Below are 55,771 nucleotides of genomic sequence, written 5' to 3' on the forward strand. Positions count from 1 at the left end.
CTCATGGATGCCGATGCCTACGCAGCGCTGATCGGCTGATCACAGGCGCTTCCTCAGCATCTGCATTTTGAAACTTTCTTCCTGATACGGGGACAATCCGTGCCATCCTGGTCCAGCCTCCTGCCGCCTTCCGACGCTTTTGCCTCCCGCCATATCGGTCCACGCGAAGCCGAGATCGCGGCCATGCTGGGGGCCGTCGGCGCTTCCAGCGAAGAGGTGCTGCGCGAAGAAACGATGCCCGCCTCCATCCGTTCGAAAGAGCCCATGGGCATCGGACGTGGCTGGTCCGAGGTCGAGGTGCTGGCGCGGTTGCGTGAGATTGCCGGACGCAACAGGGTCATGACCTCACTGATCGGTCAGGGTTATTACGGCACGGTGCTGCCAGGAGTTATCCAGCGCAATATTCTGGAAAATCCTGCGTGGTACACAGCCTACACGCCGTATCAGCCGGAAATCAGCCAGGGTCGTCTCGAAGCGCTGCTGAACTTCCAGACGCTGGTGACGGAACTGACCGGCCTCGATATCGCCAACGCCTCTCTGCTGGATGAAGCGACGGCAGCAGCGGAAGCCATGGCGCTGGCCAGGCGCGTGGCGAAGAGCAGGTCGAACATATTCTTTGTCGATGCCGACACGCATCCTCAGACACTGGCCGTTCTGCGGACCCGTGCGGAGCCGTTCGGTTTCGAGATCCTCGTTGGCGACATCGGGCACGATCTGGATGCGTCCACCGTGTTCGGAGCGCTGTTTTCCTATCCCGGCACGTCCGGTGCGGTGCGCGATCCACGGGCGGCCATTGAATCCCTGCATGAAGCCGGTGCGATTGCCGTCATCGCAGCCGATCCGCTGGCGCTCACCCTTCTGAAATCTCCCGGTGAACTCGGGGCGGATATCGCCATCGGCTCCATGCAGCGTTTCGGCGTCCCGATGGGCTTTGGCGGTCCGCACGCGGCTTACATGGCGGTGCGCGACGCCTACAAGCGCAATATGCCGGGCCGTCTGGTCGGCGTGTCGGTGGATGCCGCAGGACAGCCTGCCTACCGTCTGGCGCTCCAGACCCGCGAACAGCATATCCGCCGCGAAAAGGCGACGTCAAACATCTGCACGGCGCAAGTTCTGCTCGCCAATATCGCCGCCATGTATGCCGTCTATCACGGTCCGGAAGGTCTGAAAGCCATCGCGGAACGCGTTGCTGGACTGACAGCGGCTCTGGCGTCCGGTTTGCGTGCGCTCGGTGTAGAGGTGCAGACAACAGCCGTGTTCGACACGCTGACAGTTCGCGTTACACCTGAAAAAGCTCAAGAAATTCACCAGAGCGCCATTGCCGCAGGCATGAATTTCCGTCGCGTCGGCGAGGGTGTGATTGGTCTCTCGCTTGACGAAACCACCACGCCGGAAGTGATTGAGGCTGTCTGGCGCTGCTTCGATCCGGATTGCCCAACGGAAGCGCTCGCTGCGGCGGCAGATCCGACGCCCGGCCTGTCTTCCGACATTCCCGATGGGCTGTTCCGCGAAAAATCCTTTCTACAGCAGGCCGTCTTTTCGTCCTATCATTCCGAGACGGACATGCTGCGCTATCTGCGTCGCCTCGCCGACAAGGATCTGGCGCTGGACCGCACGATGATTCCGCTCGGCTCCTGTACGATGAAACTGAACGCCACCGTCGAGATGACGCCGATCACATGGCCCGGCTTCTGTGATCTGCATCCATTTGCGCCCGCCGACCAGACGGAAGGCTACACCGAGCTGTTCAGCGATCTTGAGTCATGGCTCTGCGCGGTCAGCGGTTATGACGCCGTGTCGCTCCAGCCAAACTCCGGCGCACAGGGCGAATATGCGGGGCTGCTGGCCATTCGCGGCTATCATCGTGCGCGTGGTCAGGAGCAGCGTGATGTCTGTCTGATCCCGGCCTCCGCGCACGGCACCAACCCGGCGTCCGCGCAGATGGCGGCCATGAAAGTCGTTGTCGTGAAATGCGATGATGACGGCAATGTGGATATGGATGACCTGAAAGCCAAGATCGTCCGGCACGCCGACACGCTGGCGGCGATCATGATCACCTATCCCTCCACGCACGGTGTGTTTGAAGAGTCCGTCCGCGACATCTGTGCGCTGGTGCATGAGGCAGGCGGGCAGGTCTATCTCGACGGCGCGAACATGAACGCGCAGGTCGGCCTGTCCCAGCCGGGCAAGTATGGCGCGGATGTCAGCCATTTCAACCTGCACAAGACATTCTGCATCCCGCATGGCGGTGGCGGACCGGGCATGGGACCGATTGGGGTGCGTTCGCATCTCGCACCGTTTCTGCCGGGACGTCCGGAACTTGGCGAAGACCTTGCCGTGTCCGCCGCCCCGTTTGGTTCGGCCTCGATCCTGCCGATCTCGTGGGCCTATATCCGCCTGATGGGGGATGAAGGACTGGCGCGGGCGACCACCCTCGCCATTCTGAATTCGAACTATATCGTGGCCCGTCTTTCTGACGCCTATCCCATCCTCTATCGCGGCACGAAGGGCCGGGTTGCGCATGAATGCATCGTCGATCTGCGTCCTATCAGGGATGCGACAGGTGTGACCGTGGATGACATCGCCAAGCGTCTGGTGGATTTCGGTTTCCACGCGCCGACCGTCAGTTTTCCGGTGCCCGGCACATTCATGATCGAGCCGACTGAATCCGAGGGCAAGCGTGAACTTGACCGATTCTGCGATGCGATGCTGGCGATCCGCGAAGAAATCCGTCAGATCGAGACTGGCGTGATTGCAGTCGAGGCGTCTGCCCTGCGTCATGCGCCCCATACAGCACGGGATCTGGCGGTAACGGCCTGGGACCGCGCTTATGAGCGCGCGGAAGGATGCTTCCCGGCAGGTGTCGCACCCTCAACGAAATACTGGCCCCCGGTCGGACGCATTGACAATGCCTACGGTGACCGCAATCTGGTCTGCGCCTGTCCGGAACTATCTTCGTATTTGTGAGTTTTATCTGGGCGAGCGCGTAATTCTGACGCTTTTTCGGGATAACCAGATCAATGACAAAGGCGCCTTCCGCCCTCGGCGCACGTTTGGGCAGTCATGAAACTTTGGGACAACGGATCAGGGCATTGCGGCACTATGCCGGGATGACCCAGGTGGGGGTGGCTGCAGCTCTAGGGCTTTCACGCAGCGCCATCGCTCACTGGGAGACGGATCGGGATGGCCGGGTCAAGGAATACCTTCCCCGCCTTGCCGAACTGTTCGAGGTTCCTGTCGAAGTTTTTCTGACTGGCATGGCCACGCAGGAAGCAGTGGTCCAACTGACAATCGACGAGATTGACCTTTTACGGCTCTATCGCAGTCTGGACGTGGGTGAACGTCTTTCCGTGCAGCGCTCTATTGCCCGGATTCTGGATCGCAAGAAAAAATAGCGTCCGGACTGGTTACGATCGGAAAACGGCTCTGGATACGCCATGTCTTCCCAATTTGAGTCCCTGCTCAATGCCGTAAAATCCCGCCTCCTTCATCCCGCCAGATGGCACAGCATCTTCGGGACCCGTCCGTTTCGTAGAAAAATAAAGGGACTTTCCTCACGCTGTAAAAAAATGACTCAGTCCCATATTTCGTAACGCCCGCCGATAGGCGATTGAACTCCGATCAGCCATGACATGCGCTTCCAGAGCGGGGTCGAGCGGCAGGTTTTCGGGCTTCTGCGCCTCCACCAGCGCACGATCTTCTTCAAACACTCGGCGATTGAATTCGTAAACAGCTTCAACATCGCCATTTGTATCGAAATTACGGCATATTGGCGCGAACATCCGCGTCATGCGCGCCGACACTGGCGAGGCCGCATTCATGATGACCAGTCGCTCGTCATTTGGAAAATGGATTTCAAGAGTGGCCGTGAACGGCACATGCACACGGAAATGACGCAGCCATTCAAATCCTTCCGGGGCCGTATTCTCTATTTCATGCGGATAATTGGCGACGGAACTCCGGTATTCCGCCTCAAAGCCGTAGGATCTCATTTTGGGAACATAGCTGGGAACAACAGCGTTTTCAGGGTCCGCAAATGTCGCCGTATGCACAAAGGCGAAATGTGCGACATCAATAAATCCTTCGACCTGCCGTCCGGCAAAGCCTGCAATATCAATCCACGGGCAGGTAATCTGCTGATAGGCTGCATCATCCCAGTGCGGCATGTCTGCAATCGCCGGTTCATGTCCAGCAGGCCTTAGACATGTCCAGATCAGTCCATACCGCTCCACCGCCGGATAAGTGCGCAGGTTAAGTTTTTTCGGTATCGCACTGTCCGGATGAGCCGGTATATGCACACACTGCCCATGCGAGCCGAACTCGAACCCATGATAGGCGCAGGCCAGCGTGTCGACTTTGCATTTTCCCATGCTGAGCGGCACGCCGCGATGAGGGCAGAGATCATCCGCCACAACAATGGAGCCTGCGCTGCGATACAGCACGAGCGGTGCATCCAGAAGCGTCACCCCAAGCGGGGCGCTGCCCGTCAACTCGCGGGAAAGCGCCACAGGGTGCCAGCAGGCTGCCAGGATATTCCAGTCCGATGCATCGAAGGTACATTGCCGTGGCAGATCTGCAGACCGGGTGGCGGAGACTGTGTCCATGTACGTCGCTCCCGCAAAAAATAATGGAAACAGAATGACACGTGTGGAAGCGAGGCGGAATAGAGGTTCTGCGACCCGGTCGGAAAGGGTCGCGACGATTTCCGGAAAGCATTGAGCGAGGGCATTCGACCTGATGACTGCTCCCAAAACCAGCCCGTGGCGCAGGCTTTCAGTCATGCGGGCATTTTTGGTAAATCTTTTCAAATCGCTTCAGGGAAGCCCTTGTTTCAGCAGATGTTGAAACAAGTTTTATTTTTTATTATCAGTTTTCCAATCTGGTAAAGCCTTTATTGATACTCCATGCTTGATGCTTGGATTTCCTCTGTCCCGAGAGAATCAGACTCGTCTTCCATCAGGAGGACGACTGATGTGCCTGTGTGACAGAATTTTTTTCTATCACGTTCAATTCTGACTTTAACAAATTGATATATAAAGGTATTCATATTAATAATAATGGCACTTAGTGCCACCAATCACAGTTATGTTACCTCTCGCCACGTTGCCGCATCCCTCCCGTCAATATATCCAAAAATACAGTTATCAAGACCAGAGCAGTCCTGATTACATTTCTACCATTTCTCACTCAGGCAGCACACCAGACATACGGAGTCACCCATGTCGGTTACACAGGAACCTCCTTTCAAATCCCGTTACGGTAACTATATCGGCGGTGAGTGGAAAGCGCCCGTAAAGGGCGAATACATGAAGAACATCTCGCCGGTGGATGGCCGCACACTGTGCGAAGTGCCGCAGTCCACGGCTGAAGATGTCGAACTGGCTCTGGATGCCGCGCACAAGGCGTTCAAGGGTTGGGCTCACACCTCCATCGCCGATCGCTCCAACATCCTCCTCAAGGCCGCCGATCGCATGGAGGCCAATCTTGAGCTTCTGGCGCGCGCCGAGACCTGGGATAACGGCAAGCCGATCCGTGAAACGACGCATGCCGACATTCCTCTGGCGATCGACCATTTCCGTTACTTCGCCGGCTGTATCCGCGCTCAGGAAGGCGGCATCACCGATATCAATGAAGATACGGTCGCCTATCACTTCCACGAGCCGCTTGGTGTGGTCGGCCAGATCATCCCCTGGAACTTCCCGCTGCTGATGGGCGCATGGAAGCTGGCTCCGGCACTGGCCGCAGGCAACTGTGTCGTCATGAAGCCCGCCGAGACGACACCGGCCAGCATGCTGGTGCTGATGGAACTCATCGGCGACCTGTTTCCGCCGGGAACGCTGAACATCGTCAACGGTCTGGGCCGTGATGTCGGTGCGGCGCTATCCAACAGCACCCGTATCGCCAAGATCGCCTTCACGGGCTCCACCCCGACCGGCAAGATGATCGCACACGCTGCCGCTGAAAACCTGATCCCGGCCACGCTGGAACTGGGCGGCAAGTCACCAAACATCTTCTTCGCCGATGTCATGGACCATGACGACGACTATCTCGACAAGGCGCTGGAAGGCTTCACCCTGTTCGCGCTCAATCAGGGCCAGATCTGCTCCTGCCCCAGCCGGGCGCTGATTCAGGAATCCATCTACGAGAAATTCATCGAACGCGTCATCCCCCGCGTGAAGGCCATCAAGCAGGGCAATCCGCTTGATCCCGAGACGATGATGGGCGCCCAGAACTCGCTGATGCAGCAGAACAAGATTCTGGAATATATCGACATTGGCCGTGATGAGGACAAAGCCCAGCTTCTGGTCGGCGGCGCCAAGCCTGATCTCGGCAACGCCTTCAAGGACGGTTTCTATGTCGAGCCGACCGTGTTCCGTGGCGACAGAAACATGCGTATCTTCCGCGAGGAAATCTTTGGCCCGGTTCTGGCGGTCACGACCTTCAAGGATGAAGCCGAGGCACTCGCCATCGCCAACGACACCGAGTTCGGACTGGGGTCAGGCGTCTGGTCGCGTAACGGCAACATCTGTCACCGCACCGCCAAGGGTCTTGAAGCCGGTCGCGTCTGGGTGAACTGCTATCATGTGTATCCAGCCGGCGCTGCATTCGGCGGTTATAAAAAGTCCGGCATCGGACGTGAAACTCACAAGATGGTTCTTGAACATTATCAGCAGACCAAGAACATTCTCACCAGCTACTCCGAGAAGAAGCTTGGTTTCTTCTGATACAACAGGGAGGAAGCGTGTCAGGGCGCTTCCTCTCCCCTATATCCTTTATCCGACGTTCCACAGCGAGTACAGGAAAGAACCATGAGCCAAAAATCCGAAATCCTGATCGTTGGCGGTGGCGTCGCAGGACTTGCACTGGCAACCCGTCTGGGTAATTCGCTCGGCAAACAGGGACAGGCGCGGATCACCCTGATCGACAAGAGCTTTTCGCATGTCTGGAAGCCGATGCTGCATTGTTTCGCAGCGGGCACGGCCCAGAACGAGAATGACCGCATCAGTTTCATGGCGCAGGCCAGTGAGCACCACTTCGAATTCTGGCCAGGCGAGGTCATCGGCATAGACCGGGATAAACGACAGGCTGTCCTCGGTCCACTCCGCAGTTCGGATGGAACGGTGGTTCTGGAAGGCCGCACCGTCGAATATGACGCGCTGATCCTGTCCATTGGCAGTTGCGCCAATGATTTCGGCACCCCCGGCGTCGCCGAACATTGCCTGTTCATCGACAATCTTGTCGAAGCCAACGGGTTCAACGAAAAATTCCGTATGGAGCTGCTGCGGGCCTATGCAGGCGACGGCGCGCTCGACATCGCCATTGTTGGTGGTGGCGCGACAGGCACCCAGCTCGCCGCCGAACTGCACAAGGCGCTGGAACTCGTTCGCCTGCACAGCTTCTCCCAGACACCCCCTGCCCTGAACATCACACTTCTGGAAGCCGGCCCGCGTATCCTGCCCGCCTTCCCGGAACAGGTTTCCGAGGCTGCCCAGAAAGAACTCGAACGCATCGGCGTGAAAGTCCGCACCTCGGCCATGGTGTCGGGAGCGGATGAAAACGGCTTCAGTCTGAAAGACGGCAGCCATGCGCCCGCTACCCTGCGTGTCTGGGCGGCAGGAGTGAAAGCTCCCGAAGTGACCAGCGGCTTCGGCGGACTGTCTCTCAGCCGCTCGGGCCAGATCCTGATCAATCCCAATCTGCAGACGGTCGATGATCCGGCCATCTTCGCCATGGGCGATTGCAGCTATATTGTGAACGACCCCCTGCCCCCGACTGCTCAGGTCGCCCGTCAGCAGGCGCATCATCTGGCCCGCCATCTGCCGGCATGGCTACGCGACAAGCGCGAAGTCCCGTCCTGCGTGTTCAACAACAAAGGCGCGATTGTCGCTCTCGGCAACTATAACGGCTGGGGTACCCTACCGGGCGGCACCGTCTTTGGCGGCGGCGTTTTCCACGGCCTGTCCGCCCGTCTCGGTCATCTCGCGCTCTATCGTCAGCATCAGATTGAACTGTACGGACTCACCCGTGGATTGATGTCCTGCTTCTCGGACTGGGTGGACTCCCTCGTCCGTCCGTCCGTCAGACTGGACTGACATCACCACAGGATGTTCCGCGCCGGGAAGCAGTCCTGTGCGGAACGCGCTACTTTCAGGCGTCTCTGAAGCAGGAGATCTGCAGGGCAAGCACGCGGCGGATAAGGGTCACCAGTCCGACGCGCCCCTTTACATTGATCCATTCATCAACAGCGGTCCGGAAAGCGGCAATCCCAGACCGCGCCGCCACCCTTGCCGCCAGCGTCCTGTCCTCGCTGGCCGGAAGGCGCTGCACCAGCACCGTGGTCAGGGTATCCTCCCAGCATGCATATTTATGCAGACTGACGGAACGAAGACCGGGGTCCCGTTCAATCAGGCGCACGAACGCGAGAGCCTCCTCACGGGTTTTGGCCATATGCGGAACAACAGCCTCCAGCGCGACCCGGATCACCTCCTGAGGAGACATCTCCGGCGGGCAGGCATGGACCCGTTCCGTCAGAACATCCGTCATCTGCTGCGTCCAGGCCGTAACCAGATCAGCCTTGGTCGGAAAATGCCGGAACAGGGTGCGACGGGAAATACCCGCAGCGGTGGCAATTTCGTCCGTTGTCGTTCTCTCGAACCCTTTCTCGGCCAACAGCCGCATCGCAGCCTCGATCAGGGCGTCCTGCGTCTGTCTTCTGCGTTCTTCACGACGCGACAGGGCCGGGACTTCAGCAGGAGTTCCGAGAAATAGGACAGAATCAGACAAAACACGACTTTCAGACAGAATCTATGGTGCAAAACACATCTTGCACTGTGCCGCCACATGGAGCGGCGACAGAATAGCGGAGAAAATTCCGGTCGTCAGCGGTGTAATTGATGGTCTGGCTTACGGGAGGAATGGGGACATCACAGCCCCACACTCGCTGGACATAGACTATTTTATTCTATTTTTTCTGTCCTGCACTCGCATTCTTCATGATATGCGGGTGAGAAGGCCGCTCTTTATGACCGTTTTTCTACTGACAGCAATGATGATCACTGCGCTTCAGAACGTTTGCGCAGTTCATCTTCCGGCGAGGTGACGAGAAGCGTGAAGATGCGCTGACGCTCGGGGCTCATGCGTCGCCCCCCCACCCATTCACGCAGTCGATCCAGAGTGCTCCAGTCGTTGGCGCGGGCGGCGTCTGTTGCAAGACGGATGGCCAGTTGCTGCTGATCAGCATTCAGTGCGCCGACTTCCGGCAGGTTTTTCGTGGCCAGTCGTCCAACCACAAGCACAGCGTCCGGCCATTTCCGCTGTTCTTCCAGAATGCGACCTTTCAGATCGAGAGCAGCATCACTTTCATCCTGCTCCAGAAGCTCGAATGCCTGGTCACGGCTTCCTTCACGAGCCAGCAGACCAGCGGTAATGACACGACGACGCGATGCCAGTGAAGCATCCGCCCCCGGATCCTGCGTCTCATCGAGCGCACGACGCGCCTGCCCAAGCCGCTGCGCATCAATGTCAGCCTGCGCCAGTTCAGCACCCAGCGCCGCGCGTTGTGAGTCGTCCGACGCAAGTGGCAGCGCACGCTCAAAGGCGATAGCCGCTTTCCCCGGCAATCCGAGTCCCTGCAGCTTACGGGCGAGGCCAGCCAGTATTTTCCCCTTCGCAGGGCCATCCGGGATCTGGTCCACGTGGCTTTCAATCATTGCGACCGCATCGATCAGTTCTGTCGATTTCGCGCTGCCTGCCTGAATATCTGTTGCCGCGAGATGCTCCAGGATCTGTTCGATCTGGGGCGCCAATGCGATACGATCTTCCGGGAACAGACGCATATCGTCATCGGCGGCGACGAGTGCGCCGGGCCAGTCGCCCGTTTGCATCAGCGCCGAGATCAGGCCGTGCCTGACCTCTTTCTCGGCTCCCGCCTGCCGTGCCGCGAAGAGAAGCTTTTCATAACCCGCAGCCGCCTCCGCTGGACGAATACGACCAGCGGCGAGCTTCATGCCCAGAGTCTGCTCGGCTGCCACAACAGCAATTTCCGGTCTTTTGTCAGAAGCAAGATGCGAGAACATCGCCAGCGCCTTGTCCTGATCCCCTGCCTTGAGTGTCATGAAAGCGCGAGCAAGATCAAAACGCCCATCAGCCGGTAACGGCTCCAGAACAGAACGATCTTCATCCGAACCATAGCGTGCAATGAATGTCGCGATTTCCGGCTGGATCTGTTTTTTCAAAGGCTCGGGATAGTTCTCCAGATTTGGAAAGCCCTGAGCCAGGAGTGTCGCAGCCTTGGCGGGATTGCCTCCGCTTCGGGCCATATAGAGGCCACGCCACAGCACACCGTCTGAACCTGCTTCAGGGTTTGCCAGGGCGGATGCGCCGTCCACATTACCAGAAATCAGTTCAGACGCTGCCTCCAGAAATGTCACGTTAGGCTGAAGAGCCAGTTCCGGATTGTCTTCGATAGCCGTCCCGAGAATCGCCCGCGCCTCCCGCGCATCGCCCATAGCGAACGCGGCTCTGGCTGCTGCCAGCCGCGCTTCGCCACGCGCCTCCGGAGGTTGCATGGCTGCCTGTGTCCAGCGACGGCGATAATCTTCCTTCAGCACAGCCGGATTGAGCGCACGAAGCCCCAGCCAGGACCAGTCCACCCGATCGTCAGCCACAGCACCTTCAGCCCCCGATGCGACAGGAATGCCATCCTTGCCAAGAACATCGAGAAAGGCGCCCCCGTTTCCTTTACGAACCTCGACCTGATCAGACTCAATGGCAAAAACCAGTCCCTGCATGGAAGGCCAGATTTCATAACCAAGTTTGTGGCGACGGAGCAGAGGTCCGGGACACTCTTCCACAGCGGTCGCCACAAGCAGACGGGCGCCAGACGCCGGATCGGAAATTTCAATCACCCGCCCCGGTTGCGGCATCGGGTAAAGGAGCCCTCCATCCTTGGCCTGTGGCGTAATGACAGCGTGACGACTCGTCTCATTTTCCGCTCTGACGGCGAGAATCCAGCCTCCCGGCTGTTTATGCATTTCGAGAGGAGTGACCTGGTCAAAATGAAATGCAGCAATCGTTGTATTGCCAACGGTCTGAACCGTCGCATTGGCAAACCGGCCAGTTCCCTGCAACGCGCTGGTGTCCATCTGCGTGGCGCGATCAGACACGATGATAAAATCGTTTCCACTCCAGAACGCGCCCACACCTGCGCCGTCTCCCAACGGCAGGAAAATCTTGCTGATGACTGCAGGCTTGCTTTCTTCCGGCTGTGATGATGCGGCCGTTTGGGCAGAAGAAACAGAGGACGTGTTTATTTTGGCAGGAGCACCCTCTGTCTGCTTTTTCGGGTCTGCGTCGGACTGTGTGCTGAACCGCTCTGATCGCCAGCCTTCAGGCAGACTGCCGGGGGGGGACACAGGCGGATGGGCTGCATCCGTTGCAGGCGGCGTCTGGGCAGGAGGAACGGCCTGTTTGGTGATCCGGTTTTTTCGCTTGCGAATGCGATGACTGACAGCCGGCTGCACGGATGTGGCATCGCCTGCATCAGCAGACTGCGCCGCCATATCACTATCATGCGGGACAGGCTGGCGTACTGTAGTGTGCGACTCTTCCGCATACGCGGACACAGGAAAAGTCAGGCACGTTGCAAGCCATAACGTCAAAGAAAATCTGATCCGCACGCCTTATTCCCGCTCCGCCGTGCTACTTCTCACAAAATTGAAGTCACAGCACATAATCCAGTTTTCAAACGATCTAGCCGTTTGTTCCAATCCGAACCACAGCCGACTTGCGCGGCACACCGGCAAGCAACTGAGTCGCCATCATCGCCCGTTCAGGCACCATTCCCGCGAGAATCGCAGACGCTTTTCTCGGGTTCATTTTTATCATCACTGGCACTACTACTTGAAAATCAAGCACATTGAAAATAGATGCGGCGTCACGCGGCGCCATTGCCTCATAAATCTTTACCAACCGATCAACATCAGCGTCACTTAATTGTTGCTTCTGTTTTACCTGATTTTTGACGACAGCCTGCTGTTCTGAATATTTCTGCATCCGCTGTTCCAAAACAGCCTGAGAGGCATCAATGCTTCTTTTTAACTCTTCGAGCTGCTGGCTCTCCTGATCAAGCTGCTTGGTACGACCCTCCAGATCCTGCAGCAACTCCTTTCGGGCATCATCCGCGCTATGAGCCACATCCAGTTCTGGCTGATTCTTCTGACCTATGCAGGTCATGCCTTCCGAGCACGGAGATTTCTCCGCATGATCCCTGTCAGGGTCAGGCTTTGATCCGGAAACAACCGCCCCTTCGGCAGTGACGGCTGCCGTTCCTGTTGCGCCAGCAATCTGTCCACTCCCCTGCTCTGCGACCGCCGCAGCCCCTTCAGGCGTATTGGCGAACAGGAGTGAACTCGTCAGAAGATACAGCTTCAGTGACAGCAGCCCCCCCATCAGGCAGGATGAGAGCTGAAAAATACGGGAAAAAGACAGCTTCGGCATTCGACTAGCTCATCCGTAACGCTCGGATCAAATCCTGTTCAGCCGCTGTCCTCTGACGCAGTCTCTGCTCATAAGGACGAACGCCTGGTGTTGGGCTGGCTGGCAGAGAAGGGAGGACTCCCCGCTCCGTATCCGCCCTGTGATCAGACACTACGTCCTCCACTGGAGAGATCTCAACCGTCGCTACGGTTTTTTCTTTTTCAGAAAATTTGTTTTCACGAATCAGCATTTCAAGACGTTCGGCGATGGCGTCAGCTCTTTCCGAAAGAGATTCAAGCTCACCCTGCAACATTTTGGACTGATCGATCATGCGGCTCAGCGAACGGCCACTAACATCTCCAGCCGTCCGCAATTTTTCGACACCATCTTCAGCACGTCGGCCGCTCTCGTCCAGACGCGCCACCAGATCAGCCAGTTCCCGGCGATCCCTGCGCAGCACAGCCAGAGCCCGCCCGAGATGGATACTGTAAAAAATTCCAAAACCAAGCAGAATGCAAAGCGCTATTTCAATCGTGTATTCAGATGCTGTCATAATATACTCTCCACATCAGGAGTAGGCTCCTTCCGGAGACTGAAACATTGTACGGACAACCAGAAGATCTTCTTCAATTTTCACAGCCATCTGTTCTTTTTTTCGACCAGATTTTCCGAGAAAAAGCGAAACTGATCCACAACGAAGATCGATCGGTGTTCCGATTTCCTGATCCAGAACCAGAACAGACCCTGGCTTCAGGTCAGAAATTTCAGAAAATTTCATTGTCTGCTCAGCAAGGACTGCATCAAGAACAATATCCGTATCCTGCAGATGGTCGATGAGGTTGGTTTCCCACACAGGATCCCGACCGAACTTCTCTCCCATGAACTGCTGGACCAGCAGTTCGCGTACCGGCTCAAGCGTGGCATAGGGCAGAATGACATCGATGTTTCCACCACGGTCATCCATTTCCACACGCATGCGCGCCATGAAAACCGCGTTGGAAGTACGGCAGATCGTTGCAAACCGTGCGCTCACTTCAAGACGTTCGAACTTGAAATTGACCGCACAGATCGGATCAAAACCCGAACTCAGGTCTTCCAGAACAATCCGCACCATCTTCTCGACAAGGGCACGCTCAATCGTGGTGTGAGCCCGCCCTTCCACATTTAGCGGACGCGGGTTTCTGGCGCCCCCGAGAAGCACATCCACCATGGAATAGGTCAGTGATGAATCAATCACCATCAACCCGTAATTTTCCCATTCCTCCGCCTTGAAGACAGCAAAAATGGACGATGTCCGCGCCGAGTTCAGATAATCGCCAAACCGCAGCGAACTGATTCCATCAAGAGAAACCTCCACATTATCGTTCGTGAAACTTCTCAGTGACGTGGACACAATCCGCATGAGGCGATCGAACACCACCTCAAGCATCGGCAGACGTTCATAGGCCACCAGACCTGCGCCGATGATCCGTTCCAGCCCGCTGACAGGCTCGGAAGCCTCACCTGACATGAGAACACTACCGAGCAGGTCATCGATTTCAGACTGGTCCAGGGGACGCTCGGGAACGTCTTCGCCACCAATATCCTGCCCCCCCTCAACGCCCGCCGCCGAGAAATCCTCTCTGCGGCTGTGCTCATTCAGAGCCGCAGTCGGTTCCGGACGCGGAATGGAAGAGTTTACTGTGTCCTGTGCGCCGCTCATTGAATCAGCAACTCCGTGAACAGAACGTCCCTCACTTCAATTGGAGCGAGTTGCACGGCGATACGGGCCAGCAGCGCCTCACGCAGACGATAGATCCCATTACCATTCAGATCAGCCTGCGAACTTTCATGCAGATAAGACTGAAAGATGTTCTGGATTTCTGGCATCTGCGACGTCACCTGCTGCACGGTGGCGCCTCTGACCTGCAATTTGGCAGTCAGCTTCACGAAAACAGGCCGACCGGATGAACTTTCGAGATTGGAGATCACCGTCGGAATATCAACGAGAAACGGTTCCTCCTGCACAACAGGCACGTTTTCCTTCACCGCATGCGCAGAATGCTGCTTGTAATACCAGCCACCACCACCGAGCAGTATTATGCCCAGCAAGGCGCCACCCAGCATCACAAGCTTCTTTTTACTCTTTTTGGGAGGCGATGCTTCAGCACCAGCCGTCTCAGCTTCTTCCGCCATCCGTTCCCCGAAACCGCGTAACCTCACCTCCGACAGGACACGTCTGCCCGCAGGCAGAGACGTATCCCTTCTTCATCAACAGAAGGCTCTGTCGATACAGTCGGCTATGGGATCAAGAGGTAAGGTGTGAGGCTTAAGAATCATCTAATTTCACGGGTGTGCGGGCCGTAAAAGAGGATTCCGACAAGAATCGGCGCAGCAGATGTCTTATGAGATCATGATGCTGCGCACTGTCTCTTTCATCCCGTCACAAAGGAGAGGAGGCTATCTGCCTGACACAGATCAAGACCAGAGCTTATGTGGAGATCCCCGCTCAGGAGCGGCTACAGGCATCTCTCGACGCAATAGCCCCGCACGCCGAAACATTCATCTGCACCGGGAAAGGCAAGCGGTCCTCATCGAACGGGTTTTATAACCAGTTCGTTAAGTGGTGCGAGAGGACATCGATTCCCAAGGATCTATCCCCGCACGGCCTGAAAAAAACCATCGCCATGCGGCTGGCTGAGGCTGGCTGCACGCCACATCAGATCGGGGTCATCACGGGGCACGAACCCTTGAAAGAAGTGGATCGATACACGAGGGCCGCGAACAAAACGCATCTTGCTGATGAGGGAATGCAGGCCCTGTCAAAAAAGAGGTCTTTCTAACCTCATTTTACAACCCGCCGAGAAATGGCTGATAGCCGCCATTTTCTTTATATGTTGGTGAGCCGGGTGGGACTCGAACCCACGACCATTCGATTAAAAGTCGAATGCTCTACCGGCTGAGCTACCGGCTCGCCACGGGCATTCGGGTAGCGATGGCTGCCGCTCATGTCAACAGCCATCGCGACAAAAACCTTAAATCAGGCTTCAGCAGACGCTGGACGCATCTTCAGAATCTTGTCCGGATCCTTGACTGTGCCGCCTGCGCCCGAGCCGCGCTTGATCTTGTCGACCAGATCCATACCTTCAATCACTTCACCAACGATGGTGTACTGGCCATCCAGATGCGGAGAAGGCTCGAACATGATGAAGAACTGGCTGTTGGCGCTGTCCGGATTCATGGTGCGCGCCATGCCGATCGTGCCGCGCTCGAACTTCGCCGCACGGGTAAACTCGGCCTTCAGATCCGGCAGCTTGCTACCGCTGGTGCCAGTGCCGGTCGGATCGCCACCCTGCGCCATGAAGCCTTCGATCACGCGGTGGAACGGCGTATTGTCGTAAAACCCTTCGGCGGACAGCGTACGAAGACGCTCGGCGGCCAGAGGAGCGAGGTCCGGACGCAGACGGATCACAACCCGTCCACTCGCCAGATCCATGTTCAGAATATCATTTTTGTCAGTCATGCGCCTATCCATTCAGGTACAGGAACCCGGCGCTCCACACAGACAGGAGCACCGGCTTCGAACGGCTTACGGCACAAAGCCGGAATCGCAAAGTTCCGGAATCAGCGTCCCAGACGCGCAGTCACCCGCACCGCAGCCCCCGGCGGCGTAAACTCGCTGATATCGCCGCCATAATGGGCGATCTCGCGCACCATCCGCGAGGAAATGAACTGCGTCCGCTCCGACGCCATCAGGAAAATCGTCTCGATTTCGGGCGCAAGCCGCCGATTGGCCCCAAGCATCTGCGCCTCATAGTCAAAATCGACCAGAAGCCGCAGCCCACGGACAATCATACTCGCGCCGGAACGCCGCACCGCATCCACCAGAAGCTCATTGAACGGCGTGACCACAATCTCGCAGTCGGATCGCTCCGCCAGCGGCGGCACCGCTTCCTCTATGGACGCGACACGCTCTTCAATCGACAGAAGCGGATTTTTACCTGCGTTCACCGCGACCCCGATCACCAGCCGGTCCACCAGCCGGGCCGCTCTCTCGATGACATCCAGATGCCCGAATGTCACAGGATCAAACGTACCCGGATAGAATCCGACCCGAGCGGGTCTGTCAGCCTTCATTACCCGTGCTTTCTCCATCCGCGCCAGCGTCGTCATCGCCGTCGGATGAGTCATCCTCCAGAACGGGGAACACGCTGGTCACTGCTTCCGTACCATCCAGACGCAGCAGCGTGACGCCGCTGGCCTGACGCGCCATGACTCGCACCTGATCGACCGGAACGCGAATCAAACGCCCGGCATCAGTGACAAGCATCACGTCAACACCGGAGAGAACGGGAAGCGTGGCCACAACTTCAAAGCCGCGCTTGCTGGAGGAGAATGTCATGTTGGCGATACCCTGACCGCCACGTCCACTGACGCGATAATCATAGGCCGATGAACGACGGCCGAAGCCACCATCGCTTACAGTGAGGAGGATTTCTTCAGCCGCTTCCAGTTCAGTGAAGCGCTCGGGTGTCAGCGCCGAACCATCCGGCAGCACAACCTCTTCCGCATCCACACCGGTCTCTTCGGCATCCGCCTCATCCGCAGCGTTTTCAGCGCGGCGCTTGGCGTTGGCGGCACGCAGATACAACTGCCGCTCCTCAACCGTCGCATCGACATGATTCAGCACGCAGAGGCTGATGACTTCGTCTCCATCCGCCAGACGGATGCCACGCACACCGGTCGAGCCACGACCCGCGAACACACGCAGAGTCTCGTCAGTGATCTGGAAGCGGATGCAACGCGCCTTGCGGGTGGCAAGGAACACGTCCTGACCCTCACGGCAGGTGGCCACGCCAATCAGACGATCTCCCTCATCCAGCTTCATGGCAATCAGGCCGGAAGACCGGATGTTCTGGAAGTCGCTGAGGCGGTTACGCCGTACGCCGCCGCTCGCCGTGGCGAACACAAGATGCAGCGCATCCCACAGTTCCTCGTCCTGCGGCAGCGGCAGAACCGCCGTGATCTCGTCGCCGCCGAGATCCGGCAGGAGGTTGACCAGCGCCCTGCCCTTCGCGGTCGGACTGGCTTCCGGCAGACGCCAGACCTTCTCACGGTAAGCCTTGCCGCCGGAGGAGAAGAACAGCACCCACTGATGGGTATGCGCGTTGAACGAACGCACCACGATATCATCGCCACGACGGCCAGCGGCCGTACGGCCACGACCGCCACGGTTCTGGGCGCGAAACACTTCAAGCGGCGTGCGCTTGATGAAGCCGTCGCGGGTAATGGTCACGACCATCAGGCCCGGCTCGATCAGGCTTTCGTCGTCCTGATCGCCAGCGTAATCTGAGATTTCGGTTGCGCGCGGTGTGGCGATTTCGGCGCGGGCCAGCAGCAGTTCCTCACGCATGACTTCCATGCGACGGATATGGCTGCCGATGATCTCCAGAAGTTCGTTGATCTTCACCGCCACTTCGGACAGTTCGTTCTGGATCTTCTCGCGCTCAAGGCCAGTGAGGCGCTGGAGACGCAGTTCCAGAATACCGCGGGCCTGCGCTTCGGTCAGGCGGACCTTACCATTGACGACGACATTGCCTTCGTCATGGATCAGCGCCAGCAGCGGCTCGACATCGGCGGCGTTCCACTCGGCGGCCATAAGCTGCTCGCGGGCCGTCGCAGCGTCCGGAGCCGCACGGATGATGCGGATCACCTCGTCGATATTGGCGACGGCGATCACCAGACCAACAAGAATATGTCCGCGATCACGCGCCTTGTTCAGGTCGAACCGGGCGCGGCGCATGATCACTTCCTCACGGAAAGCGATGAAGGCCGACAGCACGTCGCGCAGACCCATGAGCTGCGGTTGTCCGCCGTTCAGGGCCAGCATGTTCACGCCGAAGGAACTCTGGAGCTGCGTAAAGCGGTAGAGCTGGTTCAGCACGACTTCCGGCGTGGCGTCACGCTTGAGCTCGATCACCACGCGCATGCCGGAACGGTCGGATTCGTCACGGATGTCCGAGATGCCTTCGATATGACGATCGCTGGTCTTGTCACGCACCAGTTCGGCGATCTTCTCCTGAAGCGTCGCCTTGTTCACCTGATACGGAATTTCGGTGATGATGATCGCCTTGCGGTCCTTACGGATTTCCTCGAAATCCGCCTTCGCCCGTACGACAACCGAACCGCGTCCGGTGGCGAACGCGGAGCGGATGCCCGCGCGCCCGAGGATGGTGCCGCCAGTCGGGAAATCCGGACCGGGGATGATCTCCATCAGCTCTTCAAGTGTGATGTCCGGATTGGAGATCATCGCGAGTGTAGCGTCGATGACCTCGCCCGGATTGTGGGTCGGGATGTTGGTCGCCATGCCGACGGCGATGCCGGTCGCGCCGTTGACCAGCAGGTTCGGGAAGGACGCCGGCAGAACGGTCGGCTCGTTCTCGCTCTCATCATAATTCGGCTGGAAATCGACCGTGTCGCGATCAATGTCATCCAGCAGGAACGAGGCAGATTTGGCCAGACGCGCTTCGGTGTAACGCATGGCCGCCGGGCTATCGCCATCGACCGAGCCGAAATTGCCCTGTCCGTCGATCAGCTTCACGCGCATCGACCAATGCTGCGCCATGCGGACCATGGCGTCATAGATCGAGGAGTCGCCGTGCGGATGATATTTACCCATCACGTCACCGACCGCGCGGGCCGATTTACGGTAGGGCTTGTCCGCCGTGAACCCGCTCTCGCGCATGGCGTACAGAATACGGCGGTGAACAGGTTTCAGCCCGTCCCGCACATCCGGCAGCGCACGACTGACAATAACGGACATCGCGTAGGCAAGATAGGAAGAGCGCATCTCCTCCTCGATTGCAACCGGAACGAGGTCGGAGGGCGAAGCGGGCAGGTCTGAGTTCTCGGTCAAGGCTCTTCCGTCATGTCACGGCCTGCGCGGCCTGCTGTGAGTAAGGGTTATCGCTGATAGCACAGGGTGTGCTCCGCTGTAAGGGCGAAGGGAGCACTCACGCTCAGGGATAGGCGGCAGCACCAGTCCATCATCATGCGAGGGTCGTTCCGGCTAGCATGAACAACCTGCCCTGGCCGTCATCACCGGACCTATATTCCGTTAACTTCTTTACTGTAACTGAACAAAGAAAGCCGGAAAATTTTCTTGTTTTTCACGGCCTTCTGGCCGCCGCCTCATGGCGACGCAAATCCGGATGAAGCAAGAGCAGGCTACGATCCATGACAACCATCAGCAGCGGTCATTCAGCAACCAGCACTGCCGTAACAGCGGCTGATTCCCTGACCGTCGAAAATGGAGGGATCGCCACGACCCCAACGGTGAGTTCCGGAGGGTTTGCGGTCATTTCCGGAAGCGCCCTGTCCGCAACAGTATTGAGTGGAGGCTCCTTCCAGGTCGCAAACGGAGGCGTTGCGACCGCAACAACACTTTCAAGCGGCGGTTCTGAAGTTGTCAGCAGCGGGGGTATAGCCTCTGGCACGCAGATTCTATCGGGAGGACTGCTGGTTCTTTCCTCAGGAGGCGTCGGCGGCAGAACGACCCTCAGCGCTAATGGACAGGAGGTCATCTCTTCCGGCGGCGCTGAAAGTGGCGGAGCGATCACAGATGGTCTCATGACCGTCAGTTCCGGCGGCTCTGCCCTCAACATCACCCTGCAATCCGGAACAGGCCTTACGCAACTGAACGTTGAAAGTGGCGGAACAGTGTCTGGCGCTATCCTCGCAGACACCGCTGTTGCGTTCATCAGCGGGTCAGCGACCGGAACAATCGTCGATGATGGTGGTTTTCTCAGAATTTCTTCTGACGGAATAGCCAGCAATACGATTATCAGTGGTCCTGCAACCGTCATCAGCGGCGCTACGAGCGGACCCGGGCATCAGCAGGGTCTGATTGTCAGTTCAGGCGGTTCCGCCTGTGACACGACAGTCTATCACGAAATCATGGTCATCAGTTCGGGAGGCAACACCTCAGGCGTTACCCTGAATGGTGCCGCCATCATCGTGCATGGCACGGTTTATGAGCTGACCGCCAATCCCCAATACAACGGTTACAACGTCCGCATTGATGGTGGTATCGCTTCCGGTGTTCATACTTCCAATACTGTACGCGTTCTTGTTTACGATAATGGCGTCATTTATAATGACATCATTGAAAGCGGCGGCACGGAAGCCGTTGTCGGTGATGGCATGGCCGCAACTTCATATAATGCTGAAGTAAAATCAGGAGGTTTTCTTTCAGGATACAATATTACTTCCAATGGCGACGTCTCCGTCGTCTCCGTCACCGTTGACAAAGGCGGACTGCTGAAAATCACCACGAGCGCCATTGCAAGTAATACATTTGTCACCGGCAGCATGAGTGTGGATAGCAACGGGTCCGCCACGGACACACGGGTTCTGTCGGGTGGCCTGCTCACGATCGGCGACCCTTCATTCAGTGAAAACGCCATCGTCTCTTCTGGAGGAGAGATGATTCTCTCTTCAGGAGGCGTCGGCAGCAATACGCTGATTGAAAGCGCCGGTCAGGAAACGGTTTCTTCCGGCAGCCTCGAAAGTGGCGGCGTGGTCAGTGGGGGCTTACTGACCATCAGCTCTGGCGGCACAGGCAGCAGCATAACCCTTTCAAATGGTTCCAGTGTTATTGTCAGTGGCGGGCTGGAATCAGCAGTAACGGTGACTGGTGGCATACTGACCGTACAGGAAGGTGGTTCTGCCGCCACTGTTTCCATTGCATCCAATGGCAGCGCCGTTGTTTCTGGCGCGGTCAGCGATACGACCGTGTCTGGTGGTCACCTTACAATCGATGGCGCCACAGCCAGCTTGACAAACCTTACCCTGACCGGCGGTGGCCGGCTGGAACTGACAGACGGCGCAAGCGCCGCAGACCTGACATGGGGTAATGCTGGCGTCACCGTCAGCAGTGGCAGCATGATCACCAGCGCCACAGTCCAGTCAGCTGGCGCGTTGCTGGTTACCGAAAATGCTTCCGCTGTCAGTTCTCTTCTCGAGAGCGGCGCGGCAAGCGAACTGGCCGGACAGGCTTTCGCCACGACAATCCGAGCAGGCGCGTATCTGAACGTTACTTCCGGGGGTATCGCCAGCGACACAGTGGTTTCCAGTGGGGGGATGGAAACCGTCGGAAGCGGCAGTCTGGAATCCAGCGGCACCGTACTGTCGTTCGGTCTGATCGACATTACCAGCGGCGGCGTAGCATCCGCCCTCGTTCTCAATTCCGGCGCAGAGACGACCTACTACAACACCAGCGGTTATACACCCGATGGCTCTACTGTCGTCGATATGCACAACGGCGTCACTGCCAGCGGTCCCCTTGCTGTCACGGTGGAAAGTGGTGGAGTGCTCAATGGTGCGACAGTCGGAGACGCCTCCATCATCGTCTCATCAGGTGGTCGCGCCAGCAATGTCGTCATGTTGTCCGGCAGCGTGGGAGGCCCGGCTTACAGCCTGGGGGCCTATGGCACCATTACAGTCAGTGCTGGTGGATATCTTTCCGACGTCGTTGTCGGCAACTACGACTCTCTCAATGAACAGGGCACGGAAACCAATGTCACGATCGGCGGTGTTGGCGCCCTGAACGATTCCGCCGGAAGTTCCGGCGCAAGAACGCCTCTGGCGACCGAAGTCGTGGAAGGCGCGACAGCCCTTATTCAGAACGACACCGTCTCAAGCGGTGGCGTGCTTTATCTCGGCGATGGCTCCGCCACTGACACACTGATCGTGGATGGAGGCACATTCATGCTGGCCGGCGGAGCCGCCTCCGGTCTCACCGTCATCACAAGTGACGGCAATGCAGCCCTCAACTCTCTGGATGACGCACGCGCGATCTTTCTGGGTGGCGTGACGAGCGAGGTCACAGCTCATTATGGCACCCTGCGTATTTCAGGCAATGCTCAGGTTTTCGACATTGCTGTCGATTCAAAAAGCGACCTGCTGGTTGCGAAAAATGGCTGGGCAGAGTCCGGCAGCGCCTCCGGCAATACCTCTCTAACCATCATGGGCGGCGGAACCGTCACCGGCTTTACGATTGAAGACGGCAGCACCACCACCGTTTCATCCGGTGGCGCCCTCATGCGGACTTCTGTCGGGACGAACGCCGTGACGATGGTCACCAGTTCCGGCGCAACTGTTTCCGTAACACTGGCCAGCGGCGGGTCAGAGGTCCTTTCTGGCGGCATGGCAAGCGCCACTGTTGTTTCCTCCGGCGGCGATCTGGATGTCGCGTCGGGCGGCATTGACAGCGGTGCGACGCTTCTGGGCGGCACGGAGACCGTTTCCAGTGGCGGTCTGGCGTCAGCCGTAACCGTGTCCGACGGGCAGTTGACCGTGCAGGCGGGTGGGACAGTCTCCGGTGCTTCGATCCTCTCCGGTGGCAGCGCCATCGTTTCAGGCGCGCTCGCCGATGGTATGGTCTCCGGTGGAACCCTGATTCTTGATGGCGCCGAGGCCAGCCTCAACAGACTTGGCCTGGCAGATGGTGGGCAACTCGAACTGGTCAACGGCGCAACGACAACCAGCCTGATGTGGAGCGATGCGGATGTTACCATAAACAGTGGCAGCACAATCATCAGCGCCACAGTCAGTTCCGGCGGCGCGCTGAAGGTTTCTTCAGGAGGCGCAGGCAGCAATACGCAAGTCAGTGCAGGCGGAAAAGAAATTGTTTCTGCCGGAGGAATCGAAAGTGGCGGCACGGTCCATGGTGATCTGCTGCTCAGTGGTGCGGGGGCGCTGGGTCAGCAGATCAGCCTCGGTGATGGCGGCACGTTAGAAATCACAACAGATGCCATCGCCTCAGGAGTGATCAACAGCAACGGTTCGATCACCGTGGAGAATGGCTCTGAAATCCAGAATATCACCGCACAGAGTGGCGCCATAACAGTCACCGGCGCCAGTATGCTGTCGGGCGGCTCTCTCTCCGGAAACGCATCGCTGAGGCTTGCTGACGGGGCTCTTGGTCAGGATCTGATCCTGACGAGCGGCACAGTCACCAGCGTTACGGAGAATGCAGTCCTCACTTCCGCCCGGTTGTCATCCAATACCATCACCACGGTCATCTCGTCAGGGTCCGCTCATGATCTGACAGTCTCAGGAGGACAGGTCCTCATTTCGGGAGGCGGTCTTCTCATCACCGCCACGGTCGCTGACAGCGGCGATGTCCACATTTATGGTGGACAGGTCTCCAGCGTTACACTTTCAAATGGCACACTGGAAATCGATGCTGACGGCTATGCCGTCAATACCGAAGTTCTGTCGGGCGGCCTACTCGCAGTCGGTGATCCGTCCATCAGTGAAAACGCCGTTGTCTCCTCTGGCGGTGTGATGACCGTCTCCTCGGGAGGAATCGGTAGTAATACACTGGTGGAATCCGGTGGTCAGGAAACAGTTTTTTCCGGAAGCCTCGAAAGCGGTGGCACGGTCAGTGGTGGATTGCTGACCGTCAGCTCCGGCGGTTCGGCCGTCAGCGTGACGCTGGCCACCGATACAGCCTCCCCTTCCACTCTTGTCGTGGCCAGTGGAGGCACCGCCAGTTCCACACTAATTGCAGACCAGAGCATCGCTTTTGTTTCCGGCTCAACAATATCAGACAGGATCAGCGGCCCGAACGCGCAGGAGATCGTCTCATCCGGCGGCAGCGCCTCTTACACCATCATCGAGGGTGGCGGCACGCTCACCGTTCTCGATAATGCGCAGGTCTCCACTGTCACAGTGGACAATGGCACGCTCTCCCTGAGTGGAGCACACGCATCTGCCCATGCTGTGACACTGGCCTCAACCGGTCATGCCGTCCTTGCCGACGATGCCATTCTCAGCGGCTCCACTTACAACGCCGGAACGATAACGGTACAGAGCGGCGGTACGTTAGAAAGCGCCACCCTCACTGGAACCGCGCTCGCCACTGCAAACATGGGTGGCACCGTTTCCGCCGTGACGCTCCTGTCCGGCACGCGCCTCACCGTCAGTTCGGGAGGCAGCGGACTGGGAACAACCGTTAGTTCCGGCGCCGTCCTGCGAGCCGAGGCAAATGCCACTGTCGATGACACGACCATCAGCAGCGGCGCGCTTCTGCAAATCAGCACAGCCGCAACCAGCCATGATACCGATCTGACATCGGGCGGTTCCATCGAGCTGCTGGACACATCCTGGTCAGACACAGACACTGTCAGTTTCTCGAATAATATTCTGACGATTGACGATAACGGCACGCAGATCACCATCAATCTGTCCGCGGCTGATGATGTCTATCTCACCCGGGACTTTGTTCTGTCACAGGCGGATACGGACCCCCTGTACGCCAACAGCAATGATATTCTCATAACGCTATCACCCGTGGCCTGCTTCTGCCGGGGCACTCTGATTGAAACAGAGTTCGGACCGATGCTGATTGAAAACATCATGGAAGGAACACGCATTCTCACTCCTGATGGCGGCATGACAGCGCTCCAGTGGAAAGCCGTCAGACGATACACCCCCCGACAGATAATTCTCGGAGCAGGATTACGCCCCCTGCTCATCAAGGCTCATGCGCTGGGAGATGGCCTTCCCCGCCGGGATCTGCGTGTTTCACAACTCCACATGCTCTATATTGACGACGTGTTTATCCCGGCAGCGGCGCTGATCAATGATCGCACCATCTTCATTGAACAAAATGGTACCGCAGTAGATTATTATCATCTCGACATTGGTCCCCAGAACATCATTTTTGCTGAAGGCGTGGCGACCGAATCCCTGACAGATGACGATGGCTCACGACGTGGTTTCGACAATTATGACCAACGCGTCGCGGCCCTGCCATCTTCCGCAGATGTCCTCATGACAGCGCCCCTGATAAGGGAAGGTGAAATCATCACCACGCTTCAGGAGCGCTATGCCCGGCGTGCCGCCATCCTTGGCGTACCGTTCCGGCAGGAACGTGAAGACAGTCTTCTCCTTTTCTGACACGCTGTTTTCACAATGCTGAAGCGGCGATAAAAATATTTACGACGTTACTGGCCTTGCCGGAAAAGCCAGCCGGACGGAACCATCCCCTTTCTCCAGGTGAACGCTTCCGCAACAGGATTTTCCAAAATATCCCGCTCAGCGTCTTGCCGCCGAAGTCGACACATGTTCACTCTTGTAACGCTGTGGCTCGACAGCCTTTGCATTATGCGGCAGCACCGGTGCGTCCGGCGCTGTATGTGGCGTCAGCAATGACTGGTAAGGTCCCCCGATCCGCTCTGGGCGGGAAGACCGTGTACTGCTTTTTTCCAGAGAGGCAGAGGGCATCGTCTGAACAGATCCTCGCGAGATGGCTCGTGCTGATGGGCCACTCTGGCGATATCCGGCTGTTCGACTGGCGGTTGACGCCGCACGCCCATTATAGCGGCTCTGCGCATTGGCTACGTCAGAATGAAACATCACACCCAAAATCAGAATAAATCCTGAAAACAGCAATCCAGAATAGCCTTTTTTCAGGATACGTTCATCCGCCATGACATTCCGCCTTCTCTTTAAATCCTTGCAGACGACGTAATCATACAATCACTTCATTACAAGCCACACCCTGAACAAGGCCGGATGCTCCCGTCAGGTTTTTCCGTCATGGAACGACCTGACGCGGAGAGGGCGTCTGTGATCGCACATCCCGCAAGATGAAGGGTTTCCATAAGCCGAGATTGAAGCTGTCATCCCAAGAAAAGTAACCGCCGGAATCCTATAGCTCATGACAGAACCAAATATCGCTGGCGAAATCTCGTCGAGCGCCTGTTCAACAAACTCAAGAACAGGCGACGCGTGACCCTGCCCCGAACATGCCCACGGATTTAAGTTAGGGTCTGTGCTTTGCTATATGCCTTGGTGGCGTGTTGAGCGAAAGCCTCTGGGGTCATGTCCTTGAGGCTGGTGTGGGGCCTGACGGTGTTGTAGTCGGCCCGCCAGGCGCTACTTTTACGCATGGCGTGATGCCGGACTGTTCGAAGCGATGAACACGGTACTGGTCATGAACCTGCGGGAGATCGAAGGGCGTGAGGCCTCCCCGAGCGCGGGCGTGATTGATAGCCAGTCGGTGAAAACCACGGAAAGTGGGGAATTTGCGGTTATGACGCTGGAAAGAAGGTCAAAGGTCGCAAGCGCCATATTCTGACGGATACCTGCGGCTTCCTGATCTTCCCCCTTGTTCATGCCGCTGACATTCAGGATCGTAACGGGGCTGTCGATGTCCTGGCGGCAATACGCAGACACTTTCCATGGCTTCGCCACATCTTCGCCGATGGCGGCTATGCCGGTAATAAACTGCGATCCGAACCTGGCAATTGTCCAGAATACTGTTGTTCGGCCCGTATGCCTTCTCGATCTGGTTGAGACTCTGGGCGATCAAGAAGGCCCGGATCCGGTAACCTGTCATGAACGCCAGAGCACTTTCGAAGAAATCCAGCCGCCCGAAAGCCGGAAATTCATCAAGCATGAGAAGCAGGTTGCGCCGGGTGGCTGCCGCCTCCAGATCTTCCGTCAGACGGCGTCCAATCTGGTTGAGCATCAGCCGGATCAGCGGCTTGGTGCGGCTGATGTCCGAGGGCGGCACGACGAAATAAAGCGAGACCGGCGAGCGCCGGATCGACGTGATCGAATTCCTCGACATCACAACCGCTATCGGACTCGATGCCGCTGACATTCTTGCCAGTCTTATGGAAGATCACTGAATCAGTTCGGCCTCATTCAGGCGCTATTCCGAACTATCGTCCCCATCGGGATCTCGCAGCCAGCCCGGAATATCCTGATGGGCGTGCAGAACACGCCAGACATCCAGATGGTCCTCACGCTCGACGTAGAAAACCACGAACGGCCAGTTCCGAAGAGTGAGCGCACGAAGCCCCGGAAGATCGAGTTCATACCCGCAACGCGGCGAACCGATGCCGGGATATTGCCCGATCAGGGTCATCCCCTCTTCGAGCGCGCCGACAAAACGGTCGGCCACAGCACCACCAGCTTTCCCGACATAATCGTCAATGATCCGATCGATATCCCGCTCGGCCTGCTCGCGCAGTACCGCGCGTCTGGTCGTCATGATGATCAGGCGCCGCGCACACGCGATCGCAGGCGTTCGAAATATGTGGCATCAGCCGTGGAGCCCGTTGCGGATCGGCCGCCTTCAAGCAACATGCCACGCAGACGCTGCCTGTCCTGGTCCTTGCGGATCAACTCGCGCACATACTCGCTACTGGTGCCAAAGCCACGGCCGGCAACCTGCTGGTCAACGAAGCTTTTCAGGGCTTCTGGCAGAGAGATGTTCATGGTGCTCATGGGGGCAGAATACTCGCTTATGGCAAAAATTGGCAACATGATTCACGCCTGCCTGCGTCACAATCCGAGCCCCCGTTGCCGTCCGAGCTGCCAGTCCATGGTGCCCGCGCGCATGACACCGGCAATCTCCTGTCCGATCCGGTTCTCGATGACAGGCTTCCAGGGCACCAGCACGAACTCAACGTCCCGTTTCCCGGTTCGCGAAGAGAAAAGCTCGTTTCCCCGTCCCGTTCGGCATCGGTTCGGCCACCGCGCGCATGATCGCCATTCCGTCCTGGCTGACGACAAAAACAGCGGCGGCGGCGCAGCCGACACCTTCCGTTCGCGTCGCGAAGCGCGCGCGTTGTGGACCGGGCCGGGAGACTCAATCCGCGCGGATCGGGAACAGGCCATTTTCCGATCCGCAAGGACTTTTCCCGCATCGTCGCATCCCGGCGAACGGCAGGGAAAAAATACTTGCCCGGTGCGGACCGGGCCTTCACCATGCTGGACGAAGATCGCGGGAGTCGAACGATACCGGGCGGTTCTGGCGGGATGGAATCTTCGGCCAACAGTGACCCGAACCCGGATCGGACATGGATTTTCTGGCAATGCCTCCCAGTATGTAGTAATGTTCCTACATTGCAGTCGGGAGACCGGACATGAGCATCACCACGCTTTCAAGCCGCGAGTTCAACCAGGACACCAGCCGGGCCAAGAAGGCGGCGGCCGAGGGGCCGGTGTTCATCACCGACAGGGGGCGCACGGCCCATGTCCTGCTCAGCATTGAGGAATACCGCCGTCTGACGCACCATCCGCGCAAGATCGCGGACGCCCTGGCGATGCCGGACGCGGCGGACATCGCATTCGATCCGCCTCGTACCAATATCACGCTCCGCCCGGCCGACTTTTCCTGATGTTCCTGCTGGACACGAACGTCGTTTCAGAACTGAGAAAAATCCGCGCCGGAAAGGCCGACCCGAATGTGGCGCACTGGGCCGACAGCGTGGAAGCGAACGATCTGTATCTCTCCGCCATCACCGTCATGGAACTGGAAACCGGCATCCTGCGCGTGGAGCGTCGCGACAGAGCCTCCGGCACGATCCTGCGGACCTGGCTGGAACAGCATGTCCTTCCCGCATTCGAAGGGCGTATTTTTCCCGTCGATACGTCGGTGGCCCTGCGCTGCGCCCGGCTCCATGTCCCCGATCCCCGTTCGGAACGCGATGCGCTCATCGCCGCGACCGCGCTGGTCCATGGCAAGACGGTCGTGACCCGCAACGTCGCGGATTTCCTGCCATGCGGCGTCCCCCTGCTCAACCCGTGGGAACCCCAGCCGGACTGACAGGAGTGCCGGTTCACAAACCCAGCCCCCTGTTCCGGGTGAAGTTCCAGTCGGTCATGATCCGGTTATGCGCATGGCATACGTATGAGGTGTCGAAATTAACTGGTGCTATCACCCGTGCCACGCATCACGACCGGACAGCCACGCGACGGGCGGTCAATTGTTGCTCAATGCCAATTTGCTGACGCAGGTCCGACAAGTCACGCCGAACCTCTCCGCTCCGGTTGAGAACTTGTTGGATGACCATCTCTATTCTGCTCATAAAAAAGGGACTGTAAGCAACAGCACAACTAGATGGCGTGATTGACGCAGCGAACGAGTGGCACACACGGCATACCTGCGTGACCCTGCCCCGAACATGCCCACGGATTTAAGTTAGGGTCTGTGCTTTGCTATATGCCTTGGTGGCGTGTTGAGCGAAAGCCTCTGGGGTCATGTCCTTGAGGCTGGTGTGGGGCCTGACGGTGTTGTAGTCGGCCCGCCAGGCATCGATGACCCTCCGAGCGTGGGCGAGGTTGCGGAACAGATGCTCGTTGAGGCATTCGTCACGGAACCGGCCGTTGAAGCTCCCGACGAACCCGTTCTGCTGCGGCTTGCCCGGTGCTATGTAGTGCCACAGCACCGACCGCCGCTCCTGCCAGGCCAGGATCGCGTTCGAAGTCATCTCGGTGCCATTGTCGCTTACATGCCGTCCTCAATGGCGGCGATCATGCCCTGAATGCCGCGCTCGATCCTGTCCAGCGCCTTGCGGTCCGCGACGGCCTGCCCCCGCCGCTCGTGGTTGAGCCGGTTCACTTCCTCCGCGAACGCCCTCACCACCTCGGCCACGCTGTCGGACGACACCAGCCGGTCTTTCAGACCTGCCAGAACCCGCGCCTCGATCCGCTGGCGCGGGATCGTGCGGTTGTTGGCGCAGGTGCCCCGGCGGTGGTGGTTCAGACAGCCGAACCGGCTGTTGACGATCAGGCCCAGCCGATGCCCTCTTTTTTGGCCCGCAATCCGGTCGATTTCCGGTCAAAGCGTGGAATGGCGTATTTCATGGTATCCTATGCGGCTCTATGCTATCGTATCGTGGTGATTTCGGAGTTATTTCATGTATTCGATCATGAATAGAAAGAATAAAAAGAGGAAGGCAAGATAAAACAGCCTGCCACGTCGGGTAACAAACCGCGGTCGCGCCTTGTCTTCTGGTGTGCAGATTGGGTCGGTCGTGTGCAGGGTTTTCAGTTCAGGCGCTTTTTCCTGCCGTTTGGTCTGCACAGTGGGGGGGCTTGGGGCGAAATCTCCCCTTTGGCCTTGCCATTCGATCAGGAGTTTGAGATAGCCGCCTTCGACCAGGGCGATCCCTTCATCGCGCCAGTCTCGGGCGGACTTGCGCCACGCATGATCGCGCCATTCATCTAGCGGCATGGTCAGGGCGCGGGGATCGATCAGGACTGCGGCGATGCGGCGTTCGTCCCCACCCGCGACAAGGATGTTCTTCCTGTCTGCAACAGCGCGACGCAGGGACGCCACCTCCCCTGCGCTCATGATCCCGGCGACGACGTAATGCGACGTCTTTTCCCAGTGGTTGCGCTTGTCCAGGCTGCCTTCAGGGTCATGGTTAATTTTCACCCAACTATAGCCTCCCTTTGAGAAAACGACAGTTGATGGGAAAACGCCTCATCTGCAACCGTTGAGCCCGATCGGTCGCCTGCTGATCATAACTAGCGAGCGCCGTGAAGAGAGAGGGGCGGACTGAATTGGACCACGCTGAGGCGGGCCGGTAATAAAACCGGCATTCGGTACGAACGGCGGGCGTCGTCACCCAGAAGCTTCCTCAGTGACGTAGAGCCATTCAGCTCGTGCTGACTGGATCTGTCCGGACGGGTTTCAACTTCAGTTCGTCTTTTTGCCTCGCCCCCTTCAAACTGATCCGAAAGCTGTCCGCGTCTCACCAGTTACTGCCCTCTGATTTCAAGTTCGGATGCATCCGATTTCAGCCATGCTGAACAGGCTTCAAGGATGTTTTCCATGGAAAGACGTCCTTTCCCACGCATCGCGCATTCCCATACGGTTCCCACGCGCCAGCCAGCATCATGCAAAGCCAGCTCCGTCCGCACATCAACAGCCCTGTTCCGGTCAATTTTCGTCCGCCAGAATTCTGTCCGGCTGCCGGGAAGACGGAAAAGATGACAGTCATGTCCATGCCAGAAGCAGCCATGCACCAGAATGACAGCATGGTATTTCGGGAAAACCAGATCAGGGGTTCCGGGCAGTTTCCTGTCATGCAGCCTGAACCGGAAACCAAGAGCATGCAGTCCCCGCCGCAGCACCATCTCGGGTTTTGTGTCTTTTCCCCGGATGCCGGACATCATCCGGCTGCGCTGTTCCGGTGAAACAATATCAGGCAACAGCCATGCTCTGATCATGAGCAGGTCTCATGCCTGCAGTCCCGTCTCTGCTGTCCCGACCCTCCCGTGCCAGAGCCGAGCGTATATGGGGCTTCATGGCATTCGCCAGGAACTCGATGACCGGCACCACAACCGCATTTCCGAACTGGCGATAGGCCTGCGTATCCGAAACGCCGATGCGGAACCGTCTGTCGCCACGGTCGAACCCCATAAGACGTGCACACTCCAGCGGTGTGAGACGGCGTGGCCGTTTGCCTTCCTGCCGGATAAGGATTTCAGATCCATCTTTGAAATATCGGGCAGAAAGTGTCCGCGCGATATCACCCGGCCCGCACAGTCCGAAACCGAAGCCGTTACCTGCAGCTGCATGCTTGGCCTTATAGTTCTGAAGATAATTCCACAGATGTTCCGTAAGGGTATATTTTGATTCCACCTCTGCATGCGGCAGAAGGATTGAACCCAGTTTGGGGCCTTTTTCTACCGGTGGCACAACCAGAGATTTCAGATCAAACTCTGTTTTTTCCCTGAATCCGACAATAAAAATACGCTCGCGTTTCTGTGGCACCCATGATGCGGCACTGATCACGCGGGTCTGCACATGATAACCGAGTTCTCCCTCGAGAACATGCATGATCGTGGCAAAAGTGCGCCCCTTATCGTGCCGTTCCAGGTTTTTGACATTTTCCAGAAGAAAGGCTGCGGGCCGGTGATGGGCGATGATTCTGGCTGTATCGAAAAACAGGGTTCCCTGCGTGTCACACAGGAAGCCATGAGGCCGACCTAAAGAATTCTTCTTGGAAACCCCGGCAATCGAAAACGGCTGACATGGAAAACCTGCCAGCAGAACATCATGTTCCGGAATCAGGGAGGGATCTTCTGCGAACGGACGGATATCCCCACTGATCTCATGGTTGTCCGGATAGTTCAGGGCATAGGTCTGCCGTGAAAATCTGTCCCATTCGGACGTAAAGACACACCGACCACCGATTTCCTCAAAACCGATCCGCAGGCCTCCTATACCGGCGAACAGATCGATAAAACGGAAATCAACCCTGTCTTTTTCTTTTGCCCGGAGGCGTTCATCGGCAATGCGGCGCAGGAAATTGAGAGACGTCCGGCTCGCCGTGCCGGGGGTATTCTCATAACGGTACACCGTCCGTTCTCCCAGCCCCAGCTCTTCAGCCGCCTGATGCAGAGTAAGACCTGCCCGATCGCGCAGCAGGCTGAAATCGGTCCGCGATGACATAGGCATTCTTTCAAATCAGGGTCGCACGAGGTTTATCTCTGCCCTGATGGCAGAATCTGTCCCCGAAAGCAACCCCTGTTCCTTATATGTTCCAAGCGCAGCAACACGGTACCAGGCATCCATCAGATATGTTGGCAGGATGTCGGCATGCCCGCCGCGTTCTGCATACTGGACGTGTCACGGTTTAGTTCCGGACCATTAGTTATCTGTTAAGCGACGTTGGCCGTCCACGCGGAAGGATTTCTGGCAGACGAAAATCGAGCGGAATATGGAAAATGATAACCGCGCAATCTGGGCCCTACTGGCCTCTGGTTGGCGGGTCGCCACGGTTTGGGAATATGCCCTAAAAGGCCGGACCCGACCCGACTTTTCCGAGACTATGCAGCACCTGGTCGCCTGGATAAGATCGGCGGGGAAGACTATGACTGTTAGGGGCAGATAATTGGTCGCATCACTGAAGCAATTTTTAGATCTGATGCGCTACTATGGCGCTCATCGTATTTATGCAAAACATTTGTCACCCAATGATAACTCGAAGAACCAAGTATATCTGGGTGGTGGCTTTGCAGCACTGAATGTCATTCCGCATGGCGAAGTCTACACTGACGCTTCTGAAAAGGCCAGCAGCGTGCGCGACCGCGCTAAGGCCGATGTCGAATTTTACTGGATCAATGAAGAAGGCAGGCACCGCGCACCTGACGCAAACCTGATCCTCTATCCCAAATATCCCGAAGTGAGGATGTCCGGCTTTCTAAAGGGCTGCAAGGGAGCACCTTCAAAGCTCCTCACCGTTCGCGATGAGGGACGGGTTATGTTCTTCGGCGTGACTCGGGACGGCGTCGTCCTGGGCTATGTCACGGATGCCGATGACCCGATCACAAAGGAACTGACGGCAGGCAACTGGCCGATGCTAGGCGTCTTCACCGAATTGCCGCTCAGCCTGGATCTACCTGCCGATCCGAAAACTATCCTCCTTGATGAACTGCGCCGCATTTATCAGCTGAACTGGATCATGTCCCAAAAGCTGGCGAAAGACGGTAAGAAGGCACCCTATGCAGCCCGCAATGGGGGCGGCTATACTCTTGAAGCCGAGCTTGGCATTACTCCCAATGGCTACGCAGAGCCGGACTTTATGGGCTGGGAAGTGAAGCAATATGGCGTGAATAATTTCACAGCGTTCAGGCCAAAATCGCCGGTAACCCTTATGACGCCGGAACCGACAGGCGGTATCTACAAAAGCGAGGGCGTGGCAGAATTTCTGAAGCGTTTCGGCTACGCGGATCAGAGCGGCAAAGAAGATCGCTTCAATTTTGGCGGCCGCTATGACTGTACTCGCGGTCACCACCATCTAACCGGGTTGCGCATGACCCTGACGGGATATGATGCTGCGACTGGCAGGATATCCGATATTGAGGGCGGCATGGCTCTGGTCAGTGCGACCGACACTGTTGCTGCGTCGTGGACTTTCAAGAGCCTGATGGCACACTGGAACCGGAAGCATGCGCAGGCGGCCTACGTGCCCTCCTTATCCCGAACACCGCCGCCGGAATATAGCTACGGGGCACAGGTTCTCCTTTGCGAGCAGACCGATTTTCTGCTGTTCCTCAAGGCTTTTTCGACGGGGACGGTGTATTATGATCCGGCTGTTAAAATCGAAAAGGCTTCGTCGGCAAAGCCGGACATCAAGCGGCGCAGTCAATTCCGGGTCGCTCATGCCGGTCTGACCCAGCTTTATCAGAAGAATGAAACTGTCCTCCTTTACTGAATAATAATTCCGGAAAAATTCGCGACTGTTGGTTTGGCAGGTTCAAGCTTGATGCGGCAAGTTTAAACCATTGCTGAGGCGCAAGAAACTTCTTCTCTTGCACGTCATTGCCAGCATGATGGGGCGCTACCCTCCGTAGTCTGCACTTCAGCAATATCAATGTGAAAATAGCCAATCGGATAAGCCTTGAACTTGCGCCTGGGTTTTTTGTCTCCCGTCACCTCGGGTAGTCGGCTGATCCCGTGTCGTTGCAGGCAGCGATGCAGGGATGATCGCGTCAGGTGCGGGATCGTCGCCTGGAGTGCGTAGAGGCAGTCGTCCAGCGGCAGCAGCGTGTGACGGCGGAAAGCAACGATGATCGCCTCATCCTCAATGCTCAGCACCGTCGAATGCGCGTCTTTGGGGCCGGTCGGCAAATCACCGACCGCAGTGCGCTTCTTCCACTTCGCAACCGTCTTCGGGTTGATCCCATAACGCCTGGCCAGAACCCTCAGGCTCTCTTGACTATCGTGTATCGCTCGACGGACCGCCTCTGTCGTGCGGGCGCTCCCGTGTAAAATCTGTCCCACAGTGCATCCCTCCATTCCTGACTGAATAATGCACCATCAAAACACGGGACTAAACACCTAGGGAAACCTGATGCAACGGCGTTTCTGTCGGTTTCTTCAGGCTCATGTCGATCATACCACCGGGTGTCGTCTGCCCGTACATGACCGAAGCTGGTCCGTTGAGTGCTTCAATACGCTCAAGAAAACTGGGTTCAGCTGCCGCATAGGAGTTCGTCATGAGACCATCGACAAACTGGCTGGATGTGAATCCACGCTGGTAGATGCCTAGATTATCGTTCTGCGCCGATCCCCGGTTGGTCGTTCCACCTGCTTCGGAATAGACGCCACCTGACTGATCTGGAGAAGCCGTGGCGGCGCATCCGAAAGGAAGCCGGGCTGGAGGATGTCCGCATTCACGATCTCCGCCATTCCTTTGCGTCCGATGCGCTGGAACTCGGCGAGGATCTGATCATGATCGGGAAACTGCTGGGTCACCGGGATCTCAAATCGACCGCACGTTACGCCCACCTCAAGAAAGAGCCCATCCAGCGCGCGGTCAAAGGGATCGACCTAAAAATTTCTGCTGCCCTTGCCCTACCCAGAGAAACACTGGAGGCTACGATTGATTAGCCTGCGTCACGCAAAGTGGTGTCAAAACGATTAATGATACCCCGACCGTGCAAGCCTCTGTCAGACTTTCGCGAAACAATCAAGTCGTCTTTACACCAGTACGAATAAAAGAAAACAGCATCGTCGCGTCCAAATCATAAAGGAGAGAAACGACGACGATATTCAAACCCACGAGACCGCTAGAATTATACAAGTAATATTTTAAATATACATCATTAATATACCTCTAAAGGCGTAATCCATTCTATAATTCCATGAGACACTTGATATTTACTTCAAGCCGTTCCCTATCCTTAATCTCACATTCCCATATAACATGGACACGCCAACCTAACTTCTGCAATGCGATCAGCGTCTCTTTATCTCGCACGCGATTGCGTTCAATTTTTTTTGTCCAGTAATCTACGTTACTTTTCGGAATCCGTGCTCCTCGTGGACAATCATGCCCATGCCAAAAGCATCCATTCACAAATAAAGCCAATTTTCGACCTGGAAAAACCAAATCTGGAGAGCCAGGAAGATCTTTACGATGGAGCCGAAACCTGTATCCCATTGCATGGATAAGCTTTCTTACCACCAACTCCGGGCTCGTATTCTTCGACTTAACTGCCCTCATAGTTCGTGAACGAACAGGATCTACTTTCATCCATCAAATTCAATTCTGAGGCTTGGGTCGCTCTCGCACTCGACGATAATTTTATTATAATGATCGATAATATCCCTCACCGCCGTCTGCCTGGCGTCCCGTTCAAAGGTACTCCACTCATAAACATTCGTCGCTAAAAATTGCTCGATTTCAATAATATCAAGGCGATCGTCTACTCCAACCTGCTTGGCGAGTGCTTTGGCGCCACCTACCCCATCTTCTGTAGTCACAATAAGAGGACGTAAACCGGAACTGAGATTGTCCTGGCATTTCCGAATAAGCGCTTCTCCAGGCGCAGTTGTGACATGAATAGCCACATCTCCGATCAAAAAATCTCCTGAGCGATTAGATGGCGCATCCGCAACCGAAAAACCGTAATGACGAATACTACCTTTTGTGATCACATTTAGTTTGGCTCCGACCAGATGCTGCATAACAGCGCCCGCATACATGGTGCCGGAAACCTCACGTTGACGTTCTACGGCCTGCGCCAAAAGATCTCTTACACAAGCCCGTAAAGAGCGTGATGGATCAAGTTTGAAAGTAAACGGAAGAGCGTCAAAATACGCCTGAGCACGCTCTACCCAATATTTCTCCGCAGCGTCTAAATCCAATAAATTGTGAGAATGCAGATCGTTTAGAACATCAATGTATGCATTCATTCTATCCATATTCCCTCGACTGGTTCTACCCCCTTCACTAGAGAGAATACGCTCAATGCCATGGTCTTTAAGTATTTTCTTTACCGCCCCACCGCCCAATCCGGCGACTTGCCCACCTTTTGTTGTTACGAACGAATTTTTATCTAACGGGAATTGCTTCGATGCCGCATTCCTCGTTAGGATCAGAGCAAGAGATAAAGACCCTTTTGACAAGCCAATATAATCATCGTCAAACGCCGCCAATACTGCTCGTTGTGATAACATCATAAATCTTTCTCAACTCGTCGAATTGCCGTCATTTCTGAGACCTGTTCTATCGTGCCAGCACGTCGCACAACTGTCTGACGCATCAACTCACTTCCTCGCATTTCCATCCGAAAGTCGACATGATGGATTTCCTCGGCATATCCACCAAAAGCAGCATTAAAAGCCGCGAGAATTTCAACTTCTCCAATATCCCGTCCTTTAACGAAAGGAATAGAAATTGAAGGGATATTCTCAGGAAACAGATAGATACACGGAGGAGGCACACAAAAAGGACCAAGATTGGTCAACCGATCACCGTCTACGGATTTTGGGCAAGGTCTACCAATTGTCGCACAAACCATATCCCACAACAGCACCCCATCCACCCGCTGGTTCCGCGCAATCATTTCAGCGCTAAGACGTGTGTGAATGCCCGACCAAGCGTTTCGTTGAGGATCTGCACCAGGATTGGAACAGATACTCCAGATCACAAACTCATCAGCGAGTGGCGGTCGTTCAAAAATATTCGTGTTATTCCCATCAAGACAGCCCTTAAGGTCAATAACAGCAACACGTCCACTATTTAGACGAACAATATAATCATTACGGTTTGCATTATCTGTCAGATCCCATCCAGCAATAAAACCGCCGTCTTCCATATGATTCAGCGCATGCTGAACAAACTCTCGTTTGCCACGCATAGTGGCCGAAAACTGGCCACGGACACGCTCTATCGCGCCACGAAACAAACCAGACTGATAGAACTCTCGCTCATCCAAACCATGGTCGCCAAGTTTATGCGCTTCTGTTTTAAGTGTTTCAGCAAACCTCTCGATTTGATCGCGCAATCCCTTGTTCTGTTTACAGGGAATAATGGTCATGCCGCTTCCTGTTTCCCTTCGGAAACCATGCCAAGTAACGGTTCCAGGATATGCTGCGCCAGATGACGAACGACAGGCACAGCTACGCCATCCCCTGTCAGGTGATAAGCTTCATTATAATTCTTAGGCAGCTTGTAATGATCTCCGAGCCCCATCAGCCTTGCTGTTTCACGAGTGGAGATTAGCCGCGACCGAACCTTCCGGCCGTCAACAACAATAATTGTCTGACGGCTTGAACCTCCTGCCGGCGTCCGAAGACAACCTGCGATATCGTCAAACCGCACTTCAGCACGCTGAACTTTCGCCCCGTTTTCATCAAGACGTGTTCGTCTATAGATGGCTCCCACCATACGCCTGCCCGCACGTTTTGCAGCATTTACTTTGGCGAGATTGGTGGCAGACATCATCGAAATCAATCTTTCGGTTTCGCTGGCTGTATGCCAAGGCACTCCAGTAGGCGCCTCCTCAATCAGATCAGCGAAAGTTGTATGCCGATGCGATGGAGTAGGAATATTCCACCACAAAAATTGAGTTTGCGCCTTTTTTGATATTCCCTGAACAGCCCTCTTCAATCCATTGGTGTGAAACGGGTCAAGCGGTTCAGGAGATAACAATGAAGGATGAATTTCGACATCCTTATGCACCCCGATCATGAACAAGCGAGGACGTGACTGGGGCACAAACAATGAGGCGTTGATTACGAGCGCTCCATACCGATATCCGGTCTCGACAAAAGTCCGACAGATAGCGTCGAAATCCTGTCCCCCATGAGACGTCAGCGTGCCAATGACATTTTCAAGAGCTATAATTTTCGGGGCTCTTCCCTCTGAAACAAGCTCTCTCACGACATGCCAGAAAGGATAGAAGGTGCCAGAACGCTCTCCTTTAAGACCTGCGCCCCCTCCAGCCAACGACAAATCCTGGCATGGGAATGAACCCCATACGAGATCTGCAACACCAGGTAAGTCTTCAACACGGACATCATTGACGTCCCCAACCCGCAATTCTCCTCCTGTTCCCCAGTTGGCCTGATAACTCAGACCTTTTTTATGATCAAAATCATTGGCGAACAGACACGTCCAGCCGCCCCCCAGTCCCGCACGGGCCATCCCGCCGCCAGCAAAAAATTCGTAAAAACTAGGCATTGGCTGTAGACCTGACGTCATCTTCTTGTAACGACACCACCTCACGCGCGAGCTTTTCTTCAATCGCTTCCGCTATCCAAGTGTTACGAGACACTCTTCCAGCCCTTTTTGCGCGCGCGTCATCAATCGCGCCAAACGTCTCCGTAGAGAGGCGCAGATTGATCCGGTCCATCGCGCGAACTCCCGAATTTTCTGTAGCATGGCTCATGGCGCCATGATGGCGCCAAAATATTCGTATGTCCAGACGAGTGTTCCCTATTTGTTCTCAAAAATAAACCTGGAAAAAGAAATCATTCGTATCAGACGCTATCGACGATCTATCCGAAGGTCACGGTCGGCACAGCACGAACCAGGGGCGTCCCAGTTCAGGCTGAAAGGCCAGTTCCCATGCCGTCCACTGGGTCGCCGCCCACCAGGTCAGAACGATGATGGACAGGACCAGCGTGATCTGGCCCCAGAGAATTTTTGTGCCGGACATTTTCATCCCTCCTTGCGCACGGACAGGTCGGGCGGCCATTTTCCGATCCGCAAGGACTTTTCCCGCATCGTCGCATCCCGGCGAACGGCAGGGAAAAAATACTTGCCCGGTGCGGACCGGGCCTTCACCATGCTGGACGAAGATCGCGGGAGTCGAACGATACCGGGCGGTTCTGGCGGGATGGAATCTTCGGCCAACAGTGACCCGAACCCGGATCGGACATGGATTTTCTGGCAATGCCTCCCAGTATGTAGTAATGTTCCTACATTGCAGTCGGGAGACCGGACATGAGCATCACCACGCTTTCAAGCCGCGAGTTCAACCAGGACACCAGCCGGGCCAAGAAGGCGGCGGCCGAGGGGCCGGTGTTCATCACCGACAGGGGGCGCACGGCCCATGTCCTGCTCAGCATTGAGGAATACCGCCGTCTGACGCACCATCCGCGCAAGATCGCGGACGCCCTGGCGATGCCGGACGCGGCGGACATCGCATTCGATCCGCCTCGTACCAATATCACGCTCCGCCCGGCCGACTTTTCCTGATGTTCCTGCTGGACACGAACGTCGTTTCAGAACTGAGAAAAATCCGCGCCGGAAAGGCCGACCCGAATGTGGCGCACTGGGCCGACAGCGTGGAAGCGAACGATCTGTATCTCTCCGCCATCACCGTCATGGAACTGGAAACCGGCATCCTGCGCGTGGAGCGTCGCGACAGAGCCTCCGGCACGATCCTGCGGACCTGGCTGGAACAGCATGTCCTTCCCGCATTCGAAGGGCGTATTTTTCCCGTCGATACGTCGGTGGCCCTGCGCTGCGCCCGGCTCCATGTCCCCGATCCCCGTTCGGAACGCGATGCGCTCATCGCCGCGACCGCGCTGGTCCATGGCAAGACGGTCGTGACCCGCAACGTCGCGGATTTCCTGCCATGCGGCGTCCCCCTGCTCAACCCGTGGGAACCCCAGCCGGACTGACGCGCGGCCATGTAGCGGCCGGGCGCGGCGCCGAGCGTCTTGCGGAACATAGTCACGAAGCTGGGTACGCTCTCATAGCCGAGATCGGCGGCGACCTGCTGGATCGCGATGCCCTCCGCCAGCCGCCCGACGGCCAGCATGGCCATGAGCTGCTGGCGCCAGCTTCCGAAGCTCATGCCAGTCTCCCGCGCCGTCAGTCGCGCCAGGCTCCGCTCGCTCATGCCCGTCCGCTTCGCCCAGATGTCCAGCGTTACGCGGTCTCCCGGCGATGCCATTATGAGATCGGCGATGCGGCGCAGGCGGGAATCTCCCGGCATCGGCAGATGGAGATCGTCGCGCTCGGCCGAGGCGAACTCGTCGAGAAGCACGGTCAGCAGGCGCGATGCGGCGCCGCCTTCCTCGTAGAACGCGGGCAGGTGAGCGGCGCGGATCAGCGGCGTCACCGAGACGGCGCAGCAATGCTTCGGCAAGCGCGCGTCCGCGACGGGATCGACGAAGGCGCAGTAGCCTTCCATGATGCCCGAAGCCCGGATGGAGTGCGGTGTGCCGCCCGGAATCCATACGGCGCTGCGCGGCGGCACGATCCATAGCCCCCTTTCCATCTCGCAACTCAGGGCGCCACGTTGCACCAGCAGGATTTGCCCCTTGCGGTGATAATGGAGGTCAAGCTCGAAGCTCGTCGCTGCCGCCGTTATGCCGCCGAAGGTCACGACCGGACGATCAATGTCGTCCGGCTCGATCCATTCGTTCTCTTTATGGGGATAGCTGAGGATCGGCACTGTCCGAATCCGATAACAATTTGTCCAACCTTCGTAATGACGCCATTCGTAGTTCTTCTTATCCTTCTTGCACGACCAAGAAAAGGAAATTCCATGAACACGCTCATCACACCACGCGTCGCCAAGACCCTGAACGCGCTGCACCGGGAAGCCGAGACCGTTGACCGCGCGCATATTGCCGCGCGCATGGCAGAGATTACGGAAGCAGGCGAAAGTTTCGCCGAAGCGGTGCCGCGCTGGCTCGGTGAGGAGCGGGCGGCGTATCGGACGATCTATCACGATTATGCGGGCAATTTCCTTTCCGTTTCGGAAACCTATGGCCGTTTCCTGTACATGATCGCGCGGACGTGCCGGGCGAAGCGGATCGTGGAGTTCGGCACGTCGATGGGGATTTCGACGATCTATCTCGCGGCCGCACTCCGCGATAATGGCGGTGGCCAACTGATCGGCAGCGAGATCGAACCCACCAAGGCGGCGCGAGCGCGAGCGAACCTGGAAACCGCCGGCCTCGCCGATCTGGTGGAAATCCGCGAGGGGGACGCGCTCGACACGCTGAAACATGTCGGAGGCGAGGTCGATCTCGTGCTGCTCGATGGCGCGTTCTCCCTCTACCTGCCGGTCCTCAAGCTGATCGAGCCCTACCTGACGCAAGGTGCTCCGATCCTCGGGGAGAACGCTTTCGACCCGTCCTATCTGGATTATGTCCGCGACCCGGCGAATCTCTATGTTTCCCAGCCGCTACCGGTGGACGAGGGAAGAGGCAACGAGTTTACGGTCAGGGCGGCGTGAGGCGCCACCGATGAGAACGTCGCTTTCCCCGGCTTCGCGGTCACCTGGCCGGATCAACCGAGCCTTGCTGAGCCTGTTCATGAAAGGCGGCGCGCTGTTCGGCAGGGCCGAAGACGGCACGCATCTCGACGCGATGGAGATCGCGGAATTTCCACTGAATAAAGGGTTATCCAGCAGACATCACGTTATCGCGATAATGCCGCGTTTTAAGCACTAACTACGCTGGAGTTTCACTCCCAGTTGCATCCTATGTGCATCCTGCGCGTATGTTCCAAACGCAGAAAGCCCGCCCAATGGGCGGCCTAATCGTTTGTTATTAAACGGAATTCATGGTTGCGGGGGCACGCAGCCCCCGATACCGACAATCTCTGACGTTGGCTGTTTAGAAAACAAGAACCCAGAATGATTACGATTGCAGTTTATAATAAAATTCAAAGACCAATACTTACAAAATCAAAGAATTATCAAATGAATTTGAAAATAAAAAAATAAAACAAAATCAAGAAAGACGGACGCGTAACTCCTGTTCAACTTCCTGATGTATGTCAAATTGTACTTCTGTTTCGACCTGAAGAGTTACAACAATAGCATACGAGATATCGTCGTCGGGGCTTAACCCTCCTCCAGAGGCATCACGACATTCTACACGAATAGGAATATTCGCACCCTCGTCAAATTCTGGAATGGTCTGCACCCTATTTTTTAGCCGTTTAGACCAAACAGAACCACGTTTTATGATATTTTCATCAAGGCCATCTGACTTCATATCAAAGCCCCAGTTACCATCGTCCTCATCATTAGGTTCATTAATAGTTGCCGCTTTCAACGCAGCTAGTCTGTATTGAGCACGTGAGGTATCGACGGGCGAAAACCATGCCAAGGTAACACGCATTGATCGGGGTAATTTCTCACCCGACAGGGATGGTGGTACGGGCATTCTGAATATTTGTGCGCCGTCCTTTCGGATTTTACCTAAGCCAACTAACGTGACACCACCTTCCGGAGATTCGCACATCAGGAGATTATTTAAATATCCATGACCAAAATAACGACAAACTTCCTCTTTTGCTCGAAGATGTTGATTCTTACCAAGTCGCGCTCTTTCTTCCTCGTATAGATCAATCGCATCCTGTGGCCACCGAGCTGCATTGACTGCCAATGCCCGTGTCAGAAGAGCATTCTGGAAACGAGTTAATTCACGACCTTCGTATGGGCCACCCTCTCCAGTAAGACTTTCGGCAGCACGTAACAACGAGCGGGTAACCAAAGCAGCAGCGGGACTCGTCCCACGTGATTTCTGGATAGCATTCTGACCTGGAGGAGATGCCGTCACCAGCCCAGTACGACTTGATCGGTCCACACTGCACAATTTTACATCGTGTCCGTACGGTCGAGCACGCACCTCAAGACAACCCCCAGCCTCCAGCAGGTCAGGTTTTATAGACCTTTTAAGACCAAGACCAACTGCACTAGTTACCTGTGGCACGAACTCTCCATCATCCTCGAGCTTAAATATCCCCGCTTGTTGTGGAGAAGCATGGTGAGTGAGATCAAGCGACAAAGCACCCACCGTAAGGACATTCATAGCTTCTGATGGTGCAAGAAGCGTTCTGTTAAATATAGTATTCCTCATCGCGCCGCGAATGTTCATTCGCCGAGAAGTAACGTCTGCGTTTTCAACTGCTGTTGTCGTTGTTCGAGAAAGAACAAGAGATCCAACGTTACCAGCCGACACCACAAACAACAGCCCTTCTGTTGCAGCCCACCAGTCCATAAGGCGGGCGAGAGCACTGATACGCCCAGCAAAATGACCGTCACGAACACCAATGGAAAAATTGACAACAAATATATCAGGTGCAACGGGTTCATCTGTACCAATCAGTTGCATCAGAGTAGTGTGGACGATATCAACGAAAAGTCGATTCCCCGCTGTCTCTGCGCCGCTTTCTTGATCAATCAGTACAGGCACACTAATAAGTCGCGTATCCGTCAGAGGAGCACCATCCGCTTGAAGGTCTCCTCGAAGAATTAGCGATGCCATCGCTGTGGCATGATAACGCTGTGATACCGGCGACAGCGGAACCAAATCGTGTAAATCTTCAATGACAACGCCGCCATCCAGTGCGCGGTGAGCAGCTACCGGTGTCCCGTCCAATAACGCGACACGTATCGGGGCATTCTCATCAAAAGTGCCTTGCAGCGCATTATCGTCCTCAGCTTTATCTGAACCGTTCGGTAGCGCTTGGCCAATCGTTTGAGGCAGGATAAATTGAATACCTTCGATAGAGGCTAGTCCATTTATATCATTAGGATTTGCGAGCATTTCCCGCACAGCCATGCATGGCAGTTCGACGAGAAGCGCTTCATAGACAAATCCGGTTTCAGATATAGAACTGCGATCCAATATTGTCCCTGCCCGCGAGGCAACACGCAGTTCCACTTCCTCGCGCCATTTTTTTCGCTTTGCAGCGCTTTCAGTCGGCCAAATTTCAAATTCTATGGAAATTTGATCATCGTCTGGTGTGAAGGCAAGACGATCCTCGATAATGGTCCGAGCATCTTCTCCGAGCCTGTCTTCTGGTCCCCATGGGCGTAATTCAAGAAGTAGATCAAATACCTCCCACCATGGTGCAGCTCCATTAGGAGCAGTCTCATCGCGTTGATGGGCGCGCCAGAGTGATAACATTTGGCGGAACGAGGCAATAGTCGGAATCGTCGCGTACAGTGTGCGTGGCAGCGTCTCGGAACCCTGAGCAGGCAGAAAGCCCTCTGGATATTCCTCGAAAGGCTCTAATTCCTCCTCGGAGAAAACTTCTAGACCAGCCTCCCGTGCCACCTTGGAAAATTTCGAAATACTGCCTGCTGTAACGAAGACAAGTGCACGTTCGGGAGCAATACCCGCAGGATCATTACGTAAAGCTATTGAGGGATCATTACTGCTGAGCGCAGCACCTAATCTATCGAATGTCGCCTGGAATCTCTCTCCTTGACGAAGCCGGCCAGGTCCTGATGGTTTCGGCATGGAGACTGGTTTTCCCTTACGACGATCAGCCGTAACTGGGTCAGGAAACCGGAGGATCGGTCGTTCCACCATTTATGCTACAGTTCCCCGCATACCAGAATGAGATTGAAGTGCTTTAACTCGATCGTCCAAAATCGAGCGAAGCTCTCGATTTCCCTGTGCCAGCACTATTCTTCGCCTGACGTCGAGAAAGAAGGCTTCAGCCTCTGAAAAACTGATGGGATCAACCGCCTCATATAAACGCTTAGCTGTATACCCAGGCTGCCCGTTTAACGTATTAAGTTGATCAGAAAAATACCTGATCATTTGCTTAGGCGAAGGCGCCTCCAGGTTCAGTCGAATCTCAAACCGCCGCCATGTGGCACGGTCTAAAAGCTCAGAATGATTTGTAGCACCCACTAACAAGCAGTAGGATGGCAGGTCATCAATCTGAAGCAATAAAGTAGTGATAACTCGCTTAATTTCCCCGGTTTCGTGAATATCGCCTCGTTCTTTACCAATAGCATCAAATTCATCGAAGAATAGTACGCACGGCTCAGTCCGAACAAAGTCAAACAACCGCCGTAGGCGCTGCGCAGTTTCTCCCAAGTAACTAGTGACAACTGCATCGTAACGAACAATGAAAAGCGGAAGTGCCAATTCGTAAGCGATCGCTTCAGCCAGGGAGGTTTTACCATTTCCAGGAGGCCCAGCTAGCAATAGCCGATGGCGAGGCTCTAGACCATGCACTCGCAAGACATCTGCGCGTCGCTGCTCTTCTATAAGTTCATCACATGCTCTACGCACGGGCTCTTCTAGATACAGGCTCGATAAGGGACGTCGAGGTTCACGACGTTGGATGCCACCGGAACCGTCGCGAACCCGAATCCCTGCTGTTTGGGGTTGGTTGCTTTTCTGAGTGCTCTGGGTCGCATCTAGCATTCGCGCAATGCGATCGGCGACACCGGAGTGCTTTTTTGACCGTTCGTCAGCCGCTATAGCTTCGGCGACCGCGCGTGCACCAGCAGCGTCCCCTTGGACACTAGCCTTGACAAGATTAATAATCAGGTCGCTACGCGCCATCCAAACCCGCACCTTCTCAAAACCAACGGCGACCCGCAACATTCGCCCTGTTGAGGCAATTTTTGCACGGATTTGATCAAAATGACACCCGCAAATGGTATTTTCTGAACGGTGGAGCAGAAATCGGTTCAGTTACAGAAGTCTGAATAATATGAATTTCGATTTAATGAAACAAAGGGACATATCTTATCCATCTGCGACTATGTTCACCTTCACACTCCGTCGTGCCTTCGCAAACCCACGATCCGTCGCGATAAATCGCTCTAACATAGGTACAATGAGGCGCACGGGATCGGTAAACGTCTGCCCGGTTCCGCGACCCAATATTTCGGCATAGGCAGCAAGATCACGATGCAGCGCGGCTGGCAACTCCAGCGTGACCTTCACGGGCTTGTCGTCCTCGATCGGACCAAGCTTCAGCTTTGTCATGGACGGGGTTCCTTCTCTTCCCAAGGTGTAAGGGCAAGATCGCGATTCAAAATAAGCGTGAACGGGAGGCCCGGTCGGTCGGTCAGCGTCGGCTGGACGTTCAGGCTCCGGTCGATCAGACGGTTGCCGACCATGGAAAAGCCGTTGCTCGCACCGCTGCGGATGGCCTGCATGAGATTGTTTTCATTCCACGACGTTCCTGCTTCGGAGCCCACGCTGAGCAGAGTCGTGACGAGGGCTGCGCGGAACAGTTGCCCCCAATGGTTATTCACCTCGTCGGACAGGCCGGACTGGCCGATCGCATCACCACCGGGCAGCTTTTCCAGCACCAGCCACTCACTGGCCCATTTGCGTTCATCGGGATCGTCAATCTGTGCCAGCGGCTGGAAGGAAACGGCAAAGTGGCCGTCATCATCTGTCAGCCCGCCACCCAGATCATGCCAGTCCCCGCCCATCGCCAGCGTTGCGGCCCGCATTGAGCCGCCAAAATCGAAGGCGAAAACCTGCGCGCCCTGATAGCGCCGGAACTGCAACACCATCAGCGCCAGCAACACCGACTTTCCTGCCCCGGTCGGTCCTGCGATCAGCGTATGACCGACATCCCCGACATGCAGGGAAAACCGGAAGGGTGTCGCACCCGCCGTTCTGCCGTAGAAAAGCGGTGCTGCCCTCAAATGCCCATCCTGCTCCGGTCCCGCCCACACGGCGGAAAGCGGGATCATGTGCGCAAGGTTCAACGTCGAGACCGGCGGCTGGCGGACGTTGGCGTAGACATGACCGGGCAGGCTTCCGAGCCACGCCTCCACGGCGTTAAGGCTTTCCGTCATGCAGGTGAAGTCGCGGCTCTGGATGATCTTTTCCACAAGCCGTAGTTTCTCAGCGGCAATTGACGCGGAGCCATCCCACACCGTGATGGTCGCAGTGATATAGGCTTGGCCCACATCGTCCGCCCCGAGAGACTGCAACGCCAGATCGGCATCGGCCGCCTTGTTGGCAGCGTCGTTATCCACGAGGACCGAAGCCTCGTTGGTCATGACTTCCCGGACAATGGGGCATATCCTTCTCGGCGAAGGCGTGGCGCTGACGCCGGACATCAAAGCCCATCTCTGGTCCGCTCTGAATTCCCTGGCGTCATCGCCCAGCCATGAACGCACGATCTCCGGCCTGGTGGCACTCCTTCAGTCCAACGTCCTGAAGCAGGCTCTGGCCCCATATTGCCTCGGTGGTCCTTATGGCCGGTTGCTCGACGCCGATGCCGAGCGGCTGGGTGACGCCGATGTGGTGGTGTTCGAGACCGAGGGGCTGATCGGTTCCGGCGCCGCGTCTTCCGTGTTGTCCTACCTGTTCCACCGCATTGAGGGCCGTCTCGACGGACGACCCACCCTGCTGGTCATCGACGAGGGCTGGCTTGTTCTGGATGACGGGGACTTCGCCGGCCAGTTGCGAGAGTGGCTGAAAACCTTGCGCAAGAAGAATGCGTCGGTGATTTTCGCCACTCAGTCCCTGTCCGATATTGCCAATTCCCGCATTGCCCCGGCCGTAGTGGAAAGTTGCCCGACCCGGATCTTCCTGCCGAACGAGCGCGCCATCGAGCCGCAGATCATGGCGCTCTATCGGGATTTCGGACTGAACGACCGGCAGATCGCCATTATTGCGCGCGCGGCGTCCAAGCGTGAGTATTACTGCCAGACGCAGCGCGGCAACCGCCTGTTCGAACTGGGCCTCGGTCCTGTGGCGCTGGCATTGTGCGCGGTATCCGGCAAGGACGATCACCGACTGATTGATGCGGTTCTGGCGGAACATGGGCGGGACGGCTTTCTGCCTGCCTGGTTTGAGGCGCGTGATGTCACGTGGGCGGCGGACCTTCTGCGGGAAGGGGGCGTGCCGTGAGATATCGTCCGATTCCTGCCGCAGTGGTCATTGCTTTTACGGTTTCAACTTCTCCACCTGCCCACGCGCAATGGGCGGTCTATGACGGCGCGAACCATGTCGAGAACGTGCTGATCGCGGCCCGGACGCTTCAGCAGATTGACAACCAGATCACCTCTCTCGCCAACCAGGCGCAGATGCTGGTCAATCAGGGTCGCAATCTGGCGAGCCTGCCGCTCTCGGCACTCTCGACGCTGCAATCAACAATTTCCCAGACTACGGCGCTGCTCGCGCAGGCGCAGAACATTGCGTATAGCGTCCAGTCGGTCGAGCGGCAGTATCAGCAGGCATACGCGTCCGTCTCGTCGAGTATGTCCGACAGCGCCCTGTTTTCTCAGGCGCAGACACGCTGGCAGAATTCCGTCGGTGGGTTCGAGGACGCCCTGAAACTCCAGGCGCGGGTAGTGGAGAACATCCCGTCTGACAGCAGCGCCATGACACAACTGGTTTCGGCCAGCCAGACATCGACCGGGGCGTTGCAGGCGGCACAGGCCGGCAACCAGCTTATGGCGCTTCAGTCCCGTCAGCTTTCCGACATTCAGGCCGAACTGGCCGCTAACGGTCGCGCCACGGCCCTGCAACAGGCATGTGATGCTGCGACGGAAGCGGAAAGTGACGCGCAGTATCAGCATTTCTCGCAGCATGACGCCTATGTGTCCGGCACGGTGTCCATGTTCGGCGGCAGCGGGAACTGAGCGCCATGGCTACGAATGATGTCGGCGTCATAGACAATTTTCTGAATACCTTCAGTTCCGATCTACCCGGCCAGATCGTCGGGCATATGACCCAGAACGTCTATGACAGCCCGACCGGCCGTTATCTGCTGGTCCCGCAGGGCAGCACCCTGTTCGGGGCCTATAACAGCAGTGTTTCCTTCGGGCAGCAGCGGACCCAGATCATCTGGACCCGGCTGATCTACCCGAACGGGGAGAGCCTGGACGCAATGCTCTTACGCTTTGCGAACCACTGACGCCGGATCTTCGTCAGAACCTTCGTGGCGTCGGTCTTGTCGAGCAGGATCGCTCGCGTGGACCAGCGATAGGGCATGGCCAGGCGGTTCAGATCATCCAGAATTCCGGGAAACGTGCGGCTCGGGAAACCCGTGATGGTCAGGGTTTTCAGGAAGGCATCGCCGAGCTTCGGTTCCAGTCCGCCCGAGAGCGGCTGGTCCACCAGAAGCGCATCAAGATGCATCGGAATCTCCGGCACCCGGACCCGCTGGTTCCGGGTCGAGATCGTGCTGTGCAAGTAAGTCAGCGTCTCGCCGTCATCAAGCCACGCAGCCTCGGGCATGAACCCGTCCAGCAGGGCCAGCATCCGGTCCGTACGATCCAGAAACGAGTGAAGCGTCCCATGCGGATCGGGACCGTCATGCTCCCTGCCTTCGTAGAGAAAACGCTCGGCACGCCCAGAAGATTCCTCCGGTGGCAGCCAGACCAGGGTCAGGAAGTACCGGCTCTCGAAATGCGCGCCCTCATCCTCGAACTGCTCCCGACGCTCAAGGTCCACCATCTGGCTGGCGGCGTCCGGGAAATCGCTCTCGGGATACACTGTCGCCGGAACGCGCTGCGCTTCCACGAACACGGCCCAACCTGAACCCAAGCGGCGGAGCGCATTGTTCAGCCGTCCCGTCACACCGACCAGTTCCGCTGGTGTGGCGCTGTCCAAATCTGGACCACGGATTTTTGCCGTGCGCTGGAAACTTCCGTCCTTGTTCAGGACAACGCCTCTCTCAACCAGAGCGGCCCAGGGCAGGAAATCCGACAGGAGGCCAGCACGGTTGCGATATTCACCAAGGGACATCATCGCCCTGCCCTCCCTATGCCCGGAGCCATGCGGGATAGCGCAGATGCCGCCGACCCACCTCGACGAACTGCGGATCGCGTTTCGCCCCCCAGACCGCGAGCCCGTGCCCTACGATCCAGAACACGGCGCCGACCAACCACAGACGCAGGCCCAGAGAAATCGCAGCCCCGAGCGTGCCGTTGGCGATCGCCAGGGTACGGGGTGCGCCACCCAGCAGGATCGGATCGGTCAGAGAGCGATGGACCGGGACATGAAAACCCGGCACCGCGTCATCGTCATATCCCGCCATCAGATCAGCGCTCCGCCCGAGAAAGAAAAGAACGACAGAAAGAAGCTGGACGCCGCAAAAGCGATGGACAGCCCGAAGACGATCTGGATCAGGCGGCGGAAACCGCCGGATGTTTCCCCGAAGGCCAGCGTCAGGCCGGTCACGGTGATGATGATCACCGACACGATGCGCGCCACCGGTCCCTGCACGGATTCCAGGATCTGGTTGAGTGGTTCCTCCCACGGCATATCGGAACCGGACGCCAGAGCCGAGGAGCACCATACGATGGACAGCAACAGCATGGCTGAGAGGACAGGCACGTACCGACGCGTGCGGAACAGCGTGAGGTTCATTGGGATTCTCCCGAATGCTGGAAGGGATGAATGCGATAGGCGCCAGTAACGGGATCGAGCCCGTCCACGGTGACGAGTTCGGACAACCGGCGCTGCGTGCCCCGCCCGGACAGGACCGCGATCACGTCGATCGTCTCGGCGATCAGGGCACGAGGCACCGTGACGACGATTTCCTGGATCAGTTGCTCCATGCGGTGCAGCGCGCCAATGGCAGTACCGGCGTGGAGCGTGCCGATCCCGCCGGGATGGCCGGTGCCCCACGCCTTGAGGAGGTCGAGCGCCTCGGGGCCGCGCACTTCCCCAATCGGAATACGGTCGGGGCGCAGACGCAGGGCCGAGCGCACCAGTTCGGACAGCGTGACGACGCCATCACGGGTACGGAGCGACACGAGATTGGGCGCAGCACATTGCAGTTCGCGCGTATCCTCAATCAGCACGACCCGGTCGTCGGTCTCCGCGACCTCGGCCAGCAGGGCGTTGACCAGCGTGGTCTTGCCTGTGGATGTGCCGCCCGCGACCAGGATATTTTTACGGTCCGCAACTGCTTGGCGAAGATATGCCGCCTGCCCTTCTGCCATGATCCCGGCAGCGACATAATCATCGAGCGTGAAGACGGCGACAGCCGGCTTACGGATCGCAAAGCTGGGTGCCGTCACAATCGGTGGCAGCAATCCTTCGAAACGCTCGCCCGTCGGCAATTCCGCCGACACGCGGGGCACCCCCTCATGCACCTCCGCGCCGACATGATGCGCGACCAGCCGCACGATGCGCTCGGCATCAGCCAGTGTTATCGTCTCGCCTGTGTCGGACAGCCCTTCGGACAGGCGGTCGATCCAGAGCCGCCCATCCGGATTAAGCATCACCTCGACCACGGCAGGGTCGGCAAGATGTGTTGCAATCGCCGGTCCCATCGCCGTGCGCAGCATGGAAATGCCGCGTGCCTGACTTTCCGAATTATGCTGAGAAATCGTCATCTGATCCCCGCTCGAACAGGACCGGAACAGACGGTCCCCATACGGGGATGATTAAAAGAGGGTCATTTCAGCTCGATTCAACAACTATTGCGAACCGTGCGGTCATCGCGTGGAAACGGCGGTAATTGGCGGGATTGAATAATCCCTTTGGTAGCCCCACGCAATCTGACGATTACTCGGGATCTTCACCGCCATTGCGCCGCGTGTCGATATCCCGCGACAGTTCTCTGAGAAACCGATCTCCGGTCGCCAGTTTTCGTCCGAGCGATTGCAGGAAACCTTCGAACCGCTCGACGCCTTTTGCCCTGGCCGATGCCTGGGCACTATCAGGCAGTGGCGGAGTGACGGTCAGCCAGAAGCGGATGAACAGCGCCAGCGTCTCGGCCATAATGGCGAGGTCTTCGTCCATCCCGGCGATCTGACGATCGATCCTGTCCATGCGACGAGCGAACACCGCTTCCAGCCGCTCCGATGCGTCGGCCGAGAGAAAAGAGGCAACGGCCGCCTCGATCACCGCCGATTTCGAGACGTTGCGACGCAACGCCAGCGCCTCGACCTGTTTCAGAAGCTCCGGCTCGAAATATACATTCATGCGGGTCTTGCTCGACATGGGCATCCTCACAGATCAAGGCCATCGGCTGAGTCCATCGTCGCCTGCCGCGCAACGGAACGGGCCTGCTGGCGTATCGCACGCGCCCTAGCGGCATCGACATCCGGCTCGTCGTCGAGCACATCGAACTCCTGCACGCCCGGATGCTCGGGCGGCACGACGTCCTCATGCTCCGGCAATTCCGGTTCGCGCCGGATGCCAGCATTGGCGGGATCACCATCAGCGCCCGTGTTCCCACCCGGTTCTGGCCCTCCTGATGGAACCTCCGCCTCCAGCGCCGACCAGTCGTCAGGTGGGAGCGTGGACGGGCGTTTCGTTCCGGCGGCCGGGGGCGGCAGGACACGCTCCATGAACCGCGCGTCCTCGTAATAGCGCGCCTTCTTCGCGCGGACGGGGGCGACGCCCGCGACCAGCAGCAGTTCATCGCTCGGCGGAAGCTGCATCACCTCGCCGGGCGTGAGCAGAGGTCGTGCCGTTTCCTGTCGCGAGACCATGAGATGCCCGAGCCAGGGAGACAGTCGGTGGCCGGCATAATTCGTGGAATCACGCATCTCGGTCGCGGTGCCGAGCGCGTCCGACACACGCCGGGCGGTGCGCTCGTCGTTGGTGGCAAACGCGACGCGGACATGACAGTTGTCGAGAATACTGTTGTTCGCGCCGTAGGCTTTTTCGATCTGGTTCAGGCTCTGCGCGATCAGGAAGGATTTAATCCCGTAACCCGCCATAAAGGCCAGCGCGCTCTCAAAGAAATCCAGCCGGCCGAGGGCGGGAAACTCATCGAGCATCAGCAGCAACCGGTGCCGATGGGCGGAAACATGCAGATCCTCCGTCAGACGCCTGCCAATCTGGTTGAGGATCAGGCGGATCAGCGGCTTGGTGCGGGCGATGTCGGACGGCGGCACGACGAGGTAGAGACTGGCGGGCTGGCCGCAGGACACGAGATCCGCGATGCGCCAGTCGCATCGTGCCGTCACCTTCGCCACCACGGGATCGCGATAGAGGCCCAGGAACGACATGGCGGTGGACAATACACCTGACCGCTCGTTGTCGCTCTTGTTCAGCAGCTCCCGCGCCGACGACGCGATGACCGGATGCACGCCAGCCTTGCCGAGATGCGGCGTGGACATCATGGCACGCAGCGTCGCCTCCACCGGCCGCTTCGGGTCGGAGAGGAAATTCGCGACACCGGCCAAGGTCTTGTCCGGCTCGGCATAAAGAACATGCAGGATCGCACCCACCAGCAGGGAGTGCGAGGTCTTTTCCCAATGATTGCGCCGGTCCAGCGCGCCTTCGGGGTCGACCAGGATATCGGCGATGTTCTGGACATCGCGAACTTCCCTGTCACCGCGCCGAACCTCCAGCAACGGATTGTAGGGCGAGGACGCCGGATCGGTCGGGTCGAACAGCAGCACACGCCCGTGCCGAGCACGAAATCCGGCGGTCAGCCCCCAGTTCTCGCCCTTGATGTCATGGACGATGGCCGAGCCCGGCCAGGTCAGCAGCGTCGGCACGACCAGCCCGACGCCTTTACCCGAGCGGGTCGGCGCAAAGCACAGGACGTGCTCGGGGCCGTTATGCCGCAAATAGTCCTGATCCCATCGGCCCAGCACCACCCCATCGGGATCGAGCAGCCCGGCTTCCTTCACCTCGACAGTATCCGCCCAGCGGGCCGAGCCATACGTAGCGACGTTGCGAGCCTCCCGTGCCCGGAGGATGGACAGGGCGATGGCAACGACGACGCTGATGAGGCCACCGGACGAGGCGATATATCCGCTCGTCACGAAAATCGACGGCGCATAGGCGTCGTAGAAATACCACCACCAGAAGAAGGCCGGTGGATAATAGAACGGCCAGCCGGCCACCAGGAACCAGGGAGCCCCAAGCTGTGGTTGAAAGCCTAGACGCCAGGCCGTCCACTCCGTGGCACTCCAGATAGCGACGAAGACGATCAGCAGAACGAGGACGACCTGCCCCCACAGGACACGGCTTCCGGACATCGAAGCTCCAATCGGTTTGGGGAATAAAACCGATCAGAGAAAGACCGACCCGGCGGCAGGCAATATATAATGAGTCGCGATCGTACCACCGGATACCATGGCGTAGAAAAAGGACGGTCAGTGCCGGGTTGCGCGGGCGTCGATCACGGCCTGTTCGAGAATCTTCCGATAACCGATTTTCGTCATCCATTGCGCACGGGCAAGATGGCTTTCCCAGCAGATGCGCGTGCGCTCTCCATCGGCCGGATCGCGATGCAGCACGATCCGCGCCACCTCCGCCCAGTCGGCCTGATCCGCCTCGGCGTCGAGCAGGCGGAGATAGGTGATGAAATGCACTTCGTCATAGGTCGTGATCTCCGGCACGGTCGGCGCCAGATCATCGACATCGGGGTCCAGTTCGGGCCTTGCTGTCATCCCACAGCCCTCCAGCAGGATAGCAGTCAAACATATCCTAAAATGGGATAATCCCAAATCAGGATTATCGGAACGGCTCCCCTCCCCGCCGGAGAGCCATGCCGCATGAAGAAATCCCTGCGCACACCCCGACAGCTTTTGCTCCAATCGCTCCTTACAGAAGCGCGCAAAACCGGGGGTATGACGCAGGCGGAACTGGCGGCCGCACTCGGGAAGCCCCAATCCTTCGTCGCCAAATACGAGAATGGCGAGCGCCGAATCGATGTCATTGAGTTCGCTGACATAACAGCCGCCCTTGGCGTTTCCGGTGCCGATCTTCTCGTCCGTCTCGCACCTAGCGCAGAAAAGCCCCCGCCAGAGGGCGAGAATACCACAGGTCAGGACGAATAGGAACGATCATTCCTGGAACGATCGTTCCGACACAGGTCTCGATGATGGCATGGACCTCAAGGAGGTCATGGCGGTCAACCTGCGTCGGATGCGTCATGACAGGGACATGACGCAAGAGGAGCTGGCCGATCGCGCCGGGCTGAGCACCCGCTATGTCGGAGCGATCGAACGCGCGGACGTGTCGGCAAGCGTTACGATCCTGGGAAAGATTGCAGAGGCACTGGACGTGGAACCGGGCGCGTTATTGAAGGCT

57 protein-coding genes, 1 tRNA gene and 9 pseudogenes (2 of these 67 only partly in view) are annotated in these 55,771 nt (G+C 57.2%); 24 read left to right on the top strand and 43 right to left on the bottom strand.

Annotated elements, in window-relative coordinates; all coding sequences use genetic code 11:
- The 3 genes in view from gcvH to A0U92_RS12475 are tightly spaced (at most 60 nt apart) and all read left to right on the top strand, a layout consistent with a single transcriptional unit that may run on beyond the window.
- Positions 1 to 39, top strand: partial view of a glycine cleavage system protein GcvH gene (gene gcvH, locus A0U92_RS12465; protein ID WP_077813503.1) — the end only. Its footprint begins 327 nt before the window's first position; the window shows 39 of its 366 coding nt (coding positions 328-366); its start codon lies off the left edge, out of view; the stop codon is at positions 37 to 39.
- A 60-nt stretch (positions 40 to 99) separates the two neighbouring features.
- A complete protein-coding gene (gcvP, locus tag A0U92_RS12470) occupies positions 100 to 2,967 on the top strand; it encodes an aminomethyl-transferring glycine dehydrogenase (RefSeq protein WP_077813504.1) in 2,868 nt (955 codons plus the stop codon).
- A gap of 53 nt (positions 2,968 to 3,020) precedes the next feature.
- On the top strand, positions 3,021 to 3,395 hold the full coding sequence (locus A0U92_RS12475; protein ID WP_236748129.1) for a helix-turn-helix domain-containing protein: 375 nt from the start codon (positions 3,021 to 3,023) through the stop codon (positions 3,393 to 3,395).
- 159 nt (positions 3,396 to 3,554) lie between these two features.
- Here A0U92_RS12475 and A0U92_RS12480 read toward each other — a convergent pair whose 3' ends face one another.
- Positions 3,555 to 4,604: an aromatic ring-hydroxylating oxygenase subunit alpha gene (locus A0U92_RS12480; RefSeq protein WP_077814437.1), complete on the bottom strand. Its 1,050-nt coding sequence runs from the start codon at positions 4,602 to 4,604 to the stop codon at positions 3,555 to 3,557.
- Positions 4,605 to 5,219: 615 nt separating this feature from the next.
- Here A0U92_RS12480 and A0U92_RS12485 point away from each other — a divergent pair.
- Both A0U92_RS12485 and A0U92_RS12490 read left to right on the top strand, forming a co-directional pair.
- Positions 5,220 to 6,725, top strand: coding sequence for an aldehyde dehydrogenase family protein (locus tag A0U92_RS12485; RefSeq protein WP_077813506.1), 1,506 nt, complete (start codon positions 5,220 to 5,222; stop codon positions 6,723 to 6,725).
- A gap of 84 nt (positions 6,726 to 6,809) precedes the next feature.
- Positions 6,810 to 8,093 (top strand): NAD(P)/FAD-dependent oxidoreductase, encoded by a 1,284-nt coding sequence (locus A0U92_RS12490; RefSeq protein WP_077813507.1) that lies wholly within the window; start codon positions 6,810 to 6,812, stop codon positions 8,091 to 8,093.
- Positions 8,094 to 8,148: 55 nt separating this feature from the next.
- Here the strand turns inward: A0U92_RS12490 and A0U92_RS12495 are convergent, their stop codons facing one another.
- From A0U92_RS12495 to A0U92_RS12520, 6 genes are all read right to left on the bottom strand, one after another.
- Entirely contained in the window at positions 8,149 to 8,784 is a 636-nt protein-coding gene (locus A0U92_RS12495) for a TetR/AcrR family transcriptional regulator (protein ID WP_236748130.1), read from the bottom strand.
- Positions 8,785 to 9,053: 269 nt separating this feature from the next.
- Entirely contained in the window at positions 9,054 to 11,561 is a 2,508-nt protein-coding gene (locus A0U92_RS12500; RefSeq protein WP_236748131.1) for a tetratricopeptide repeat protein, read from the bottom strand.
- Between the two features lie 190 nt (positions 11,562 to 11,751).
- Entirely contained in the window at positions 11,752 to 12,450 is a 699-nt protein-coding gene (locus A0U92_RS12505; RefSeq protein ID WP_236748132.1) for a MotE family protein, read from the bottom strand.
- Between the two features lie 52 nt (positions 12,451 to 12,502).
- Entirely contained in the window at positions 12,503 to 13,030 is a 528-nt protein-coding gene (locus A0U92_RS12510) for a DUF6468 domain-containing protein (RefSeq protein WP_077813509.1), read from the bottom strand.
- Positions 13,031 to 13,045: 15 nt separating this feature from the next.
- Positions 13,046 to 14,179: a flagellar motor switch protein FliM gene (gene fliM / locus A0U92_RS12515; protein ID WP_077813510.1), complete on the bottom strand. Its 1,134-nt coding sequence runs from the start codon at positions 14,177 to 14,179 to the stop codon at positions 13,046 to 13,048.
- Positions 14,176 to 14,652 (bottom strand): flagellar basal body-associated FliL family protein, encoded by a 477-nt coding sequence (locus tag A0U92_RS12520; RefSeq protein ID WP_077813511.1) that lies wholly within the window; start codon positions 14,650 to 14,652, stop codon positions 14,176 to 14,178. The genes fliM and A0U92_RS12520 overlap by 4 nt, the downstream gene beginning before the upstream one ends.
- Before the next feature lie 230 nt (positions 14,653 to 14,882).
- Between A0U92_RS12520 and A0U92_RS18650 the strand changes: the two genes are divergently transcribed.
- Positions 14,883 to 15,299 carry a tyrosine-type recombinase/integrase gene (locus tag A0U92_RS18650; protein WP_077813512.1) on the top strand — a complete coding sequence of 139 codons (417 nt, stop codon included), beginning with the start codon at positions 14,883 to 14,885 and terminating at the stop codon, positions 15,297 to 15,299.
- A 55-nt stretch (positions 15,300 to 15,354) separates the two neighbouring features.
- On the opposite strand, the gene A0U92_RS12530 is transcribed toward A0U92_RS18650, so the two are convergent.
- The 4 genes from A0U92_RS12530 to gyrA form a co-directional block, all read right to left on the bottom strand.
- Positions 15,355 to 15,430 (bottom strand) — tRNA-Lys (locus tag A0U92_RS12530).
- A 66-nt stretch (positions 15,431 to 15,496) separates the two neighbouring features.
- Positions 15,497 to 15,979, bottom strand: coding sequence for a peptidylprolyl isomerase (locus A0U92_RS12535; protein ID WP_077813513.1), 483 nt, complete (start codon positions 15,977 to 15,979; stop codon positions 15,497 to 15,499).
- A 101-nt stretch (positions 15,980 to 16,080) separates the two neighbouring features.
- Entirely contained in the window at positions 16,081 to 16,593 is a 513-nt protein-coding gene (gene coaD / locus A0U92_RS12540; RefSeq protein ID WP_077813514.1) for a pantetheine-phosphate adenylyltransferase, read from the bottom strand.
- Positions 16,583 to 19,372 (bottom strand): DNA gyrase subunit A, encoded by a 2,790-nt coding sequence (gene gyrA, locus A0U92_RS12545; protein ID WP_077813516.1) that lies wholly within the window; start codon positions 19,370 to 19,372, stop codon positions 16,583 to 16,585. The genes coaD and gyrA overlap by 11 nt, the downstream gene beginning before the upstream one ends.
- 320 nt (positions 19,373 to 19,692) lie before the next feature.
- Here gyrA and A0U92_RS12550 point away from each other — a divergent pair, with 320 nt between their 5' ends.
- Positions 19,693 to 25,422, top strand: coding sequence for a Hint domain-containing protein (locus A0U92_RS12550; protein WP_077813518.1), 5,730 nt, complete (start codon positions 19,693 to 19,695; stop codon positions 25,420 to 25,422).
- 138 nt (positions 25,423 to 25,560) lie between these two features.
- Here A0U92_RS12550 and A0U92_RS12555 read toward each other — a convergent pair whose 3' ends face one another.
- Positions 25,561 to 25,956 (bottom strand): hypothetical protein, encoded by a 396-nt coding sequence (locus A0U92_RS12555; protein WP_077813519.1) that lies wholly within the window; start codon positions 25,954 to 25,956, stop codon positions 25,561 to 25,563.
- A 225-nt stretch (positions 25,957 to 26,181) separates the two neighbouring features.
- Between A0U92_RS12555 and A0U92_RS18330 the strand changes: the two are divergent.
- Positions 26,182 to 26,259: pseudogene (locus A0U92_RS18330) on the top strand (IS5/IS1182 family transposase); the annotation flags it as partial.
- Positions 26,260 to 26,285: 26 nt separating this feature from the next.
- Here the strand turns inward: A0U92_RS18330 and A0U92_RS12560 are convergent.
- Positions 26,286 to 26,402: pseudogene (locus A0U92_RS12560) on the bottom strand (integrase core domain-containing protein); the annotation flags it as partial.
- Between A0U92_RS12560 and A0U92_RS12565 the strand changes: the two are divergent.
- A pseudogene (locus tag A0U92_RS12565) lies at positions 26,399 to 26,760 on the top strand (transposase); the annotation flags it as partial. The pseudogenes A0U92_RS12560 and A0U92_RS12565 sit on opposite strands and share 4 nt — an antisense overlap.
- On the opposite strand, the pseudogene A0U92_RS12570 reads toward A0U92_RS12565, so the two are convergent.
- The 4 genes and pseudogenes from A0U92_RS12570 to A0U92_RS18450 all read right to left on the bottom strand — a co-directional run.
- Positions 26,708 to 27,064, bottom strand: a pseudogene (locus tag A0U92_RS12570) (type IV secretory system conjugative DNA transfer family protein); the annotation flags it as partial. The pseudogenes A0U92_RS12565 and A0U92_RS12570 sit on opposite strands and share 53 nt — an antisense overlap.
- 120 nt (positions 27,065 to 27,184) lie before the next feature.
- Positions 27,185 to 27,526, bottom strand: a complete 342-nt coding sequence (locus A0U92_RS12575; protein ID WP_077813522.1) for a type II toxin-antitoxin system RelE/ParE family toxin — start codon at positions 27,524 to 27,526, stop codon at positions 27,185 to 27,187.
- Positions 27,527 to 27,531: 5 nt separating this feature from the next.
- Positions 27,532 to 27,753, bottom strand: a complete 222-nt coding sequence (locus tag A0U92_RS12580) for a ribbon-helix-helix domain-containing protein (RefSeq protein WP_222927821.1) — start codon at positions 27,751 to 27,753, stop codon at positions 27,532 to 27,534.
- 66 nt (positions 27,754 to 27,819) lie between these two features.
- A complete protein-coding gene (locus A0U92_RS18450; RefSeq protein ID WP_257788167.1) occupies positions 27,820 to 28,077 on the bottom strand; it encodes a DUF3363 domain-containing protein in 258 nt (85 codons plus the stop codon).
- On the opposite strand from A0U92_RS18450, the gene A0U92_RS18340 reads away from it, so the two are divergent.
- The 3 genes from A0U92_RS18340 (at position 28,020) to A0U92_RS12595 (ending at position 29,086) form a co-directional block, all read left to right on the top strand.
- Complete coding sequence (locus A0U92_RS18340) at positions 28,020 to 28,319, top strand: hypothetical protein (RefSeq protein ID WP_236748134.1); 300 nt, start codon at positions 28,020 to 28,022, stop codon at positions 28,317 to 28,319. The genes A0U92_RS18450 and A0U92_RS18340 overlap by 58 nt on opposite strands.
- Positions 28,320 to 28,403: 84 nt before the next feature.
- Positions 28,404 to 28,658: a type II toxin-antitoxin system Phd/YefM family antitoxin gene (locus A0U92_RS12590; protein ID WP_077813525.1), complete on the top strand. Its 255-nt coding sequence runs from the start codon at positions 28,404 to 28,406 to the stop codon at positions 28,656 to 28,658.
- Complete coding sequence (locus A0U92_RS12595; RefSeq protein WP_077813526.1) at positions 28,658 to 29,086, top strand: type II toxin-antitoxin system VapC family toxin; 429 nt, start codon at positions 28,658 to 28,660, stop codon at positions 29,084 to 29,086. The genes A0U92_RS12590 and A0U92_RS12595 overlap by 1 nt, the downstream gene beginning before the upstream one ends.
- 370 nt (positions 29,087 to 29,456) lie before the next feature.
- Here A0U92_RS12595 and A0U92_RS12605 read toward each other — a convergent pair whose 3' ends face one another.
- Positions 29,457 to 29,750, bottom strand: a complete 294-nt coding sequence (locus A0U92_RS12605; protein WP_077813527.1) for an integrase core domain-containing protein — start codon at positions 29,748 to 29,750, stop codon at positions 29,457 to 29,459.
- Positions 29,751 to 29,863: 113 nt separating this feature from the next.
- Here A0U92_RS12605 and A0U92_RS17370 point away from each other — a divergent pair, with 113 nt between their 5' ends.
- Positions 29,864 to 30,199, top strand: a complete 336-nt coding sequence (locus A0U92_RS17370; RefSeq protein WP_149026459.1) for a hypothetical protein — start codon at positions 29,864 to 29,866, stop codon at positions 30,197 to 30,199.
- Here A0U92_RS17370 and A0U92_RS12610 read toward each other — a convergent pair.
- The 3 genes from A0U92_RS12610 to dcm form a co-directional block, all read right to left on the bottom strand.
- Positions 30,173 to 30,562: a DNA -binding domain-containing protein gene (locus A0U92_RS12610; protein ID WP_475638755.1), complete on the bottom strand. Its 390-nt coding sequence runs from the start codon at positions 30,560 to 30,562 to the stop codon at positions 30,173 to 30,175. The genes A0U92_RS17370 and A0U92_RS12610 overlap by 27 nt on opposite strands.
- Positions 30,563 to 31,026: 464 nt before the next feature.
- Positions 31,027 to 31,497 (bottom strand): very short patch repair endonuclease, encoded by a 471-nt coding sequence (locus A0U92_RS12620; RefSeq protein WP_077813529.1) that lies wholly within the window; start codon positions 31,495 to 31,497, stop codon positions 31,027 to 31,029.
- Positions 31,472 to 32,725 (bottom strand): DNA (cytosine-5-)-methyltransferase, encoded by a 1,254-nt coding sequence (gene dcm / locus A0U92_RS12625; RefSeq protein WP_236748135.1) that lies wholly within the window; start codon positions 32,723 to 32,725, stop codon positions 31,472 to 31,474. The genes A0U92_RS12620 and dcm overlap by 26 nt, the downstream gene beginning before the upstream one ends.
- Positions 32,726 to 33,167: 442 nt before the next feature.
- On the opposite strand from dcm, the gene A0U92_RS12630 reads away from it, so the two are divergent.
- The gene (locus A0U92_RS12630) at positions 33,168 to 34,490 is read left to right on the top strand and encodes an MvaI/BcnI family restriction endonuclease (RefSeq protein WP_077813531.1); all 1,323 of its coding nucleotides are present in this window, start codon (positions 33,168 to 33,170) and stop codon (positions 34,488 to 34,490) included.
- A gap of 128 nt (positions 34,491 to 34,618) precedes the next feature.
- Here A0U92_RS12630 and A0U92_RS12635 read toward each other — a convergent pair.
- From A0U92_RS12635 to A0U92_RS18655, 3 genes and pseudogenes are all read right to left on the bottom strand, one after another.
- Positions 34,619 to 35,059 (bottom strand): annotated as a pseudogene (locus A0U92_RS12635) (transposase family protein); the annotation flags it as partial.
- A 49-nt stretch (positions 35,060 to 35,108) separates the two neighbouring features.
- Entirely contained in the window at positions 35,109 to 35,321 is a 213-nt protein-coding gene (locus A0U92_RS12640) for a TonB-dependent receptor plug domain-containing protein (protein ID WP_077813532.1), read from the bottom strand.
- 2 nt (positions 35,322 to 35,323) lie between these two features.
- Positions 35,324 to 35,533: a hypothetical protein gene (locus A0U92_RS18655; protein WP_408736084.1), complete on the bottom strand. Its 210-nt coding sequence runs from the start codon at positions 35,531 to 35,533 to the stop codon at positions 35,324 to 35,326.
- Here A0U92_RS18655 and A0U92_RS12645 point away from each other — a divergent pair.
- Positions 35,450 to 35,668: a tyrosine-type recombinase/integrase gene (locus A0U92_RS12645; protein WP_408736123.1), complete on the top strand. Its 219-nt coding sequence runs from the start codon at positions 35,450 to 35,452 to the stop codon at positions 35,666 to 35,668. The genes A0U92_RS18655 and A0U92_RS12645 overlap by 84 nt on opposite strands.
- 244 nt (positions 35,669 to 35,912) lie before the next feature.
- On the opposite strand, the gene A0U92_RS12650 is transcribed toward A0U92_RS12645, so the two are convergent.
- From A0U92_RS12650 to A0U92_RS18020, 7 genes are all read right to left on the bottom strand, one after another.
- Complete coding sequence (locus tag A0U92_RS12650) at positions 35,913 to 36,314, bottom strand: very short patch repair endonuclease (RefSeq protein WP_077813533.1); 402 nt, start codon at positions 36,312 to 36,314, stop codon at positions 35,913 to 35,915.
- Entirely contained in the window at positions 36,311 to 37,243 is a 933-nt protein-coding gene (locus A0U92_RS12655) for a DUF4928 family protein (RefSeq protein WP_077813534.1), read from the bottom strand. Before A0U92_RS12655 ends, A0U92_RS12650 begins: the two co-directional genes overlap by 4 nt.
- Positions 37,240 to 38,103, bottom strand: coding sequence for a hypothetical protein (locus A0U92_RS12660; protein ID WP_077813535.1), 864 nt, complete (start codon positions 38,101 to 38,103; stop codon positions 37,240 to 37,242). Before A0U92_RS12660 ends, A0U92_RS12655 begins: the two co-directional genes overlap by 4 nt.
- The gene (locus A0U92_RS12665) at positions 38,100 to 39,248 is read right to left on the bottom strand and encodes a DNA cytosine methyltransferase (RefSeq protein WP_077813536.1); all 1,149 of its coding nucleotides are present in this window, start codon (positions 39,246 to 39,248) and stop codon (positions 38,100 to 38,102) included. The genes A0U92_RS12660 and A0U92_RS12665 overlap by 4 nt, the downstream gene beginning before the upstream one ends.
- Positions 39,241 to 39,420, bottom strand: coding sequence for a hypothetical protein (locus tag A0U92_RS18015; protein WP_236748136.1), 180 nt, complete (start codon positions 39,418 to 39,420; stop codon positions 39,241 to 39,243). Before A0U92_RS18015 ends, A0U92_RS12665 begins: the two co-directional genes overlap by 8 nt.
- Before the next feature lie 156 nt (positions 39,421 to 39,576).
- Entirely contained in the window at positions 39,577 to 39,726 is a 150-nt protein-coding gene (locus A0U92_RS17825; protein WP_187668979.1) for a hypothetical protein, read from the bottom strand.
- A gap of 2 nt (positions 39,727 to 39,728) precedes the next feature.
- A complete protein-coding gene (locus tag A0U92_RS18020) occupies positions 39,729 to 39,923 on the bottom strand; it encodes a hypothetical protein (protein ID WP_149026460.1) in 195 nt (64 codons plus the stop codon).
- A gap of 90 nt (positions 39,924 to 40,013) precedes the next feature.
- Here A0U92_RS18020 and A0U92_RS12680 point away from each other — a divergent pair, with 90 nt between their 5' ends.
- Together A0U92_RS12680 and A0U92_RS12685 are read left to right on the top strand one after the other, a co-directional pair.
- A complete protein-coding gene (locus tag A0U92_RS12680; protein ID WP_077813525.1) occupies positions 40,014 to 40,268 on the top strand; it encodes a type II toxin-antitoxin system Phd/YefM family antitoxin in 255 nt (84 codons plus the stop codon).
- The gene (locus tag A0U92_RS12685; protein WP_077813526.1) at positions 40,268 to 40,696 is read left to right on the top strand and encodes a type II toxin-antitoxin system VapC family toxin; all 429 of its coding nucleotides are present in this window, start codon (positions 40,268 to 40,270) and stop codon (positions 40,694 to 40,696) included. Before A0U92_RS12680 ends, A0U92_RS12685 begins: the two co-directional genes overlap by 1 nt.
- A gap of 20 nt (positions 40,697 to 40,716) precedes the next feature.
- Here A0U92_RS12685 and A0U92_RS18525 read toward each other — a convergent pair.
- Positions 40,717 to 41,649, bottom strand: a pseudogene (locus A0U92_RS18525) (AraC family transcriptional regulator); the annotation flags it as partial.
- Here A0U92_RS18525 and A0U92_RS12695 point away from each other — a divergent pair.
- On the top strand, positions 41,569 to 42,264 hold the full coding sequence (locus A0U92_RS12695) for an O-methyltransferase (protein WP_077814440.1): 696 nt from the start codon (positions 41,569 to 41,571) through the stop codon (positions 42,262 to 42,264). The pseudogene A0U92_RS18525 and the gene A0U92_RS12695 overlap by 81 nt on opposite strands.
- A gap of 64 nt (positions 42,265 to 42,328) precedes the next feature.
- Positions 42,329 to 42,481 (top strand): hypothetical protein, encoded by a 153-nt coding sequence (locus tag A0U92_RS17830; protein ID WP_187668763.1) that lies wholly within the window; start codon positions 42,329 to 42,331, stop codon positions 42,479 to 42,481.
- A gap of 282 nt (positions 42,482 to 42,763) precedes the next feature.
- On the opposite strand, the gene A0U92_RS12700 is transcribed toward A0U92_RS17830, so the two are convergent.
- The 4 genes from A0U92_RS12700 to A0U92_RS12715 form a co-directional block, all read right to left on the bottom strand.
- Positions 42,764 to 45,286: a S8 family serine peptidase gene (locus tag A0U92_RS12700; RefSeq protein ID WP_187668764.1), complete on the bottom strand. Its 2,523-nt coding sequence runs from the start codon at positions 45,284 to 45,286 to the stop codon at positions 42,764 to 42,766.
- Positions 45,287 to 45,358: 72 nt separating this feature from the next.
- On the bottom strand, positions 45,359 to 46,348 hold the full coding sequence (locus tag A0U92_RS12705; protein WP_077814441.1) for an AAA family ATPase: 990 nt from the start codon (positions 46,346 to 46,348) through the stop codon (positions 45,359 to 45,361).
- A gap of 186 nt (positions 46,349 to 46,534) precedes the next feature.
- A complete protein-coding gene (locus A0U92_RS12710) occupies positions 46,535 to 46,777 on the bottom strand; it encodes a DUF2274 domain-containing protein (protein ID WP_064274286.1) in 243 nt (80 codons plus the stop codon).
- The gene (locus tag A0U92_RS12715; protein WP_236748137.1) at positions 46,774 to 47,811 is read right to left on the bottom strand and encodes a TrbI/VirB10 family protein; all 1,038 of its coding nucleotides are present in this window, start codon (positions 47,809 to 47,811) and stop codon (positions 46,774 to 46,776) included. The genes A0U92_RS12710 and A0U92_RS12715 overlap by 4 nt, the downstream gene beginning before the upstream one ends.
- Before the next feature lie 4 nt (positions 47,812 to 47,815).
- Here A0U92_RS12715 and A0U92_RS12720 point away from each other — a divergent pair.
- The 3 genes and pseudogenes from A0U92_RS12720 to A0U92_RS12730 all read left to right on the top strand — a co-directional run.
- Positions 47,816 to 48,667, top strand: a pseudogene (locus A0U92_RS12720) (TraG/VirB4 family ATPase); the annotation flags it as partial.
- Complete coding sequence (gene trbJ, locus A0U92_RS12725) at positions 48,664 to 49,401, top strand: P-type conjugative transfer protein TrbJ (RefSeq protein ID WP_149026462.1); 738 nt, start codon at positions 48,664 to 48,666, stop codon at positions 49,399 to 49,401. The pseudogene A0U92_RS12720 and the gene trbJ, both read left to right, overlap by 4 nt.
- 26 nt (positions 49,402 to 49,427) lie before the next feature.
- Positions 49,428 to 49,643 (top strand): annotated as a pseudogene (locus tag A0U92_RS12730) (TrbI/VirB10 family protein); the annotation flags it as partial.
- Here A0U92_RS12730 and A0U92_RS12735 read toward each other — a convergent pair.
- From A0U92_RS12735 to A0U92_RS12765, 7 genes and pseudogenes are all read right to left on the bottom strand, one after another.
- A pseudogene (locus tag A0U92_RS12735) lies at positions 49,643 to 50,512 on the bottom strand (conjugal transfer protein TrbE); the annotation flags it as partial. The pseudogenes A0U92_RS12730 and A0U92_RS12735 sit on opposite strands and share 1 nt — an antisense overlap.
- A gap of 13 nt (positions 50,513 to 50,525) precedes the next feature.
- Positions 50,526 to 50,801 carry a VirB3 family type IV secretion system protein gene (locus A0U92_RS12740; protein WP_077813541.1) on the bottom strand — a complete coding sequence of 92 codons (276 nt, stop codon included), beginning with the start codon at positions 50,799 to 50,801 and terminating at the stop codon, positions 50,526 to 50,528.
- On the bottom strand, positions 50,801 to 51,133 hold the full coding sequence (locus tag A0U92_RS12745; protein WP_077813542.1) for a TrbC/VirB2 family type IV secretion system protein: 333 nt from the start codon (positions 51,131 to 51,133) through the stop codon (positions 50,801 to 50,803). The genes A0U92_RS12740 and A0U92_RS12745 overlap by 1 nt, the downstream gene beginning before the upstream one ends.
- Positions 51,130 to 52,107 carry a P-type conjugative transfer ATPase TrbB gene (gene trbB / locus A0U92_RS12750; protein ID WP_077813543.1) on the bottom strand — a complete coding sequence of 326 codons (978 nt, stop codon included), beginning with the start codon at positions 52,105 to 52,107 and terminating at the stop codon, positions 51,130 to 51,132. Before trbB ends, A0U92_RS12745 begins: the two co-directional genes overlap by 4 nt.
- Before the next feature lie 172 nt (positions 52,108 to 52,279).
- Positions 52,280 to 52,723: a ribbon-helix-helix domain-containing protein gene (locus tag A0U92_RS12755; protein ID WP_456305435.1), complete on the bottom strand. Its 444-nt coding sequence runs from the start codon at positions 52,721 to 52,723 to the stop codon at positions 52,280 to 52,282.
- A gap of 2 nt (positions 52,724 to 52,725) precedes the next feature.
- Positions 52,726 to 54,714: a conjugal transfer protein TraG gene (locus A0U92_RS12760; RefSeq protein ID WP_077813545.1), complete on the bottom strand. Its 1,989-nt coding sequence runs from the start codon at positions 54,712 to 54,714 to the stop codon at positions 52,726 to 52,728.
- Between the two features lie 117 nt (positions 54,715 to 54,831).
- Positions 54,832 to 55,128, bottom strand: coding sequence for a DUF2285 domain-containing protein (locus tag A0U92_RS12765; protein WP_077813546.1), 297 nt, complete (start codon positions 55,126 to 55,128; stop codon positions 54,832 to 54,834).
- Positions 55,129 to 55,233: 105 nt separating this feature from the next.
- Here A0U92_RS12765 and A0U92_RS12770 point away from each other — a divergent pair, with 105 nt between their 5' ends.
- Both A0U92_RS12770 and A0U92_RS12775 read left to right on the top strand, forming a co-directional pair.
- Positions 55,234 to 55,518 (top strand): helix-turn-helix domain-containing protein, encoded by a 285-nt coding sequence (locus A0U92_RS12770; protein ID WP_077813547.1) that lies wholly within the window; start codon positions 55,234 to 55,236, stop codon positions 55,516 to 55,518.
- Between the two features lie 49 nt (positions 55,519 to 55,567).
- Positions 55,568 to 55,771: the 5' portion of a helix-turn-helix domain-containing protein gene (locus A0U92_RS12775; protein ID WP_062106335.1), read on the top strand. The gene runs 21 nt beyond the window's last position; only the first 204 of its 225 coding nucleotides appear in the window; its start codon is at positions 55,568 to 55,570; the stop codon falls past the right edge of the window.

Origin of the sequence: Acetobacter aceti (assembly GCF_002005445.1) — a bacterium.
GTDB classification, from domain to species: domain Bacteria; phylum Pseudomonadota; class Alphaproteobacteria; order Acetobacterales; family Acetobacteraceae; genus Acetobacter; species Acetobacter aceti_B.

Bases quoted from the DNA above. Each gene is read 5' to 3' on its own strand.
- A0U92_RS12475 (WP_236748129.1), top strand. From the start codon at position 3,021: ATGACAAAGGCGCCTTCCGCCCTCGGCGCACGTTTGGGCAGTCATGAA.
- A0U92_RS12480 (WP_077814437.1), bottom strand. From the start codon at position 4,604: ATGGACACAGTCTCCGCCACCCGGTCTGCAGATCTGCCACGGCAATGT.
- A0U92_RS12485 (WP_077813506.1), top strand. From the start codon at position 5,220: ATGTCGGTTACACAGGAACCTCCTTTCAAATCCCGTTACGGTAACTAT.
- A0U92_RS12490 (WP_077813507.1), top strand. From the start codon at position 6,810: ATGAGCCAAAAATCCGAAATCCTGATCGTTGGCGGTGGCGTCGCAGGA.
- A0U92_RS12500 (WP_236748131.1), bottom strand. From the start codon at position 11,561: ATGGCGGCGCAGTCTGCTGATGCAGGCGATGCCACATCCGTGCAGCCG.
- A0U92_RS12505 (WP_236748132.1), bottom strand. From the start codon at position 12,450: ATGGGGGGGCTGCTGTCACTGAAGCTGTATCTTCTGACGAGTTCACTC.
- A0U92_RS12510 (WP_077813509.1), bottom strand. From the start codon at position 13,030: ATGACAGCATCTGAATACACGATTGAAATAGCGCTTTGCATTCTGCTT.
- fliM (WP_077813510.1), bottom strand. From the start codon at position 14,179: ATGAGCGGCGCACAGGACACAGTAAACTCTTCCATTCCGCGTCCGGAA.
- A0U92_RS12520 (WP_077813511.1), bottom strand. From the start codon at position 14,652: ATGGCGGAAGAAGCTGAGACGGCTGGTGCTGAAGCATCGCCTCCCAAA.
- A0U92_RS12535 (WP_077813513.1), bottom strand. From the start codon at position 15,979: ATGACTGACAAAAATGATATTCTGAACATGGATCTGGCGAGTGGACGG.
- coaD (WP_077813514.1), bottom strand. From the start codon at position 16,593: ATGAAGGCTGACAGACCCGCTCGGGTCGGATTCTATCCGGGTACGTTT.
- A0U92_RS12550 (WP_077813518.1), top strand. From the start codon at position 19,693: ATGACAACCATCAGCAGCGGTCATTCAGCAACCAGCACTGCCGTAACA.
- A0U92_RS12555 (WP_077813519.1), bottom strand. From the start codon at position 25,956: ATGGCGGATGAACGTATCCTGAAAAAAGGCTATTCTGGATTGCTGTTT.
- A0U92_RS12575 (WP_077813522.1), bottom strand. From the start codon at position 27,526: ATGACGACCAGACGCGCGGTACTGCGCGAGCAGGCCGAGCGGGATATC.
- A0U92_RS12580 (WP_222927821.1), bottom strand. From the start codon at position 27,753: ATGAACATCTCTCTGCCAGAAGCCCTGAAAAGCTTCGTTGACCAGCAG.
- A0U92_RS18340 (WP_236748134.1), top strand. From the start codon at position 28,020: ATGATCGCCATTCCGTCCTGGCTGACGACAAAAACAGCGGCGGCGGCG.
- A0U92_RS12590 (WP_077813525.1), top strand. From the start codon at position 28,404: ATGAGCATCACCACGCTTTCAAGCCGCGAGTTCAACCAGGACACCAGC.
- A0U92_RS12595 (WP_077813526.1), top strand. From the start codon at position 28,658: ATGTTCCTGCTGGACACGAACGTCGTTTCAGAACTGAGAAAAATCCGC.
- A0U92_RS12605 (WP_077813527.1), bottom strand. From the start codon at position 29,750: ATGACTTCGAACGCGATCCTGGCCTGGCAGGAGCGGCGGTCGGTGCTG.
- A0U92_RS12620 (WP_077813529.1), bottom strand. From the start codon at position 31,497: ATGATCAGAGCATGGCTGTTGCCTGATATTGTTTCACCGGAACAGCGC.
- dcm (WP_236748135.1), bottom strand. From the start codon at position 32,725: ATGTCATCGCGGACCGATTTCAGCCTGCTGCGCGATCGGGCAGGTCTT.
- A0U92_RS12650 (WP_077813533.1), bottom strand. From the start codon at position 36,314: ATGAAAGTAGATCCTGTTCGTTCACGAACTATGAGGGCAGTTAAGTCG.
- A0U92_RS12655 (WP_077813534.1), bottom strand. From the start codon at position 37,243: ATGATGTTATCACAACGAGCAGTATTGGCGGCGTTTGACGATGATTAT.
- A0U92_RS12660 (WP_077813535.1), bottom strand. From the start codon at position 38,103: ATGACCATTATTCCCTGTAAACAGAACAAGGGATTGCGCGATCAAATC.
- A0U92_RS12665 (WP_077813536.1), bottom strand. From the start codon at position 39,248: ATGCCTAGTTTTTACGAATTTTTTGCTGGCGGCGGGATGGCCCGTGCG.
- A0U92_RS18015 (WP_236748136.1), bottom strand. From the start codon at position 39,420: ATGGACCGGATCAATCTGCGCCTCTCTACGGAGACGTTTGGCGCGATT.
- A0U92_RS17825 (WP_187668979.1), bottom strand. From the start codon at position 39,726: ATGTCCGGCACAAAAATTCTCTGGGGCCAGATCACGCTGGTCCTGTCC.
- A0U92_RS12680 (WP_077813525.1), top strand. From the start codon at position 40,014: ATGAGCATCACCACGCTTTCAAGCCGCGAGTTCAACCAGGACACCAGC.
- A0U92_RS12685 (WP_077813526.1), top strand. From the start codon at position 40,268: ATGTTCCTGCTGGACACGAACGTCGTTTCAGAACTGAGAAAAATCCGC.
- A0U92_RS12695 (WP_077814440.1), top strand. From the start codon at position 41,569: ATGAACACGCTCATCACACCACGCGTCGCCAAGACCCTGAACGCGCTG.
- A0U92_RS12700 (WP_187668764.1), bottom strand. From the start codon at position 45,286: ATGCCGAAACCATCAGGACCTGGCCGGCTTCGTCAAGGAGAGAGATTC.
- A0U92_RS12705 (WP_077814441.1), bottom strand. From the start codon at position 46,348: ATGGCGCGTAGCGACCTGATTATTAATCTTGTCAAGGCTAGTGTCCAA.
- A0U92_RS12710 (WP_064274286.1), bottom strand. From the start codon at position 46,777: ATGACAAAGCTGAAGCTTGGTCCGATCGAGGACGACAAGCCCGTGAAG.
- A0U92_RS12715 (WP_236748137.1), bottom strand. From the start codon at position 47,811: ATGACCAACGAGGCTTCGGTCCTCGTGGATAACGACGCTGCCAACAAG.
- A0U92_RS12740 (WP_077813541.1), bottom strand. From the start codon at position 50,801: ATGGCGGGATATGACGATGACGCGGTGCCGGGTTTTCATGTCCCGGTC.
- A0U92_RS12745 (WP_077813542.1), bottom strand. From the start codon at position 51,133: ATGAACCTCACGCTGTTCCGCACGCGTCGGTACGTGCCTGTCCTCTCA.
- trbB (WP_077813543.1), bottom strand. From the start codon at position 52,107: ATGACGATTTCTCAGCATAATTCGGAAAGTCAGGCACGCGGCATTTCC.
- A0U92_RS12755 (WP_456305435.1), bottom strand. From the start codon at position 52,723: ATGCCCATGTCGAGCAAGACCCGCATGAATGTATATTTCGAGCCGGAG.
- A0U92_RS12760 (WP_077813545.1), bottom strand. From the start codon at position 54,714: ATGTCCGGAAGCCGTGTCCTGTGGGGGCAGGTCGTCCTCGTTCTGCTG.
- A0U92_RS12765 (WP_077813546.1), bottom strand. From the start codon at position 55,128: ATGACAGCAAGGCCCGAACTGGACCCCGATGTCGATGATCTGGCGCCG.
- A0U92_RS12770 (WP_077813547.1), top strand. From the start codon at position 55,234: ATGAAGAAATCCCTGCGCACACCCCGACAGCTTTTGCTCCAATCGCTC.